Consider the following 56,482-nt stretch of genomic DNA (forward strand, 5'->3'; position numbering starts at 1 on the left):
CGCTCGGCAAGCGCCGCGGCAAGACGGATCCCCGGCTCGGCGCCGAGGCCAAAATAAGCGGTAGCGTACGGCAGTTCCCGCATCTGCCGCGCGGCAGCCTCGACGATGCTGTCATGACCGTAACCGGCATTCACGCACCAGAGGCCCGCGAAACCGTCGATGAGCTGGCGCCCGGACATGTCGGTCACGGTCGCACCAGAAGCAGAGGACAGGACGCGTACGCCGAGCTTTTCGTGGGTACGATAGGAGGCGACCGGATGTACGAGATGGGCGCGGTCGAGTTCGATAAGGGAGTTGCTGAGCATCTTTGTCTCCGATTTCAGCCGAAAGCCTGATTGGCCAGGGCAAAGGTTTTTACACGGGGAGAAGGGTTGACTTGGCCGCCGCGCTGCATTGCCGTCGCTCCGCCGACATGGATAAGTCCACGTTCGGCCAACCACTGCGACAAGCCCAAGTCCTTGGGTGTGTCGATGCGAAGAAATCTGTCGCGTCGAGCCGCTATTTGGAACAAAATGAGCTTTTTGGCATCATCGGCATTCTCCGCCACCACGGGACCGATGACCTCACCGCGGCCGAAGGGGCGCGTCGCCGAGAAACCTGCGACGTGTCCGTCGCGCCGGATCACCGCAAACCGCCCGACATCCTTCATATAGAAAATCAGCTTGCTGCGATCATCGCCGAAGGCTGCCCTGTCCAGGGCAGCTATTTGCGGGAGATCGCCGGATTGCATCCATTCGACATCGATCGGCGCTTCAACGGCCGCACAGATGCCCTGACATTGCAGAATATCTCCAACTTGGCGAAAGCCCATCTTCTCATAAAGCGGCAGGCCTTCCTGGGTCGCAACCAGTCTGCATGGCACTCCGTGAGCACCATCAAGACCCGCTTCCATCAGTCGGCGGCCGAGGCCACGTCCGCGTATGGCTTCAGCAACGATGACCATATTTATCGTGGCGCAGCCTCCGAAGAGTGTCGTGAGTGTAGTGCCGACGACCTTTTCATTCTCCAGCACGACGACGCCTGTGCTCATTGCAAGTGCCGTTTCCCAATCCTCCAGCCTGTGTGGCCAACCGGCCTGTCGCGAAAGCGCCAACGCGCCTTCGAGATGTTCGGTACCAAACGGAACGATGTCGAGTTGGGTCATATGCATTGCCTGGATCCCTGCTTCTTCACAGGGAAGAATAACGTCGCCTGAAAAGAAGATCGTCCCGACATCCGGAGACGGGCGACATCTTTGACCGTGTTGGCGAGCGCTCACCGCATCTTATGCTGATAGCAAATCTTTGAATGGCTCGGTGCCGCAACGGCTGCCAGGCGCAACTCTCTGCCAAATATCGAGGAAATACGAAAGATTCTGCTTCGCACAGTGGCAACTGCGGCCAGTTGCTCTGCATAGCCCTTGCTAGAATTACCTAAATCGAAGGCGCCTCGGCATAACCAAGGACCACTCGATGATACGATACCGACCGAAATGCACTACCTTAGATTACTGGAGTGTTCTCCTCTCATGTTCATGTCGGCACTCCTTTTCCAGAACAAACTTGATCGTAGACGCGAGCCGATCAACGGCTATGTCGAGATCAAGAGCATGGCAGACCATTCCGGCGTTGTCGGCCTCTAGCGGAGCAAGGTGATGAAGTTCGAATCCTACTGGCACGACACCGCCCCGAAATTCGCAGGCGCCTGCAGTGGCCCCGTCGAAGGCCATTATGATGTTGCCGTGATCGGCGGCGGCTTCACCGGCTTGGCCGCAGCACGGCAGCTCGCGAAGTCCGGCGCGCGCGTGGCCGTGCTGGAGGCGAACCATATCGGATGGGGTGCATCCGGCCGCAACGGCGGGCATCTCAACAACGGGCTTGCCCACAGCTTCATCGCCGCCAAAGCAGAGCTTGGAAAAGAACGCGCGGTGGCGCTTTATCGAGCTCTCGACGACTCGATCGATACGATCGAGAAAATCGTTGCTGAGGAAGCCATCGATTGCGACTTCCGGCGCGCCGGGAAGCTGAAGCTCGCTTCAAAGCCTCAGCATTTCGAGGCGATCGCCCGCAATTTCCAAGCGGTGCATCGTGAGGTCGATCCGGATACCGCCCTGCTGACGCCGGATGATCTCAGGACCGAGGTCGGCTCTCCCTTCCATGGCGCAATGCTCTCGAAGAAGAGCGCGATGATGCATATGGGCCGATATGTCGTTGGATTGGCCCAGGCGGCAGCACGGCATGGCGCGAAAATATTCGAAGACGCCCATGTGATACGCCACACCATATCGGGCCCGAAGCACCGACTGGAGACGGCCCGAGGTGGGGTGACCGCCGACCATGTCCTAGTCGCAACCGGCGCCTATACGTCCGGGGCCTCCTTCAACTATTTCCGGCGCCGCATCATCCCGGTCGGCAGTTTCCTGATCGCGACCCGGCCTTTGACCTCGGCGGAAGTGGCAGCCACCATGCCGGGCAACCGCACCTGCACCACCTCGATGAACATCGGCAACTATTTCCGCCTGTCGCCCGACAACCGGCTGATCTTCGGCGGGCGCGCCCGCTTTGCCGCGACGTCGGACCAGCGCTCCGACGCAAAGAGCGGCGCCATATTGCGCGCCAGCCTCGCCCAGATCTTCCCGCATCTTGCCCATGTGGAGATCGACTATTGCTGGGGCGGCCTGGTGGATATGACCAAGGACCGCTATCCCCGCGCGGGCTATGTCGACGGCGTGTGGTATGCGATGGGCTATTCGGGCCATGGCGCGCAGCTCTCGACGCATCTCGGGATGATCATGGCCGACGCCATGCTGGGCAAGGCTGACCGGAACCCGCTCAAGGGCATCGAATGGCCTGCTGTGCCCGGCCATTTCGGCAAGCCCTGGTTCCTGCCGCTGGTCGGGCTCTACTACAAGACCCTCGACCGATTTCAGTAAGGCGGCCCTCCTCCCCTGCCGCCAATTAAGGCGCGGATCTTTCGATCCGCGCCTTCTTTTTCACCGTTGGAATAGATGGAAGCACTTCAAGCAAGATACTGCTTAATGCCAAGTTGGGGGCGCTTGAGCACTTGAGCGGCTCCTCAGAGAAGACGTTCGAGCACTGCCTTCGCAATCGTCTCAGTCATATGCCTTCCAGGAATGGTGCCAATCCCGGCCTTCGTCGTCGCTTCGATCGCCGCCATGACGCGCGCCGCGGCGGCACGCTCGCCGAGATGGTCGAGCATCATCGCGCCCGACCAGATGGCGGCGATCGGGTTGGCGATACCGAGATACGCGATGTCGGGCGCTGAGCCATGGACCGGCTCGAACATGGAAGGCGCGGTGCGATCGGGATTGATATTGGCCGAGGCCGCAAAGCCGAGCCCGCCCTGGATGGCGGCGCCGAGATCGGTGAGGATATCGCCGAACAGGTTGGAGGCGACGACGACGTCGAGCGTGTCCGGTGCCATGACTATGCGCGCCGCCATCGCGTCGATATGATAGCTCGTCACCTCGACGTCGCGATATTCAGCGGCTAGGCTCCGGGTCATCTCGTCCCAGAACACCATGGTATATCTTTGGGCATTGGATTTGGTGACCGAGGCCAGCTTGCCGCGTCGCGCGCGCGCTTGCTCGAAACCGAAGCGCAGGATGCGTTCGACGCCTTTGCGGGTGAAGATGGCGGTCTCTATAGCCACCTCGTCGGCCGTTCCTTGATGAATGCGCCCGCCCGCGCCGGAATATTCGCCTTCGGTATTCTCGCGGATGCAGAGTATGTCGAAGTTGTCGCTCTTCAGCGGGCCGGAGGCACCGGGCAAGAGCCGGTGCGGGCGGATATTGGCATATTGGGTGAAGGCCTTGCGGATCGGCAACAGCAGCCCGTGCAGCGACACGGAATCCGGCACCTCCGCCGGCCAGCCGACGGCACCAAGCAGGATGGCATCGAAGCGTCTGAGCGTTTCTATGCCGTTTGCCGGCATCATGGCCCCGGTTTGCTTGTAGAAGTCGCAGGACCACGGGAAGGTCGTCCCCTCAAGCGTAAAGCCCGATGCCTTGGCGGTCGCCTGGAGGACGTCCCAGGCGGCCTCAGTGACTGGTTTGCCGATGCCGTCGCCCGGCAGTAGCGCGATCGAGTAGGTCTTCATGTGTGATCCTGGAGGTTGATGAGCACGCTCTTGCTCTTGCGGTTGGCGTGATAGGCTTCGCGGCCGAGGTCCTTGCCGATGCCGGAACGCTTGTAGCCACCGGTCGGCAGGATGTGGTCTCGGGAGCGGCTGTAGCGATTGACCCAAACAGTGCCGGCCTGCAGCCGTCGCGTCATGCGGATGGAACGCGAGAGATCGCAAGTGAAAAGTCCCGCCGCCAGCCCGTATGTCGGGTGGTCGGCGAGTGCGAGGGCCTCCTCTTCATCCGTGAAGCTCTGCACAGTCAGGACTGGGCCGAAGATTTCCTCCGTGACGGCCGGGGAGGTCTGATCGATGTTCGACAGCAGGGTTGGGCCGTAGAAATAGCCGTCAGTTTCGAGGCGTTTGCCACCGGCCAGGCATTCGGCTCCAGCCTGACGCGCCGCCTGCACGATGGCATCGATACGGGTGATCTGGCGCTCGGAAATGATCGGCGAATAGTCGCTCGTCTCGTCCCAGGTCGGGCCGGGTCGGATTGTCGCCATTTGTGACAAGATCGCCTCAATCAGCGGCTCCATTACGGATTGCTCGACGATGATGCGCGAACCCGCGACGCAGGCCTGGCCGGCATTGACGAGGATGCTGTTGGCGATGGCATTGGCGGCAAGCGTCAGGTCGGCATCGGCAAAGACGATCTGCGGGCTTTTGCCGCCGAGCTCGAGCGTCATTGGCTTTACGCCCGTCCTCGCGATATTCGCCATGATGGCTGACCCGGCCGCAGTCGATCCGGTGAAGCTGATTTTCGCGATATCCGGATGACCGGTCATCGCCTGGCCGGTGGTCTGCCCGTCGCCGAGCACGATATTGATGAGGCCCGCCGGAATGCCGGCCCGAACGGCTAGTTCGGCGAGGTAAAGCGTCGAGAACGGCGTCATCTCCGAGGGCTTCAATACAATGGCATTGCCAGCGGCAAGTGCGGGCCCCAGTTTCCAGCCCGCCATGGAGAGCGGAAAATTCCACGGCGTGATAGCGCCGACGACGCCATAGGGCTCGGTCAGGATCATGCCGAGGCACGAGTCATCGGTCGGGACGAGATCGCTGCCTTCCTTGTCAGCGAATTCGGCGAAGAAGCGTATCTGCTCGGCGGTGACCGCGACATCGCCCCCAATGAGCTGGCCGATCGGGCGCGTGGAGGAGACGGCTTCCAGCCGGGCAAGGGTTTCGCCTTCGGCCTCGATCAGGTCCGCCCAGCGATGCATGGCATTGGTGCGTTCGCGCGGGCGGCGGGTGGACCAGCTGCTTTCGCGGAGCGCCGTCTTGGCAGCGGATACGGCTTCGTCGACAAGGCCGTCATCGGCTACGGGGCACTCGGCATAGACGACGGCATCGGAGGGGCGGCGCATGGGCAACCCACCCCCGGCATCGATGTAGCGCCCGCCGATGAAATGGCCTTTCGGCAACTGAATTGTGTCTGGATCAAAGCTCAGAGCCATGGCCGTGTCCTTAGATGATATTGGCGAGGCCACACGAGGCCTACTATTCCACTCAACAGGCTCGTGCGGTCCTCATAAAAAGTGGTCGACGGTGCGGTTACATCACCGTCACATAGATCTTCCTGACCGTTTCGATGGTGCGCCAAGTGCCGGTGAAGCCCGGCTTCATGACAAAACTGTCGCCCGCTTTGTATCTAACCGGCTCGCCTTCATCCGGTGTGAGCTCAACGACGCCTTGAAGGATATGGCAGAACTCGAAGGTCTCGCCCTTGATCGAGCGGGTGAGACCCGGCGTTGCTTCCCAGACCCCGGTATGGACGAGCCCATCGCGCGCCACATCCTGGGCCCAGGTCTTGAACGAGGGATCGCCAGAGATCAGCCGCTCGGGGAGCGGTTTGGCTTCGCGCGGGGCCTCTGTGCTGTTCGGGTCGATGGTCTTGAGAAGGGACATGATTTCTCCTTGCTGTCCTGCTGTGGTTTAGTACCCGCGGCTGCGATCGACCAGTCCGATCGGGTCGAGGCCGGCGCGATGGCGCTTGACGTTCTCGATGACCGCACGGGCCGCGGTGTCCGGCTGTGTCACGCTGGCGATGTGCGGCGTGAGCATGATCTTGGGGTGCCGCCAGAACGGATGTTCGGGCGGCAGAGGTTCCGGCTCGGTGACGTCGATCACCGCCCCGGACAATTGATGCCGATCGAGCGCATCTATGAGGGCATCATGATCTAGCTGTGCGCCACGACCGACATGAACGAGCGATGCGCCGGGCGAAAGGGCCGCAAAGAGCTGCGCATCGAGAATGCCGCGGGTCTCCCCCGTGAGCGGGAGAAGGCAGACCAGAATGTCAGTCTCCCCAAGAAAGGACGGCAGCGACTCGGCGCCATAATGACAGCGCACTCCGTCGATCCGGCGTGGGGAACGGCTCCACCCGGACAGCGGAAAGCCGAATGGCGTCAGCCGCTCGATGACCGCTTGCCCGAGCATCCCGAGACCGAGCACGCCGATCCGGCGGTCTGCCGCCTGCCGGGCGGGCAGGGCTTGCCATCTGCTTTCGGACTGCTGCGCAAGATATGCCTTGAGATTGCGGTGAAGCGATAATACGGCAAGCGTCACATATTCCTGCATCATGCGCACGATGCCGTCTTCGACCATCCGGACGAGCTTGACCTCAGTCGGAAGGGTCTCGATCCGGAATTGATCGACGCCGGCACCGATCGAAAAGACGATTTCGAGATTTTTGAAGCGGTCGAGATCCGGCGGTAAGGTCCATGTCAGGACGTAACGGACATCATCAGGATCAACCTGCGTCAAATCCATAATGAAGGGGAGATCGGGAAGGTCGCGGGCGAAGGCTTCGGCGAAGATGCGCCCTCTCTCTCGATCGGAATTGAACCAGAACGCCATTTGTATGCCTCAGCTTCGGAGTGTTTCAGCGAGTCGCTCGATCATTGTCTGACACGCAACGAGTTCGTCGGTGCGAATGAATTCGTCGGCGCGATGGGCCCGGGCGATATCGCCCGGGCCGCAGATGATCGCGTCGATGCCGGCCGCCTGATAAAGCCCGGCTTCGGTGCCGTAGCTTACGGCGGCAAGCGTTTCGATACCGGTCAGTTGTTCCATCAGCCTAGCAAGTGGCGCATCGGCGGCGAGCGACAACGCGGGGTAGCAGCTCAGAAGATCCCACTTTGTTTCAAAGCCTCGCTGCGCAAGCGCGACTGCGGCAAGCCTTACCGGCTCGAGGAGATCGGCGGGTGTCGCTCCCGTGATCGCCCGGGCCTCGATTTCCGCCGTGAGGAAATCCGGAATGATGTTCACTGCTTGCCCGCCAGACACAGTTCCGACCTGGAGCGAGGAATAGGGTGGCTCAAAGCTTGGGTCCAATCGGCTGCTCCGGAGTGCCTCTCCCGTACGAACGGCGGCAAGCAGGACGCAGGCGAAGGCATGGATCGCATTTAGACCCTGATCGGGCCGCGACGAATGACCGGATCGTCCGCGAATCTCAACTCTTGCAGCGGCCTTTCCCTTATGGGCGCGGATCGCACGCATGCCACTGGGCTCGCCGATGATCGCTCCGATCGGCTTAGCGCAAAGGTCAGGCAACTGGCGGATCAGATGGGGCACACCCCGACAGCCGGCTTCCTCGTCATAGGAAAATGCGAAGTGTAGGGGGCGTGCGAGCGGCATTTCCACGACCGCGGGGAGTGCGGCCAATGCTGCAGCGAGAAAGCCCTTCATGTCGCTCGTCCCCCGGCCGAAGAGCAAATCGCCATCGGACCTCAGCGTGAACGGATCGGATGTCCAGTTCGACTCCAGGGCGGGAACGACATCCATATGTCCAGAGAGAATGTAGCCGGGCACATGATTGGGGCCGACCGTTGCGAAGAGGTTGGCGCGATCGCCTTCCGGTCCCCGCAGTACCGTCACCCTGGCACCGCAGCCTTCGGCAAAATCCCTGATCCATGCAACGATTCCGTCATTCGGCGTGCCGACGACGGAGGGAAAACCGACCAGCCGGTCGAGTATTTCCTTGGCGTTCATCGCAGGTCTCCTTGACGTAAGCTTCCAGCCGCGCTCTGATCTCCACAATATCGCCAACTGGGGCCATATCCTGCCGAACGCTCCGTCCGGATTAGCAAAATCTATCGAATCGCCGTATTCCGAAGCAGGATGTTTCGTGCGGGGCGCACCCCCGCGCCAACGGCGGGCGATCTGCTTGACTAGCGACTCCGCTGCCTGCAATCGCGACCATTGCGGTGCGAATTCCGTGCGGATACAACTGGGATCATGGAGGGGTTATTCCGAGCCGGTCTTGTATATATCGGCAAGATCCGGCAGGTCCCAATTGCCACCGGTCAGAACCGCACAAACCTTTTCATCCGACCTGATTTTTATGGAGCCCGCGAGCAGTGCTCCGATGCCGATCGAAGCCGCGGGTTCGGCGATCAGCTTGGCGTCCTTAGCAAGTGCGCGCATGCCTGCGATGATGTGCTCGTCTTCGACGAGAATGATTTCATCGACGTATTTCTCAATTATTGGATACGGGTTCTGACCTGGAACGCTAATTCTCAGGCCATCGGCAATCGTGTTCTTCAGAGGCAACGAGGTGCGCTGCCTGTTGATCCGACTATGATAATATTTCGGCGTCAGAGCAGGCTCAGCACCGATGACCCGAACCGACGGTTTGGTTTCTTTGATGGCGGTCGCAATTCCCGAGATTAGCCCTCCACCGCCCAAGGGAACAATGACCGTGTCCACGTCCTCCAGATCGTCCAAAATTTCACACCCGATCGTTCCCTGGCCGGCCATAACAATGGGATCCTCAAAACCGTGGATGGTCGCATAGTTGTTTTCTTGCGCGATCTCGTAGACCTTTTTCCACCTGGCGGCGGTGTCGCCGTCAAAGAGGACCACCTCCGCGCCGAGTGCTTCCGTATTGGCAATCTTAATCTTGGGGGTTGTTGTCGGGAGCACCAGGATGACTTTCACGCCCAGCATCCGGGCCGCATAGGAGAGCCCCTGAGCATGGTTGCCAGAGGAACTGGCTATGACGCCGTTTGCCATCGCCTCCCTTGGCAGGGAAAGTGTCTTGTTTAGAGCGCCACGAATTTTGAAGGCTCCGGTAATCTGAAGCGTTTCGGGTTTGAGATAAAGCTCGCAGCCAACAGCTTGCTCGATCTTCTCTGCACGCAGCAACGGAGTGTGTCTGATGTGGGGCGCCAATCGTTGGCGGGCTTCTTGAATGTCCTGAATAGTGGGATGGTTTAACATGATGCTGCTCGCCTTAGTAGGTTGCGTTCCCTCGAGGCACAGGATGGTCTAGGTCGAAGATTGATTAATCTTCCGGGTCAGATCGCAAGATAACGTAATCGTCCCGCTGGGACCTTCCAGTTCTTTAAGAATAAGCCGTGACCGAGGTCAGGATTCGAAGAATTCGAAGAAGGTCCCGACGCTTCTTTCTATCGCGTTGCTATAGATCTTCGACGCGGTCGTATTGTCTTGGATGGCCATTCCTGTGGAGTCGAAAATCGTCACTTCTTGATCGTTTTCCCTTCCTGGCTTTTTGCCGAGCAATATCTCTCCAATTTCGCCATGGATCCCGTCCTTGGTGATGATATGCTTGTCGAGCGGATGCCATGTTTCGCCCTTGTCGCTGCACTGCGCGATCGAGTCCACGACGACTTTGGCACTCCTGAATATCTCTGGATCCAGTTCCTGTTTGCCACGTTGATCCGTACCGATGGCGACGATATGCGTTCCGGGTCTTATCCAATCGGCTTCCACGAGCGAGCCCTTCCCGCGTGTCGTCGTAACGAGGATGTCGGCCTGCTCGACCGCATCCTTCTTGGAACGCGCGATGACGACCGGAATGCCGAATTCGTTTTCGATATCGATTTTGAAGCGGGAGAGCGTATCCGCGCTATTGTCCCAAGCATGGATCTCTTCGATACTCATGACCTCCCGGATCGCTCGGATCTGCATTCTGGCCTGATTTCCAGTCCCGATCGACGTGATTCTGCGAGCATCTTTCCTCGCCAGCACCTGTACGGAAACAGCCCCCGCAGCGCCGGTTCTCAAGCCCGTGATCAGGCTGCCGTCCATAACGCAGATCAACGCGCCATTTCTGGCGTCGAACAGCAGAATGGTCCCCATCCCGTTAGGTACGCCAAATACAGTCGGATTGTCGACGAACCCTCCCGAAGACGTCTTCATTGAAATAAGTTCATTGCCTTTGTAGTAGCCGAGCTTGAAATCGATTTCGCTACCGGGCGACGGGAGATGCATTCCTATATAATCGGGTTGCTCCACCTGATCACTGTTGAAGGCTTTGTATGCCTCCTCGACGGCACCGATGACGTCCTTCATGCTGATCAATCTGCTGACTTCTTCTTTCTTGAGAAGCAGGGTTTTCACGAACTTTCTCCCGTCGTTGGCACGAAGGTAAAACGTTAGGTTGGGCCCGCGAACTTAAGCCAGCCCGCCGATATGGAAGCTCTTCATCTCCAGGTATTCCTCAATGCCTGCCTGAGCGCCTTCGCGTCCGAGACCAGATTGCTTAACGCCGCCGAAGGGAGCCACTTCGGTCGAGATCGCACCAGTGTTGAGGCCGATCATACCGAATTCCAGCGCCTCGCCCACGCGCCAGGAGCGCTTCAGGCTCTCTGTGTAGAAATAGGCCGCGAGGCCAAACGGTGTCCCGTTGGCAATCGCAATCGCCTCCTCTTCCGTCTCGAAACGGAACAACGGGGCAACAGGGCCGAAGGTCTCTTCGGTGGCCAGTAGCATGTCGGTCGTTGCGCCGGTGAGGACTATCGGCGTTGCATATTGCTTACCGTCCACCAACGAGCGGCCGCGAGCCGCAATCTGAGCACCCTTTGCAAGCGCATCTTCAACGTGACGATCAATTTTCTCTATGGCCGCAGTGTTGATCATCGGACCTATGTCGATGCCGGCCTCGGTTCCAGGGCCGACTTTCATGGCTTTGACCCTGGCGCCGAGCTTCTCGGCAAAGACGTCATAGACGCCGGTCTGCACCAGAATGCGGTTGGCGCAAACGCAGGTCTGGCCGCCATTGCGGAACTTCGAGGCGATGGCGCCCTCCACGGCGAGGTCAAGATCGGCATCATTGAAGACGATGAAGGGCGCGTTTCCGCCGAGCTCGAGGCTCAACCGCTTCACGCTGTCGGCGGCGCCGCGCATCAGGAGCGAACCGACCCGCGTGGAGCCGGTGAAGGAGATCTTCCGCACCGTTTCGTTCGCCATCATTTCATTGCCGATCTCGGTCGGCATGCCGGTGACGATGTTGATTACGCCGGCGGGAATGCCCGCACGCTCGGCAAGGACACCGAGGGCGAGTGCCGAGAGCGGCGTGAATTCTGAAGGCTTGATGACAACGGTGCATCCGGCCGCCAGGGCGGGCGCGACCTTGCGGGTGATCATGGCATTGGGGAAGTTCCAAGGTGTGACGATCGCGCAGACGCCGACCGCCTCCTTCAGTACGACGATCCGGCGATCTGCCGTAGGCGACGGAATAGTGTGGCCACCGATGCGACGGGCTTCCTCGGCAAACCATTTAACGAAGGAAGCACCATAGCGAATCTCGACGCGTGCTTCATCGAGCGGCTTGCCCTGCTCGAGCGTGAGGAGCGTAGCAAGATCCTCGAGGTTCTCGATCATCAGCGCATGCCAGCGCTCAAGCAGGGCGGCGCGCTCGGCGTGGGTCTTCTTCTTCCATGTCGCGAATGCCTTGGCTGCCGCGTCTATCGCAGCACGTGTCTCAGCCTGCCCCATATCTGGGACGGTACCTACGGACGCCTGAGTGGCCGGGTCGATGACATCAATCGTCTTTGAAGAGGTGGCTCCCACCCAAGAGCCGTCGATGAGACCGGCTTGCCGAAATAGGTCCTTATCGTTCAACTGATGCATGCTGTTTCTCCCTTCGATCAGTCATTACTTTAATGCCATGCTTCTTCGTTCCATCCCGAGGGCCGTCAGCCCGGCCGAACGCCGAGATGGACGGACGGCAGCTGCCGCGGTCGGAGGACGATTTGATGAAGCCGTCGTCCTGTTCGACATAATCCTAGCGAGGAACGGAAAGCAGAATGCGTCGGCCTGGGCTGCCTGGACGAAACAAAATGATGTGGTTGGCTGCTCAGCAGTCGTTTATTCGGAGCGCATTCTAACGGGAGCAGACTCACAATCTGAAGAGCACCGCCGGCGTCAACGGCGTGCTCGATAGAATGCTATTCGATCCTGGATCCGGTAACCTTGGATGATGGCAGGCATGAACCAAGGATTGCCACTGTAGAGAGGAATTGACGCGGGCGGCCGAAAATCGAAAGCCGAACGGGCCTGCTCTGTGTGACCCAGAAGTTTGTGAGCAGCGCGCGTTCCCACCCACGGCGCCCAGACCACGCCTGAACCGCAGAAGCCAGTCGCGTAAACGACCCCTTCCCGCTCGAATATCCTGGGAAGCATGTCGCGATGCATGGCAACGTTGCCAAACCAAGTGTGGGACAATTTGACGTTTTCCAGCTCCGGAAACAGGTTGACGAGGCCGTTACGCAGATAGAGCTTGGGCTCAATCGGATCGCCCCTTCGTGAGCTGTCGCGGCCGCCGAGCAGAATGCGCTTTCCGTCCGGCGTGGGCCGGTAATAGAATCCAAGCTTACGGCCTTCCGTCATCGTCATCTGCTTCGGCATCAAGCGCGCCATGACATCTGGTGCAAGTTCTTCCGTTACGATGATGCGGCTTCGGACCGGCACCAGCCGGCGACGCAGATAAGGCACTGCGCCGTCTGTGTACCCGTCCGTGCAGACGAGAACTTGCCGAGCCCGCACCGTGCCTGCGGAGGTCGAAACCAGGAAGGCCGAACCATCCCGTTCGATAGAGCTCACGCGAGTTCCAGAATGGACGGTCAACCCGGAAGCAAGCGCCACGCGCAACAATTCGGCATGGAATTTAGCCGGGTGCAGTCCACCGATATCCATTCGCACCATGCCGCCGCGATAGAAGTCGGTGCCGATATATTTGCCTTGTTCGCGGTAGGGTACACCATATGCTTCAATGCCGAGCTTTTTCGCCAGGACGTCAGCGCTCCGGGCCGTCTTCTCATAATCTTCGAATCCGACGACGCCTTTGAATTGACCCACAAGCCGGAAATCGCAGTCTAGCCCTTCAGTTTTGATCAGGTTGTAGACGAATTCACGTGCGATCTTGCCCTCGGTCTCGATCGCGATCGCCTTCTCTTCGCCAAATCGCCGAGTGATTGTCGCGTAATCCGGACGAATGCTTCCGCTTGTGATCCCCCCATTGCGGGAAGACGCACCCTCGCCGGGATTCATTGCGTCAAACGCAGCTACCGACCTGCCTGCGCGCGCGAGAGTCAGGCCCGCGGACAGCCCGGTATAACCTGCGCCGACGATCAAGACATCCAGGTTCTTGGCCAGCGACTGCTTCGGCAAGGGTCTTACAGGCGCCGCCTCCCACCAATATGGAGTATCCTTTTCGGCAATCTTATATTCTTTCATGAGCTCTGCTCTTTCGTTGTTTTGACCCGAGCCGGGAAGGACAAAGTTGTCAGCTGTGGTCGCCCCGCACATCAAGCGCGTCACGCAGACCATCTCCGATAAAATTGAAACTGGTGACGGCGATGGTGATTGCCGCGCCCGGAATGATCGCCAGCCAAGGCGCGGTCCCGAGATACTGCTGTGCCCCATTCAACATGTTGCCCCAGCTCGGAAGCGGCGGCTGGATGCCGTAACCCAGGAAGCTGATATACGCCTCCATCAGGATGGCCCGGGCGATGGTCAGGGTCGATGCAACAATGATCGGACCAATCGCATTCGGGAGGATCTCTCGAAACATGATATGCTTAGCGCTCAATCCCAGCATCCGTCCGGCCTGAACGAATTCCCGTTCGCGGAGCGAGCGAACCTCGGCCTCGACGATGCGCGCCACTTCCATCCAGCTGCTGGCGGCGATAACAACGGTGATCATGATCGCGCTTGGTTTGAGTGCCGCGGCAAGCGCAAGCACGAGGAAGATCGAAGGGAAGGCGAGGAAACCGTCCACTGTGCGCATCAGCGCCGCCCCGATCCAGCCACCGCGATATCCCGCGATCACGCCGACGATGGTCCCGACCAGAGTGGACAGGAGCATTGCGGAAAAGCCGACGAGCAGCGAGATACGGCCGGCCATGAACAGTCGCGCCGCGATATCCCGGCCAAGAGGGTCGGTTCCGAGGTAATGATGACCAGTGAACGGACCAGCGAAGCGCGCACGCAGGTCGATATAAAGGGAGTCATAGGGGAGAATGTACGGTCCAAGCACGCATGCGAGCGTCAGAGCCACGATCATCGCCATCCCCAGCAGTGCGAGATGATGGCTCATGAAGCGGCGTGCAGCGCGGCTGTTCCACCAACGGTCCGACCCGGGATTTGCAGCAATAGCGGTCATAACGAGTGTCTCCTGTTGGGCGTGATGCGCTTAACTCATCCGAATGCGGGGATCGATGATCGCCACGGCGATGTCCGCGATCAGATTGCCCAGGATGACAAGTATGGCGGAGAACATCAGTAGTCCCATCACCACCGGATAATCGCTATATCCGAGACTATCGAGAAACAACCGGCCCATTCCCGGCCAGGTAAATACGGTCTCGGTAACGAGCGCCCCCGTAAGGATGCTGGGAAGCTGCATGCCCGCAAGCGTTATCATGGGCAGCAGGGCATTGCCGACGACGTGCTTCATAAGGATCCTACGTTCACTCAACCCCTTGGCACGGGCGGTCTTCACAAATTCCTGGCTGATGGCATCAAGCGTCGCGGTCCGCATATAGCGGCTCCAAATCGCCACATGGACCAGAGCAAGTACGATACTCGGGAGGATCAGATGGTGCAGATAGTTCAGAAGGGAGCCATCGCCGACCGTGTACATGTTGCCGGCAGGCAGCCAACCCAGTTGCAGCGAAAAAACATAGATACCCAGCAATCCGAACCAGAAGGTCGGAATCGATAGTGCCACCATGGCGCCGACGGTGGCCAGATAGTCAAACGCCGAATAGCGGTGCGTGGCGCCACGGATACCAATCCAGGTGCCGATTGCGATCGCTATCACCGTGGACGAACCCATCAACAACAGGGTCGCGAAAAGGTGACGGCCGATGACGCTCAACACCGTTGCCCCATCCCGGAACGAGTGCCCCCAATCGCCCTGCAGCAGGCGCCAGGCCCAGTCCAGGTACTGCATCCAAAGAGGGCGGTTCAGCCCAAGCTGTTCCTTGAGGCGGTCGAGATCTTCTTGGGTCATTCCGGGGTCGAGGCCGTACTGCGCCAACGGGCCTCCCGGTATCAGATTCAGGATGGTGAATCCGATGATTGAAACTATCACCAGTAGGATGAGACTCTGGTAAAGCCGGTTAAGTAGGAAGCCGCGCATTCAACTCTCCTCATGACATCGCCAATGGATGGGCCGCCGCCGCTACTTGTGACGGCGGCTCCGGAGATCAGCTCTTCCAATGCCATCCGGCGGCATGCCAGGATGCGACGCGGGTGTTGGCATTCGGCTTGAAGCCCTCGAGTCCTCCCTTACGGCCGAACACGTTGGTGTACGCAAACAACGGCAGGAACGGCAGGTCTTGCCGGACGATTTCCTGCACGCGGAAGTAAACTGCCCTTCGCTCTTCGGGATCAAACGTACGGACACCCTTTTCGAGCAGCGCGTCGACCTCCGGGTTGGAGTACTGTCCGGTATTTGATCCTTTTCCGCCTTTCGCGACAATCGCGCGCGTGTGCAGGCGGTTCGTCACGTCGGGGTCCGCCGCGATGACATAGGTCACACCGGAAATTGCGGAGTCGAACTGCGATTTGAGCCAGAAATCGCCCCACATCACTGCTCCTGGCAGATTTGATATGGTCATCTCGACCCCGATTTCAGCAAATGTCTGCTGCAGAAATTGCTGCACTTGTTCACGCAGATTGTTACCTGCCGTTGTTGCATTGGAAAACGACAAGCGAACGCCGTCCTTGGTGCGCACTCCATCCGATCCCGGCACCCAGCCTGCCTCGTCGAGGATTTGACGCGCCCGGTCCAGGTTGTACTCCTGCGCCGGCAGGTTCGGATTGTAGTAGTAGGATTGCTGCGGCATGAAGGTTTCGGTGAGGTTACCTACGCCATAATAGATCGCGTCTATGATCGCTTTTCTGTCCATAGCGGCGTAGAGCGCCTGTCGCACTGCCGGATCCTTGAATTGCGGCTTTTCAAGGTTGAGGTAAATCGACTCGACTGACGCCCCCGATTCCAGAGTAACCACGCGATCCGGCAAGTTACTGGCTTCCGCGTAATGATCGGCGGTAATGTAAGCTTGGTCGACAAGGTCGACGTCGCCGCTCTTGAACTGGGTGTAGAGCACCGTCATGTCCGGAATATATTTGAAAACGAGCCGCTCGAGATAAGGACCTTCCCCGAAATAGTCAGCGTTCGCGACGAGTTCGATATGATCGCCGGCGATGCGTTGCGCCCACTTGAATGCTCCAGTGCCAATAGGCGCCTGATTGAAGCCGGCGGCGTTCGGATCTGCCTCCTTCTCGAGAAGGTGCCTCGGAACAATGAAGGTCTCGGCGAGAAACGACAAGTAGGGCGCGAAAACGGACTCCATCCGCCAGGTGATCTCCGTGGGTGAGACCACCTTGATATCACGCACTAATGAATGGCCGCTCGTACGCCATGCTCGGAACTTGGGGTTGGTGATGAGTTCGAGAGTGAACTTCACATCTTCCGCTGTAAAGGGCTCACCATCATGCCAGCGGACGTCGTCGCGCAGACGAATGCGCCACTGCAGGCCGTCCTGCGAGATACCGCCATTCTTTTGGCTTGGTACTTCGGCCGCGAGATTGGGCTGGAGAACGCCCTCGGGGTCCATTCGAAAGAGCGCATCAAACACCGAGAAATGCACGGCGTCGTCGACTTCGGTATGCGCCATCAGCGGATTGAAGACAGTGGGTTCCTGTGAAAGCCCGACGACGACCCGACCGGTCGGTTTTGCAGGGGCGGTCTGGCCAAAGGCCGGCGACACCAGGAGGTTTGGCGCGACAAGCCCTGCCAGCCCTCCAGCTGCCATCATGCGCAGGGTCTGGCGTCGCGAATAGGTCTGTTTAGTCGTTTCAACCTTGGTCATGATGTCTCCTCCCTAGTGGACATGTTTGGATTGGCATTCAGGAATTAGCGGCGGTAGCCGGGGCGGTATTCAGACGCTCTCCGGGAATGGCTGCGACCAACTCGCGCGTGTAGGCGGATTGAGGATTGAGGAATATCTGCGAGGGCGGGCCGCGCTCGACGATCCGGCCCTTCTGCATTACTGCGATCTCGTCAGAAATCTGGCTTGCCACCCGCAGATCGTGGGTGATGAAGATCATGGCCACGCCGGTTTCTCGCTGAATTTGGTCCAGAAGTTTCAGGATCTGGGCCTGGATCGACACATCGAGGGCAGATACGGCCTCGTCGGCGATGAGAAGCTTCGGCTTGAACATCAATGCCCGCGCTATACCGATGCGCTGGCGCTGCCCACCGGAAAATTCGTGCGGATAGCGACCGAAGGCACCTGCATCGAGTCCCACATGGGACAGCAGCGCCCTCGCCTCCTCCCGGGCCTGGGCATAGGGCGTCCCGTGGGCGACGGGGCCGACCGTCAGAATCTGCCCGATCGTCGAACGCGGATTCAAGGATGCAAACGGATCCTGGAAGATCATCTGGATCCGCGGCCGCAAAGGGCGGAAAACCACTTCGGACAGCTTGGCGATATCGTGGCCGTCAAACAGTATCCGTCCACCGTCACTGTCCATCAGCTTGATGAGCAACCTCCCGAGCGAGGACTTGCCCGAGCCGCTCTCTCCGACGATCCCCAATGTGCGGCCAGGCGCCAGGTCGAACGATACATCGTTCACGGCGGTAACGATCCGCTTCTTGCCGAAAAACACACCGCTGCTTCGATAGGTCTTGACCAGACCTTCGACCTTCATGATTGGCTTGGCGGGAGCCGCGTCCTCGTGTGCACGATCCCTGCCGCTGAGGTGGGGGACAGCTGCAACCAAGCGCTGCGTATAGGAATGGCGGGGTGCCTTCAGCACCTGTTCCGCACTTCCTTGCTCTACGATATGGCCCTTTTCCATTACCACCACGCTGTCGGCGATCTCTGCGACAACCCCAAAATCGTGGGTGATGAACATCACACTCATGCCCTTGCGCCGCTGGATGTCGCGGATCAGTTTCAGGATCTGGGCTTGGGTGGTTACATCCAGAGCGGTCGTTGGCTCGTCCGCAATCAGGATCTTAGGCTCGAGTGCCAGAGCCATCGCGATCATAACCCGCTGGCGCTGCCCACCAGACAGTCGGAACGGGTACTGGTGGTACATCAATTCCGGGTCCGGCAATCCCACCTCTGTCAGCAGTTCAATAGCACGGATCCGGCGCGACGCGGGCGTTCCGACATTGTGCGCTGCCATAACTTCGGTGACCTGCCCGCCGACTGTCATCAGCGGATTCAAGGCCGAAAGCGGGTCCTGGAAGATCATGGAAACGACGCGACCGCGCAGATCCCTGAGCTGTTCGGGAGAAGCCCCCACGATGGCCGTGCCTTCGAGATGAATCGCGCCTGCCGCCACCGGTATCACCTTGGGTAGTAGGCCCATGATCGTGTTGGCTGTCACCGATTTGCCCGAACCGGACTCGCCGATGATGCACAAGATCTCTCCGCGCTTTAGATTGAATGAGATATTCTCTACGGCGAAAGCCCGCTCCATCCCTTTCGGGAGGCTGATACTCAGGCCGCGCACAGAGAGCGCCACCTCGTCCGCGCCCAAAGTCTGGATGCTGGCGATCATCGAGTTATCCTCCTATTCACCGCAACGATGCGGCAGTTGCAACGCCCCTGCGGGGAACGGCGTATGCTGTAGCTATCCACGCACTGACCCAGACTGCCGAGCTCTTACCGATACATGCACCAGCGGCAGCTCTGCGTCTCCTCCAGGCGTGACGCCGTTTGATCGTCACTACTTTCTTCGCGGTGTCGCCGTGTCTTGCAAAGGAGATCCCGCCTGGCAGACCCTTTGCCATCGCACGTCATGCCATGACCGAATGAGGCTAGTATCGACTTCTCCTGCCGAAGGAGTCACCGAATTACGCTTCCGCAACAGCAGGAAATTCCAAAATGGTTGGCGCCTTCAGAATTTCTCGACGCTCTTCGGAGACCAAGCAGAGCTGATTTATGAACTGATTCAAAGTCATCAGAAACCAGCGCCCGTTGTTAGAGAGCAGGTCGTGCCAAGACGGACCTCAATGTTGAGTTTGAACAGTTGCTTTTCCCGACAGCCCGGCCCGACCCCTGTCGGACTACTCTGATCTGTGCCGGCCAACCGGCAGTCAGTCGAACTTCTCTGTACCTAAGTTTCGCAAAGTTGCGTTGTCATCGGTGCGATGCTACGTAAAGCAAATCGGGGCACAGGGTTCCTCCTGCCCGGCACCCGTATTTCGGGAGAAGATTTCGAACGCCAAGGGCAAATCAGTGAAAGATGCCGAGCCTAGTGTGCAATCATGAGCTGATCGACCCTCGGCGGCTGCAGAGTTGCCAAGGTCGTTGCACTTGTTGAACCGGCGAAGGAGCTCAAAGTCAAATGCCGAAGTCAGTTCGACTTAAGTCATTCGAATTGGTGGCACGGGACATCAATGAGATCGATGTCGGCTCGCTCCACGCCTTAACCGTGGCCGTGGGTTGGCCACACCGTCCCAAAGACTGGGATTGGCTTCGCCAGTTCGGCCGGGGCATCGCGGTAGTCGACAGCATCGGCCGGGTTTTCGGAAGCGCCATGTGGTTCCCCTATGGCCAAGACGTTGCGATGATCGGCCTGGTGATCACCACCCCGCGCTCGCAGGCTCAGGGTAATGCGCGTTGGCTCATGGAGCAGGTATTCGAAGAATGCCGCGGCAGAAATCTGTATCTCAATTCAACTCGCGCGGCACACAACCTGTATGTCTCGCTGGGTTTTGCAAACGAGGCGACGGTATGGATGCACCAAGGAACGGTTGCTTCCTCCCTACCCAACTTGCCCGCCCCGAACGGTGATTTGATCGAGGCGGGGATTGATGCACTCCCGCAGATCATCGAACTTGATACCCAGGCCTTCGGTTGGAAGCGAGAGGAGCTGATCTCGGCACTAGCCCCGATTTCCACCATCCAATCCCTCTGCCGGGATGGGAAGATCGTTGGCTATTCTATATGCCGGGAGTTCGGCCGCGGCCATGTGATCGGCCCCGTGGTAGCAAGCAATGACGATGACGCGCTTCAGCTTATTGCCGTCCATCTACGGAACCTGAAAGGGCAGTTCGCGCGTGTCGACACGCGGGAAACAGGACCATTGGTCAACTTTCTTCGCGCGAGTGACTTTCGAGTGGCCGAACGAGTAACGACTATGTCGCGGGGCCGACTCCTTTTGAACCGCAAGGCCGGCGAGCCTTGGGTTTATGGCTTAGCTGGTCACGCACTCGGGTGAACCGCAGCCCGTCCCCTGATGACGGGCTCGATAGCTTTGGTCGGCTCATACACACAGGAAGCCTTTTCAGAGCAGCCTCGGCTTGTCAGCTCTTGCGTCGCCCCCCGCCTCGGCCTGCCGACGCTCGAAATGGCGGCTTTCGAAGCCACTTAGGTATTCCCGCCAACCCCGTCTCGCCAACTGCCATGAGAGGCAGACCGCAATGCTCTATTCGGCTTCCAACACAACGCTGCCAAAACCAGCGCACGCGAACGGCTGCCTTCGGTGGAGCAACAGCTGAACTCAGGACACGACCAAGTGCGAGACGCGGCGCCAGCAAAAGGTTGTGCGGGATTTGCTGCAACCGAAGAGACTTCTGCTGAAAGACGAAGCATTCCGGCACATTCTTCCAAACAACTGCAACTATGCTTCGTCCATGCCGTAGAGTTCACAGGAGCCAAGGATATGGATCGCTTCAGGCCAAAATACGTAACATTCGACTGCCATGGTACGCTAATCAACTTTCAAATGGCGGAAGCCGCTCGTGATCTGTTCGGTCATCTTCTGGATGGGCCGAGCATGGACGAATTCATCAGGAACTTCCAAGCGTACCGCATCGATGAGGTATTGCAGGACTGGAAGCCCTATGCCGACGTTGTTCACAACGCGTTGGAGCGCACGTGCCGCCGCAACAAGGTTGCATTCAGGCCCGAAGACGCCGAAACCATCTACAACCGCGTACCGACCTGGGGACCGCATCCGGATGTGCCCGAGGGCCTTGCCAAACTAGCCAAGGAAATCCCGCTGGTCATTCTCACAAACTCCATGGTGGCCCAGATCCCGTCGAATGTGGCAAAGCTAGGCGCGCCGTTCCATGCCGTCTACACCGCAGAAGAAGCGGGAGCTTACAAACCCCACCTCAAGGCGTTCGAATATATGTTCGACATGTTAGGATGCGGACCGGAAGACATCACGCACGTTTCGTCGTCTTTCCGTCACGACCTCATGTCCGCCTATGACCTGGGTATCAAAAGCAAGGTGTGGGTCAACCGCGGCCATGAGCCGGCCAACCCCTATTATGAATACACCGAGATCCGCGATATTTCGCAGCTGCCCGGCGTTTTCGGGCTCTGACTTGAGATAAGGCAACAGCGGTTCAGGGACGAAAACGCGCGCGGGCCACTGAGCTATGCTGGAGTGCCTGCTCTGAGCTAGTCAGATTAGATCAGGGTATCCAACTACGCAGCCCGAAAAGCACCATGAACGGACGAGGATCTTCAAATTGGGCGATCTTAGTGGACTTGCTGCTGATCAGGAACTAGGCCGGCGCAACAGCTCTGCGGCTCCGGCCTCCCGTCACCTACCGCATGCTGCAGCGTCGACAGAAGCCTATTTTCGTGCCGCAACCGCCATTCTGTCCTCGCCGCCAGACGAGTCAGAACCGGACATTTCGGCGACACTGCTCAAGCGGCACTACGGACTGGAAGGATCGACCGCGGTCTTATCCTCCGAGGTCGAGCGCACTGTAGAGGTCTCCCTGTCCGACGGCCGCCAATTGATCCTGAAGACGTCGGCACGACAAGAGGCTGTCGACAGCTTCCGTTTCCAAAGTGCCGCTTTGGCTGCACTGCAAGGAAGCGTGGGATTTGCTGCACCCACAGTGATCCCTACCAGTGGGGGCGCGTTGATGTTTGAGGAAGAGGGTCTCAGTGGTTACCTGCAGACCCGAATCGAGGGCGTGTCTCTGCACCAGGAGACGCCGACTCCTGATCTCCTCTTTCGAACTGGAAACGCCCTCGGCCAGATGGACCTAGCCCTTGCGCAAGTCAATATACCCGCAGCCCACCGCCCCATTCTCTGGCATGTAGGGTGCTGGCCGCGATTGATGGAACTGGAGGAACACCTACCTTCTGGAAGCGTTGCCGAAAGCGTTCGGACCGCAATGGCGGAGTACATGAGGTTCGTCGAGCCGCAGATCTCGAACCTGGAGTGGCAGGTCGCGCACAACGATCCTAGCCCGTTCAACACAATTGTTACCCCCCACGGCTTGGGTTTCATCGATTTCGGCGATGGCTGCTGGAGCCCCAGGATACAGGACCTGGCTATCGCGGCGAGTCACCTCGTGACAGATCCGGCGCTTCCTTTGGGCGGAGCCGAACATCTCATTTCGGGCTATGCCTCGGTCGTCCCACTTTCCGCCTTGGAAGCAAGACTGCTGATCGGACTCATGCGCGCACGACAAAGCGCACTGATACTGGTCAATTACTGGCGCTCCCACCTCTTTCCGGCAGACGCGCAATACATCAAAAAGAATGTGGCTCGTGCCGAGCGCGGGCTAACTATTCTGGCGCCTCTTTCCACTGCATCAGGTGAGGCCGCAGTCCTCGCGGCAGCGTCACAGCCATCGCCGTAACTCTTAGACAGGCAGGAACACATGTCCACAGACCTTATGCCCAATCGCTACAGACCCGGCGAGTCTGATCTTCCAGCGCGCGAGGCCGAGCTGATTGCCCGTCGTGATGCAGTTCTGGGAGCATCTTATCGACTGCAGTACCGACGGCCCGTGCACTTCGTTCGCGGCGAAGGCATGTGGCTCTACGATCCCGACGGGCGAGCCTATCTTGACTTCTACAATAACGTTCCTTCCCTCGGCCATTGCCACCCGGAAGTAAACGCGGCAATGGCCGAGCAAGCGGCCCGAATAAGCGCTAATACGCGTTATCTAGAACCAAGACTTGTCAACTATGCCGAGCGGTTGGTTGATACCTTCCCCGAGGAGCTAGACCGGGTGGTCTTTACTTGCACGGGGAGTGAATCCAACGATCTGGCCCTGCGTATCGCACGACTTGTGAGCGGCGGCGAAGGCGTGATCGTTTCCTCTTATGCCTATCACGGCACAAGCGCGGCCGTCGCCGCGGTTTCGCCAAACTTGGGCGATGCCGTCAAGCTCAGCCCATTCGTCCGCATGGTACCGCTTCCCGGTCCAGCGGGCGTGCCAGAATCCCAGGCTGCGGACTTTTTCGAGGCACAGATCCGTTCCGCCATTTCGGATCTGAACCGTCGTGGCATAGGCGTTGCGGCCCTGCTTATCGACAGTATTTTTTCCAGCGACGGCGTATGGGTGGATCCTCCCGGCTTCGTTGCCGCCGGAGCTGCAGCGGCACGGGACGCAGGCGGCCTCGTCATCGCCGACGAAGTTCAACCGGGCTTCGGGCGAACTGGCGCTCATATGTGGGGCTTCGAGCGGCACGGGATCGTTCCGGATCTTGTAACCCTCGGCAAGCCAATGGGTAACGGGTTTCCAATTGGCGCGGTCGTTGGTCGCAAAGCCCCAATGGAGCGCTTTGGTGCAACCGCTCGCTACTCGAACACCTTTGCCGGAAACACTGTTGGAATAGCGACGGCGGACGCCGTGCTGACGATCCTGCAACGTGACCAAATCCCTGAAAATGCGCTTGCCATGAGCCAGCGGCTTCGAGCCGGGCTGACGGAGATGGCAAAGCAGCATACGGGCGTTCGTGCAATCCGCAATGCCGGTCTCTTCTTTGGCGTAGACATCGGGTCCGAAGGCATGCCGGCCTCGCGCCGGCGTGCAATGGCTTTGGACGTGGTGAATGCAATGCGGGATGATGGCGTGCTTATCAGCACGACAGGAGCCAATGAGGATGCGCTCAAGGTGCGCCCTCCACTCGTTTGCAAAACCGAGCACGTAGACCTCTTCCTAGCAGCTATGAAACGCGCACTCATCAAGGTCGCCGGGTACACGAAGCCCGACGGCTTGTGCGGAGCCACCTGACAGCGTCACACCAAAATCGTAAGCCGCAAGTCGAGGCCAATCCAGGCGGCGAAACCTGGGCATGCTCGCGTCGTGAACTGCAGCTCAAGTCCGCCAAGATCGGAGCGGCTGAATAAAGACACGCAGAACGGAAGGCAGAGGCGCCAAGATCGCGCCTCTGCCGCTTCCGTCATCCAAATCGCGCGGGCGTGCGCGACTTCTCTTGAGCCCGCAGCGGCGCCGGACCGCTGCTGCAATGGCGATTGGACTACAGATCGAGCTTCGCGTCACCAGCGTCGCCTGCGTACGATTATTCACGATCTGCCACGGCGAACGAATTCTGATCGTCGTCGATGTCGTGGGCGGCACGGCGCTCTCAGCGCCTGCGAGCCGGACGTCACAATGGTTGGCGGCATCCGTATCGACCTGCCCCCAACCGGGTCGCTGCCGACGGCACGATGGTGTCGGCAAAGGACTGAACGGCCCATGCCTTCATGCGGAAATGCCTTGAGGTTCTAGGCACCGAGATCTACCACATCTGATACCAGCCCGGCACACCTTCGTGTGCCCTTCTTTCGCAGCAGTTTCGCCGCTCGCTAAACCGCCCCAGGGTTCCAACCGCGCCCTCTGTTGCCAAACATTTCGTATCCGTCCTTCGTGACGGCGAGCGTATCCTCGAGCTTGATGAAACCGCGTTGCGGATGGAGCATCGTCGTCTCGACGGAAATGACCATGCCTGCCTCCAGGGGCCGATCCGCATCTACGCCTTCGTAAGCGACGGGGTGGTTGGTCATCAGGAACGGTGCTTCGTGGCTGATGAGCCCCATGCCGTGGCAGAAGAAGTCGGTAAGGTCGGCCGAAGGCGAGCTTCTCAAAGCCTCTTCCGCCGAAGCAATCATCTCACTGCCTCTCGCCCCGGCCTTGATCCTGGCAAAGGCTGCCTGCTGGATCGCATCGACTTCAGCTAGCAAGTCCTCGAGCTCCGCATCGGGCTCGCCGAGCACGCCCATCCGGCAAAGGTCACCGATATAGCCCTGGTAGTTGCCGCCGGAATCAATCGAAAGCACCTCACCCTTCGCCCATGCCTGCGGAGAGGCCGCACGGTTGTGACTAGCACCCAGGGTCAGCAGGCAATACTCGAAATACAGTCCGCGATTGGTCTCTTCTCGCCTGAGCCGTTCAATGATCTCGCCCTTGGTGGATCCCTCTCGTGCAGCCGCGATGGTGGCGAGCATGGAATCAGTGATCAGTTCGGAGGCAACCTTGAGCTTCTCCAGCTCTTGCGGTGTCTTGATCGAGCGCAGTCGCTCGAGCGTATGCGTCGCCTCCACGAAACGCGCACCTTCAAGGCGAGAAGCCAACAGATCCCGCGCATCGGCCGGCAGGAAGGGCGGTTCGATGCCGATGCGAGCACCCGACTTACCGATCTTTCTCAGATGCTCGACCGCAAGCGCTGCTGCGTCGAGTGTACCCCATGTCGCCGTATGAACGGCGGGTGTCCAGAAAGGGTTGTTCTGGTGTTCTCCCCCTTCCATGCGGTTGCCAATATACGCCGAGTGATCGGGGGAGCCCTTCTCATAAACGACGATCGGCAGATAGCGGCTGTGGCCAATCGCATCCATTGCGGCGAAGAAGATGAACTTGTAACCGCCCAGCAGGTACTGCGTGTTGTGCTTGGATGTGGCGAGCAGAACGTCGATGCCCGCCTCCTCCATGAGCTTGTCGAGTTTCGCCGCATCGAAGGGGGGCCCCGCCGCCAGCGTTTGTCTTGGGCTGATGTCCACGGAATTTCTCCCACAAAGCCGTTGTCGTGCGCCCTTAAGTACCGGGCGGGATTAGACGGAAATCCGGCAGATCCCGAAGCGCACGCTCAGGGCCTGCCGGTGAATAGACCACGAAAAGCTGCATCGGGCCCGGACCCGTGTTCCTCGTCGAGTGAAATCGGCTTTCCGGTACATAGATAGTGCAACCGGGTCCAACCCTCTGCGTCACCGGATCGCCGTTCTCGTCCTCCACCATCTGCTCGCCCTCTCCCGAGATGACGAAAATGATCTCTTCGGCGCCCGGATGATTGTGACGCGTGTGCCCTTCGCCGCTCGGCAAATCCACCACACCGCCCGAGAAGCGCTCGGCCCCGTTCACCTCCGGCGCGACCGTCAGCGCAAGCCGGCCCCAGTCGAAGCCGAAACTGTCAACATCAATCGGGTAGAGAAAATATTTGTCCTTTGCCATGCCGCGGCCTCCTCCGCATCCTGCTCGCTTCAGACCACCGTACCGATGGCAAGCGCCTTGAACTCTTCCGTCTGCTTGCGGATCGCCACCTCGGCAGGCAGGCGTTCCATGGAACTTGCGCCATAAAAACCATTGCAGGCCGGGCAACGATCCAGGATGTACCGTGCGTCCTCCGGCATCGAAATCGGCCCCCCGTGGCAGAGCACAATGACGTCCTTACGTACCGAGCGCGCGGCAGCCGCTATCGCGTCGATTTCGCTCGCGCAGTCGTCGAGCGAGATCGCGGAAGTGGCGCCGATCGCACCTCCCGTGGTAACGCCCATATGAGCGACGACGATGTCTGCACCCGCCTTCGTCATCGCGATCGCTTCTTCCTCGTTGAAGACATAGGGTGTCGTCAGCAGGTCGAGCCGGTGGGCCTCGGCGATCATGTCCACCTCGAGACCATAGCCCATCCCCGTCTCCTCGAAGCTCCGCCGCATCCGTCCATCGAAGAGGCCGATGGTGGGGAAATTCTGTACGCCGGAAAAGCCCATGGCCTTCAGTTCCGCGAGAAACTGGGGCATGAAAACGAATGGGTCGGTGCCATTGACGCCGGCGAGTACCGGTGTCGCCTTCACGACCGGCAGCACCTCTAAGGCCATTTCCATCACGATCTCATTGGCATTTCCATAGGCGAGCAGACCGGCCGCCGAGCCACGGCCCGCCATTCGGTAACGGCCGGAGTTATAGATGATGATGAGGTCGATGCCCCCGGCCTCCTCGGCCTTGGCCGAAATCCCCGTTCCGGCCCCACCTCCGATGATTGGCTTGCCGGCGGCGATCATGCCGTGGAACTTTTCAAGAATGGTCTTGCGGGGGATTAGTGGCATCGGTGTCTCTTTCAGAGTTGGCAATGTCTCGGTACGCGGCGACTGCCGCCTCGGCGAACTGCGGATCGTTGATGTGGAGCGGAAGGCGTTCGATGCGGCGCCGGTCATTTCTATCGACGGTGGCTTCCAATGCCTCGAAGAGCGCCGCATCCGCTGCAGGATCGAAGAAGGCGCCGCCCTCGATATCCAGTGCCGACACGCCTCGCTCCGGGATCAGGAACCGGAGAGGTCCGCTGCAGAGGTTCAGCTTTGCGCCAATCCACCTTCCGATCGCGGCGCATTCCTCCGGAGTCGTGCGCATGAGGGTGACGTTTGGATTGTGGCGGTACAAGAGCCGGCCGGAATATCGCTCCGGCACCGTCTCTGGCGCCCAGAAATTGACCATATCCAAAGCCCCGACGGAGCCAACATAGGGCAATTCGGTGCGCGCAATTGCGCCGAAACGATCCTCGGTCGCCGGCAACACGCCGCCGAAGAGAAGATCGCATACCTCCGTCGTCGTGATGTCGAGCACACCCGATAGAAGCCCGCTGTCTGCAAGCTTCTCCATTGCTCGTCCACCGGTGCCTGTGGCGTGGAAAACCAAACAGTCATGATCGGCCTTCAGTCGTTCAACGATGGCAGTCACACAGGGCGTCGTCACGCCGAACATGGTCAGGCCGAGAGCAGGCTTCGCGGCCGTTTCGTCTGCCGGCCTGTTCGCCATAGCGGTAATCGCCTCTGCCGCATTTTTTAGGATCACGCGGCTCACGCGGTTGAGCCCGGCCAAGTCGGTAACCGACGGCATCATGATGATGTCCGAGACGTCAACATAAGGTGCCACGTCGCCGGACGCGAGCGTCGAGACCATGACCTTCGGTAGCCCGAGCGGCAGCCTGCGCATGCCGGCGGTGATGATCGACGTCCCGCCGCCACCACCCATGCCCACCACACCGGCGACGTCGTCCCGGGCGGGAAGGAACCTCGCGAAGGCCTCGCCCATCGCAGCGATCGCTGTTCCCCGGTCGTCGCCGGAAAGCACCGCGGCGACACCGCCCGGATGGGCCGCGGCCACGGTTTCGGCGGAAATGTCGACCGAAACCTTGGGGCGACGCGAGCCGATATCGACCAAAACAGGCTGGCCGCCTGCGGCCTCGACGCAGGACGCAAGATAAACGAGTTCCTCCCCCTTCGTGTCGGCCGTGCCGACGACGTAGATGCGCTTCATCTCTCCTCCCCGGCGACCCTGGCCTCCTCTGCCTTGAAGGCCGCCTCATGCCGACCGGTTTGCCGGCACTTGCAAAATTATGAGATGCGCGTATCGTAAAGATATGGATGTCTCACGTCAACAGAGCGAATCCGTCGCACGCGCTGAACGCGGTCCTCGAGCCCGCACACGCAAACTCATGTTGGATACCGCCACACGGTTGATGCAGTCCGGTATAACCCCCTCGGTGAGTGAGGTCGCGGAAGCCGCCGAAGTTTCGCGCGCCACTGCCTACCGATACTTTCCGAGCCAGGCGGCGCTGGTTCATGCGGTGGTGCACGAGGCGCTCGGCCCGATCCTCGACTGGAGATCCGAGGCGCCCGATGCGCTCACCCGCGTTGGCGATCTGCTCGCAACTGCCATGCCGCGCATCGACGAGTTCGAAGCGACGTTCAAGGCTGCACTGAAGCTCTCGCTCGATCAGTGGGCGCAGCGGCAGGCAGGCACGCTTGGTAACGAACCACAGCTCACGCGAGGGCACCGCGTCGAGCTCCTTCGACAAGTCACCGTGCCACTCGAGGGCAAGGTGCCGGCTGAGGCCCGCGAGCAGTTGGCTCAGGCTCTCTCGCTTGTTTTCGGTGTCGAGGTGCTGGTCGTGCTTAAGGATATTTGGGGCCTCTCGTCCGAACGTGCGCAAGCGGTTGCAGAGTGGGCGGCGGCAGCCTTGGTCGAGGCGGCGGTCCGCGATGCGCAATCCGCGACATAATCTCGCGCATTCTCGTGGACTCGCGGAACTGGTTTGACCAATTTAGATAATACGCATGCATGACGACTTATGGACAACTTCATTCCTGGTTGAACTGGGGGTAAGGCATGCAGGTTAAATTCCATAACAAGCCGGGCATTGCGAGCGGTGGCCTGCGGCAATGGCGAAGAAACAGTAATCTTGACGCTCGTGAGATTTGGTAATACCAGATTGGTGCTGCGTTCGCTTGGGCTTAATATCAGTCCCAGGCCGCAAGGGTCGGAGGAGGACTCGCCGCAGAAGCGCCAATCAGGAGGATTTGACAGACGAACCGCCGTGGAAAAGGCGGGGCGGGATGCACAAAAGGGGAGGAATATTATGCGCAAGACAGTGGCCGGTCTGGTGGCTGGTATCAGCTTTATGTTCGCCTGCGGGACTTCCGCGCAATCACAAGAACTGACGATTTTCTGGGCCGAATGGGACCCGGCCAATTATCTCCAGGAGCTTGTAAACGAATACGAGGCCGAGACCGGCGTGAAGGTCACGGTCGAAACGACTCCATGGGCCGACTTTCAAACGAAGGCCTTTACCGAATTCAACGCCAAGGGCTCGGCCTATGACATGGTCGTCGGCGACTCACAATGGATCGGCGCCGCATCGGAGGCCGGCCACTACGTCGACCTCACCGAGTTCTTCAATCAGCACAAGCTAAACGAGGTGATGGCTCCTGCCACGGTGAAGTACTACTCGGAATATCCTGCGAACTCCGGCAAGTACTGGTCTATCCCTGCCGAGGGGGACGCTGTCGGGTGGTCATACCGCAAGGACTGGTTCGAGGACCCGAAAGAGATGGAAGCCTTCAAGGCGAAGTATGGCTATGACCTCGCTCCGCCCAAGGACTGGAAGCAGTTGCGCGACATCGCCGAGTTCTTCCATCGTCCGGACCAGAAGCGCTACGGCATCGCGATCTACACCGACAACTCCTATGACGGCCTCGTTATGGGCGTAGAGAACGCCATCTTCTCTTTCGGAGGAGAACTCGGAGACTACAGCACTTACAAGGTCGACGGGATCATCAACTCGGAGAAGAACGTCAAGGCTTTGGAAGCCTACCGCGAGCTTTACGGTTTCACCCCTCCTGGCTGGGCAAAGTCCTTCTTCGTCGAGAACAACCAGGCGATCACCGAAAATCTGGCGGCGATGAGCATGAACTACTTCGCCTTCTTCCCGGCGCTGGTCAATGAAGCATCAAACCCGAACGCGAAGGTCACCGGCTTCTTTGCCAACCCGGCCGGCCCGGAGGGCGACCAGTATGCCGCTCTCGGAGGCCAGGGCATCTCCATCGTCTCCTATTCGGAGAACAAGGAAGAGGCGATGAAATTCCTTGAGTGGTTCGTCAAGGACGAGACACAGAAGCGCTGGGCCGAGCTCGGCGGTTACACGGCAAGCGCCAAGGTATTGGAGTCCGAAGAGTTCCAAAACGCCACGCCCTACAACAAGGCATTCTACGAGACCATGTTCAGAGTGAAGGACTTCTGGGCAACGCCCGAATATGCCGAGCTGCTGATCCAGATGAACCAACGCATTTATCCCTACGTGACGGCCGGCCAGGGTACAGCGAAGGAGGCGCTCGACGCTCTCGCCAAGGACTGGAACGCGACCTTCAAGAAGTACGGCCGCCAATAACGAACGACACGCGGGTGGGTGCCCGGCTCCCTCCCGCTCTTCAACTTGGCACCGGACAGGGCTCGCGCCGGACGCGGTGCCGCGCTCAGGCAATACGCAACAGATGGCGCAAATGCGCCCGGCGTCGGCTCTGGGAGGAGGAGCACATTGGCCACCGTGGTTATGACATCGTTGGATTCGAAGTCGCGCGCCGCTTCGCGCGGCTTGAGCGACATCAAAATTCGCAATCTTTTCATTATTCCGACGATCCTGTTCCTGATCGTCTTCAACATCTTCCCGTTGATCTACTCGCTCGGCTATTCGTTCACCGACTTTCGTGCTTCGACGAACGCGCCGGCCACATTCGTCGGCCTGCAGAACTATCGGGAACTGTTGAACGACCCCTTCATCTGGGCGAACTTCGCAATTACGGCGAAATACGTGATCGTGTCGGTTGCCGGTCAGGTTGCCGTCGGTTTTGGCACGGCGATGCTGCTCAACCGTGAAATCCCCTTCAAGGGTCTCATCACGACCCTGCTTCTGCTGCCGATGATGTTGTCGATGGCGGTGGTCGGGCTCTTCTGGAAGCTGCTCTACGATCCTTCCTTCGGCATCATCAACTACGCGCTCGGCCTCGGCTCTTTCGAGTGGCTGGCGAATCCCGAAATGGCACTCTACGCCGTCGCAATCACCGACATCTGGATGTGGTCACCCTTCGTGATGTTGCTCTCACTCGCTGGCCTCTCGGCCGTACCGAGGCACCTTTACGAGGCGGCTGCCATTGACCGAGCGGGACCGTTCTACACGTTCTTCCGTATCACTTTGCCGCTCGTTGCGCCGATACTCATGATCGCAATCATCTTTCGCACGATGGAGGCTTTCAAGACTTTCGATCTCGCGTACATTCTCACCAGCCAACCGACCACGGAGGTGATCTCGATCCGCCTCTACAAGATGGCGTTTCAGGAATGGCAGACCGGGCGGTCCTGCGCACTCGCCTACATCGTGCTGATCATGGTGCTCGCGATTACCAACATTTACGTCAAATATCTCAACAGGGTGAAGGAGCGCTGAGATGGCGGCTGTCCAAACTCGCTCCGAGCGCGCGCTGAACCGGGTAGCGATCGCCGCCGTGCTCGCAATCACGCTGCTGTTCCTCGCACCGATCTATTGGATCACGTCTACGGCCTTCAAGCCGCGCAACCTCGCGACGACCATCCCCCCGACGGTCATCTTCGAACCGGAGATCTCACCGTTCGTCAAGCTCTTCACCAAGCGCTCTCAGTTGCGGTCAGCACCGGAACCCGAAGACTATGCTGCCGCTCCCTGGTGGGAACGGCTGGTCTTCGACGGGGGGGAAAAGGTCGTACGTTCGGGACGCGGTGAGGTGCAGTTATCCGGCTACCCCAACCGCTTCATGAATTCGCTCATCGTGGCGATCACCTCTACGGTGCTCGCCGTCGGAATGGGCACCTTCACGGCCTACGGCTTCTCGCGTTTCAAAGTGAAGGGCGAAGCGGACCTGTTGTTCTTCATTTTATCGACACGCATGCTGCCGCCCGTGGTCGTGGCGATCCCCATGTTCCTGATGTACCGGGCTGTCGGGCTGAACGACACTCACTGGGGTCTTATCATCCTCTACACCGCCTTCAATCTGTCCTTCTCGGTCTGGCTGATGAAGGGCTTCATCGACGAGATTCCGAAGGAATACGAGGAAGCGGCGCTCGTCGACGGCTACACGCGCTTGGAAGCCTTCTTCAAGATTGTGCTGCCAGAGGCCGCCACAGGGATCGCCGCGACCGCCGTCTTTTGCTTCATCACAGCGTGGAATGAATATGCTTTCGCGCTGATCATGACGAACCGGCGCGCGCAAACGGCACCGCCCTTCATCCCAAGCCAGGTCGGCTCTGGCCTTCCGGATTGGACCGTCATCGCCGCAGGTACCTTCCTGTTCCTGCTACCGGTCGCAATCTTCACCTTCCTGCTCAGGAACCATCTCCTGCGCGGCATGAGCTTCGGAGCGATCCGCAAATGACGTTTCGTGCCATAAATCAGAAGTATCTGGCGCCAGGCGCGCAGCTCCTGATGATATTCGGGATCATCGCGCTGTGCCAGCCGTGGAACCTGTTCCTTCATCGCTATGGACTGACGATGACGTTAGTTGGGCTGATTGCCTTCATGATCACGTCGAAGGTCCCGCCGGAACAGAAAGCTGACGAGAGCAGGCCATGACGCAGATTGAATTACGCGGGATTGAGAAGCACTTTGGTGCCGTTCAGGTCATCAAGGACCTCAATCTCACCATCGCCGACAACGAGTTCATTGTTCTGCTTGGCCAGTCCGGCTGCGGCAAGACGACCACTCTACGCGCAATCGCCGGCCTCGAAACGATCGACGAAGGCGACATCCTCATAGACGGTCAGCCGGTGCAGCACATAAAGGCGTCGCACCGAGACATCGCCTTTGTGTTCCAGTCCTTCTCGCTCTACCCGCACATGACGGTCTTCGAGAACATCGCCTTCCCGCTCCGCGCCACGCGCAGCAACCCTACGGATATCAAGCGCAAAGTTCAGGCGGTTGCAAAAACGCTCCAGATCACCCATCTGCTCACCAAAAAGCCCTCCGCTCTTTCCGGCGGCGACATGCAGCGCGTGGCGATCGGTCGGGCACTCGTCCGGCGTCCCAAGGCGATGCTTATGGATGAGCCGATCGGCGCGCTTGACGCGAAGCTCCGCGAAGAGATGCGCGCTGAAATCAAGCGACTTCACATCAAACAGGGCTCGACAACGATCTACGTGACCCACGACCAGGTCGAGGCAATGTCCCTCGCCGATCGCATTGTCGTTATGCACGAAGGTGTGCTGCAGCAAGTCGGCAGCCCTCATGAGGTCTACGCTCGTCCTGCCAATATGTTCGTCGCGCAGTTTGTCGGGAGTCCGGTAATGAACATGTCTGACGTGACGGTTTCCGAGGACGCGGGGCATGCGCGCGTCGTGGTGCGAGGTGCTCCAACGTACTTCGATTTTCCGTCGAGTCTCACGGCCCAGCTCGCTGTCGCTGGGGCTCGAAACGGAAATCTCACCCTCGGCGTACGACCTGAAGGGGTTCTCGTGTCGAGGGAAGCACGTGAGGGCTTCGTGCCCGTCGAGGCCCATATCATCGAACCGCTCGGCTCGCATGACATCATAGACCTGCAGGTTGGCGATCAGATGCTGCGCGCGCGGACAAAAAGTGGTTTCGTACCCCGACCCGGCGAGGCCGTCTGGGCTCGCATAGATCCGGCTCAGGCGCATTTCTTCGACAGCTCGACTGGCACATCTTTCGGGATCAGGCTCTGATGGCGCATATCGAACTCAAAGGCATCACCAAGACCTTCGGTACCCACACCGCCCTGAGGGATCTCAGTTTCGAAATTGCCGACGGAGAGTTTTTCGTGCTGCTCGGCGAGACGGGCGCCGGCAAGACGACGACCCTCAGGCTGATTGCCGGGCTCGAAAAGCCGACGGGCGGACAGATCTTCATCGACGGTGAGGATGTCGCCGACTGGGGCGCCGCCGAGCGCGACGTGGCGCTTGTGCTGCAGCAGTATTCGCTCTATCCGCGCTATACCGTCCGCGAGAATCTCGAATTTCCGCTGAAGTCTCGCATCCGGCGTGTCGAACCGGCCGAGATCAAGGAGCGTGTCGCCCGTGTCGCGAGGACGCTCCGCATCGAGCATCTGCTCGACCGCAAGACTGACCGACTATCGGGTGGCGAGATGCAGCGCGTGTCCATCGGCCGAGCCATCGTGCGCAAGCCGCGCGTCTTTCTGATGGACGAGCCCCTTTCCGCCCTCGACGCCAAACTGCGCGAGGCGCTGCGCACTGAACTCAAGAACCTTCAGATGAATCTCGGCGCAACCTTTCTCTTCGTCACCCACGATCAGATCGAAGCCATGTCGATGGGCGACAAGATCGGCGTACTCAACAACGGCCAGCTCGTTCAGACAGGCACCCCACAGGAAATCTATCGCAATCCAGTCAACACGTTCGTTGCACGTGCAGTCGGATCGCCGCCGATGAACCTGATCTCCGGCAAGCTCGCGGCCAGCGAGGCTATCGCGGACGAAGGCTACCGCTTGCCTTTTGACGCCGCGCTGGGCGCTGCGCTTGACGGACGGCCCCTGACCTTCGGCATCCGCCCTGAGGATCTTTTCCTCGAAAGCGGCGCACCCGGCGAGGCCCGCGTGCACGACATCGAGAACCATGGGGTCGAAAAGATCATCACGCTTCGTACAGGCAACCACTTCTTGCAAGCGACGGTGCCAGCTCAGACCGACCTCGAGATCGAGGAGTCTGTTCGCTTCTCCTGGAATCCGGAAAAAGTCGTGCTCTTCGACGGCGGAAGCGGGATGAGCCTGCGCCATCCTTGCCGAGGCGTCATTGACGACAAAAAACCGAGTCCATCCTGGACGTGACTTCCCGCCCGTCTGCCCGTCATTCACATGACCACCTGGAGGCGTCCATCCGGAATGGACGAAGCCCTATGCAGGGAACCGCCGCCTGTAATGTTCCACGACCTCAGGGTTGCGGAGATTAACGGGCAATCCCCCTTCCATGACGCGGATCGCTTCGGCCGCAGCTCCTATTCCCATGCGCATCATGCTTTGCTCTGTAATACCGGCGAGATGAGGCGTCACGATCACATTGTCCTGCCGGAAGTAGGGATGCTCGGACGGGAGGGGCTGTGTAGAGAACACGTCAAGGGCAGCGCCGCCGATACGCCCCATCTCCAGCGCCTCGATCAACGCACCATCATCCACGACCGGACCGCGCGACACGTTGACGAGGATCGCGCCCGGCTTCATGCGCGCAATTCGCTCGCGGCTTAGAACCCCGGTCGTCTCGGGCGTGAGCGGGCAACAGAGAACGACGATATCAGCCGTCGAAACCAGATCGTCGACTGAGAGAAACCGGACGCCGTTCGGCAGGCTTTCCGGCGAGCGGCTGTTCGCAACGACCTCCAGCTGGAACCCGTACTTCGCGATCCGGAAGACCGCCTTTCCCACATTGCCCATGCCGATGACGCCCATGATGCGGCCGGCGAGATCAAGTGCTCGCTCGCAGTGGGCTCGCCCAGCACTCCAACCCATGTTTCTGAGATCGCGGTCCATAGGACGGAACTGGCGCAGCAACGCAAGCGTCACCATGAAGACGTGCTCCGCAACAGTCGGCGCGTTGACGGCCGGCACGTTGGCGATAAGCACACCGGCGGCCGTGGCCGCGTCATAGGGAATCATGTCGAGCCCCGCACCGTGCCGGACTACTGCGCGCAGGGCCGGTACATTTCCGAAGAAGGCCGGCGGTATCGGCGCGCGCACGATGACAATCTCCGCGCCCTCACCTTCACGAAGCAACGTCTCTGGATCGGGGCGGACGCGACGCGGAGATCACCCGCCGCCTTCAGCATAGCTTCGGCGTCGGGGTGCAGGCGATGGGTCGAGAAAATGAAACTCATCGTCCTCCTCGTTGCCGACCGGGGACTACTCCGCGGCTGTCGCAGGCCCGCCGATGAGGCCCTTCCAGTAGCTTTCCGCGCCCTGAAGATGCGCGTTCATCAAAGCTTGAGCGAGATTGCCGTCGCGTGCGAGCAGCGCCTCGTAGATACGGATATGTTCTTCATGCGAGCGGCGGCTGCGGGCGATATCAGCAAAGTAGATGGGCAGTCGCTGTTCGCCCATAGTATAATAGACGCTGCAGATCCGGTGGAACACACTATTCTTCGTCGCCCGCACGATCTCCAGATGAAAGTCCCTGTCTTCGCGCGCGAGGCCCTCGCCTGCAGCGATCTTCGCCTCGGAAGCGGCGAGAATTTCGCGCAGCCGTTCGTAGTTCTCCTCCGTCGCCCGCGCGCAGGCGAGCTCCGCAGCCTTGATTTCGTGGATCTTGCGGAGTTCCACCGTCTCGTAGATCACGATCGGGTCCAGTGGCACGCCGGCGCGCGCGAAGAGTGCTATGGCCTCGACACTCGCCTCCGTCGTCGTCAGATAGATACCCGACTTTGGCCGGCGCTCCACAATGCGCATGGCTTCCAGGATTGCCAGTGCCTCCCGGAGCTGTCCCCGGCTGACGGCGAAGTGCTCGGCGAGCTCCCGCTCCGAAGGTGTTCGTCCACTGCCGCTCGAAGTTGAAAATAGATGGGCCGCCAGGTCCGAAAGCAGATTGTTTTCTTTCATGACTACAGTCTTTGCGCATGAGTCTCCAGGACGCGCTCCTTTATCGTAAATCCCAAGCCGGGTTTATCGGGAATCTCTAGCATCCCGTCTCTCACGGCGACAGTCTCCTCGACGAGGTCGTGGATCATCGGATTCGCGCCCACCGCGTATTCGATGACGAAGCTTGCCGGGGAGGCCGCGCAGATGTGCAGACCAGAGAAGAAGCACGGGGCACCGGCCCACAAATGCGGGGCAAGACGGAGGTTGAAGGCACTGGCGATCGCGCCGATGCGCATGGCCTCCGTAATGCCACCGCAGAACGCCGGATCGGGCTGGAAAATATCGGCCGATCGCAGCACCGCAAGGTCGCGGAAAGCGAAGCGAGTGGCCTCGCTCTCGCCGGCTGCGATCGGAACGTTTCCAGCGGCGCGCACTTCCGCCATCCCGGCCTTATCGTCTGCGATCACCGGCTCCTCGAACCAGGCAAGATCGCAATCCCGGACGAGCTGTATGAAACGTTTCGCGTCGGCAACCGTATAGGTGCCATGCGCATCGACCATGATATCCACCGAGGGGCCAAGCGCCTTGCGGGCAGCACGCACGCGGGCCGCCGAGACATGCGGTGCGCGGTCCATCGCGCCGACCCTCATCTTGACAGCCTTGAAACCGCCACTGGCAAGGTAGGACTCCAGTTGGGCGCCGATCTTTTCGGCACTTTCCCACCCGCCGGAAGCATAAGCAGGCAGCCGATCCGCTTTACGCCCGCCGAGCAGCTTCCATACCGGCACGCCCAGAGATTTGCCAAGGATGTCCCACAATGCGATGTCGACGGCACTGATCGCGGCAATCGAGAGGCCCCGGCGTGAGAGCTCCGGCATAGCATGACCTGACATCGCCGCCGTTTCGTGGCGCACGCCATTGTAAAGCATCTCCCAGATGGCGGAGATATCGGCGGCGTCGCGACCGACGAGCCTCGGACCCACCTCATAGTTGAGCATGTGAACGAGGGTGCCGTAAGTACCCGCGCCGCCCGCAGCATTCTTGCCCTCGCCCCACCCCACGATCCCGTCATCTGTTTCTATGCGCAGGATCGCCGCGTCGAAGGTTGTCAGGCGACCAAAATCGCTGCGATGCTGCCGATTGGCTTCGATAGGTATGCGAACCCACCAGGCTTGGACGGTCTTGATACGCATTTCGCCTCCCAACCCCGCAGCACGCCGGCCGCAGGGCATACTCGGGACCCGTCCCTCACTTGATCAGCGGCAGGATGGTCTCTGCGGTGATCCGCATCTGGTCATCGTAGAACTTCTCGGTCAGCAAGCTCGATCCGTGGTCCTGGATGAATTTGAGCTGCTCCGGGGAGATATCGACCGGATTGCGCTCGACCATATCGCGGTATTTCGCCGCTGGCGTGCGGTCTACCGGAGCCACGAACTCATTGGTGAGCGCGCCGTCGTATCCGATCTCTTTCAAAGTGGCGACGATCTTCGGCCAGTCGAGATGACCGAGGCCCGCCGCAAAGCGGTTGTTGTCCGCCACATGGAAATCGAAAAGCCGGTTTCCCGCAAGCCTGATCGCGTCGTGTATGTCCTCCTCCTCGATGTTGAGGTGAAAAGCATCGAGGCAAACGCCGCAATCGGGATCAACTGCGTCGGCTAGCGCGAGCGCTTGGGCAGCGCGGTTGAAGAGATAAGTCTCGAACCGGTTGAGCGGTTCAATCGCCAGCCGGACGCCCTTTCCCCGGGCGTGAGCGAAGCACTCCTTCGTCGCCTCCACGACCCACTGCCATTCTTCCTCCTCGGTGCCATCCGGAACAACCTTGCCGACGGTCGCAGGTACAAGGGTGACGACCTCGCCTTCGAGCTCACTCACCATCGTTATAACACTCTTCACGTAATCCACCGACTTTGCTCGCTGGCCCTCATCCTTGGCTGCGAGGTTGCGCTCGCCGAGCGTTAGCGTCACCGCGCCCCAGCAGCGAATGCCGTGTTCTTTGAGCAGCGCGCGCGTGTCCTTGATGTCGTACTGGGCCGGCTCGCCTGAAATCTCGATGCTCTCGTAGCCGTACTTCTTGATGCGTTTCAGCGTGACGGCGAGAGGCTCCGCCCGCATCCAGTTGTGCGTCGAAAGGTGCATAAACGTCCTCCCAAAACCATCGTTACTGCCGCGGCACTCGAGAGTGCCGGGGCATCTCCTCCACTCCGACCGAACCTATTCTGGTTTGGCCAATTCTACTTTATAGAAGGTCTATCCCAAATTACCTCTGCCGGCAAGCCGCTTACGAAGCCTTGCGTTTCTGGGCGTTTGTACAAGTGTACCCCGTTTCACGGCGCTTCTGACCGAAATCATTGACGTTGCTAACTTGACCAGATCGCCGCATTTGGTATTACCAGATCGCGATCAGCGTGGGAGGCGTTACCGCGGCAGTCAGAAACGGGAGGATGGGACCATGAAGATCGGTATGTGCATGTTTCTGTGGACGACGAGCGTCGGCCGGAAACATGAAAGGCTACTCCGGGACATCAGGGCGACCGGCTTCGACGGGGTAGAGATACCGATCTTCGAGGGCGCTCCGGACGAGTACCGCCGCCTCGGCGCATTGCTCGATCGCATAAGTCTGGAGCGCACCGCAGTGTCTGCCATGAGCGACCCTTCCATGAACCTGATTTCGCCTGACAATGCGACACGCAAGCGCGGCATCGCTTACATGCAATGGGCTATCGACTGCGCGGCCGCCCTCGGCGCGCACACGTTAAGCGGTCCACTGCATTCTACGCTCGGCCAGTTCTCCGGTACCGGGCCCACCGCCGCAGAACTGAGGCGGTCCATATCCTCGCAGCGCACGATCGGCGATCATGCCGCTCAGCGCGGTGTCACCGTTGCACTTGAGGCGCTGAACCGCTTCGAGTGTTATCTCGTCAACACAATGGACGACCTTGCTGCCCATATTGATGCGATCGGGCATCCGAATATTCGGGCCATGTACGACACCTTCCACAGCAATATCGAAGAAGCCGACCCCGTAGGGGCCTTCACCCGCAATGCGGACCGCATTGTTCATGTCCACATCTCGGAGAACGACCGCGGGGTGCCGGGCCGTGGCAACATTCCATGGCCGGAGACCTTCAAGGAAATCCGTGCGAGCGGCTATGACGGCTGGCTGACAATCGAGGCCTTCGGCCGCGCATTGAAAGACCTTGCGGCCGCAACCAAGGTCTGGCGCGATTTCTCCGAGACCCCCGAAGAGGTCTACCGGGATGGATACCGTCACATCCGGGACGGATGGGAGGCAGCGGCATGACAGACCCGGCCTTCGGACTACATCCCTAGAAGCTCCAGTTGAAATAGCCTGTGTGGCGCCGCTCACCAACGCCTGGTTTTGCTAAGCTTGAGCCGGAGCTACCGGCATCTACGCCCCCAACCCCTCCGCAACCATGTCATGGTGTCTTCAGGTGACCTCGAACCGCTCAAGCATCTTCTTGAGCTGCAGGTTTTGTCTCTGAAGTTGTTCGGCCAACAGCCGCTTAAGCCGCTTGTTTTCAGCATCAAGGGCGGCCACTTCGTCGAACGAGATCGAATCCGCGGCAGTCTTGGAATCCTCGAATGCGGCCATTGAGCTACGCGTAGTCGCGTGAGTAGGGCGCCGGCCGACGCGCTTTCGAGGTGTGCGCTTCGATGTTGTTGTCGGCTGCGATGTCTGCTGACTGTCCTGCACTTGCGCAACAGCTTCGTTAGCCGGGCGATCGGACTCATGCTGCTTCGCGATTTCAATTTCCGTACCGTCGGCCGACCCTGGCGCTGCTTGGTCAGAAATGTCATCGCCTGCGGGTTCGTTCGCGAAATTCGCCGTCACGGGATCAGTTGGAGCCGCGTCATCCGCTTCAGGTATTCCGGGGGCTTTATCTGACTTGAAGAGATGCGGGACCTTGTCTTCTACTTCGCGGGCCACTGCCTTAAGGTCAGTGTCCCCCCAGATGGAATTCGTCCGAGTTTTTGACTGTCGCCGCCCCGACTTGAATTCGACAACGAAACTCCGCTGTGGCGTTTTCATGTACTCTCGATCCCTGAGTGCCGTAAAAAGAGCAACGCCGATCGGCGCTACTGTTGGCGGACAAATACAGCTCCTCCCGGCACACTTCAACTGCCCGGCACCCGAAGCGGCGCCGCGTCCTTCGCGTCGCCAACTTCGCAGCTTACGTGCGTGCCACTGGCCGTCCAAGAGGCCCATCGCGGCTATGCCCGGTCTATCGAGAAATTATTGCCGGCGTACCGCAGGGCCGGATGGCCGCTGAAGAACCAACGCCTGCAATTCTAAGTCAATCCAGCTCAAGTCTTTTGCGCAGTTCGGCGTTTTCCGCCCGCAGCTTCTCCGCCAGTAGCTTGCGGAGCCTTTGGTTTTCCTCTTCGAGTTGGACAAGGTCTGCCAACTCATCGCCGGCCGGCACGGGCCTGGTGCCCTTAATACCCTTAGTGTCGCTTTGCTTGACGGCCTTCGCAGCGGCTTTCCAATGATAGTAGGTTTGCTCCGATATGCCGGCGCTCTTGATAGCGTCTTTGAGGGTACTGTTGCCTTGGACTTGCGTCTCAATCAGCTTGAGCTTCTCGCTCTTCTCCTGTTCGCTGTACCTCCTGGGTTTCGCGGCCAACGCCTTTGATGAAGCTTGCACTGGTTCGGCAGCCGTCTTTGGGCGCCGGGCCGACCTCTGCTTCTTGGTCGTCGGTGCTTTCACTTCTGCGTTCGCCGCTTCAGTTGCAGCAATCGGTCCCGTGTTACTTTCGTCAGCCATCAACAGTTCCCTCCTTTGGTCATTGCCTGTTTTCTGCTGAGAGCACCCCAGAGTCAACTCAAGCACAAGAGTCCTGTTTTACGGATGGTTGATGTTAGGCTTATGCCTGCAGTGTGACGATCAACGGGGAGTAAAGACTACGAGCTGTCGTCTCAACTACGTGCCTCGGAGCGTCGCCACGCTCACGAAACACCGAAGCGCTCGAGCATCTTCTTGAGCTGAACGTTCTGCAGACGAAGCTTTTGAGCGAGCTGGTTCCTCAGCATTTTGATTTCTGCGTCGAGTGTTGTCACTTCATCAAAGAACAGATCCCGTGAAGACGGGAGTTGCACGCTTGGATGATCCGTTGCGGTGACAGGGGTCTGTGCAGCCACTTGCGCGTGGCCTTCTCCCCACGTTCTCGTCGTTTAATCCGCGCTTTCGTTTGCGACTTTGTGCTTGCCGCGTTTTTTCGTACCAACGAAGGCCGTTCGCCAACCGTATCGTCAGCTTCACGACGCGCCGGTGCGTGAGCTTGTGCATCATCGATCGGCGGTCTTATTACCTGCGCAACACTGTCACCACCTTTCGCCTTATCGGATGCACTCGACTCTAGCTTCGAACTGGGTAGAAGTGCGGACGCATGTTCCACTTCGCTCTCGAGGGCCTTGGGATCGGTGTCATTGCCAGTCGAACTGTCTTGCGCTTTCGCCGACGCTCGACGCGACGTCAGTTGGACAATGAATTTCCATGCTGATTTCATAGTGATCCAACCTTGAGCACGCCGGACGGTGATCCTGCTGCCGCTGTCCCTTCCTCACACCTTTCGAGACTGCACCGCCATCGCGGTAGTGAGCCTGCGCAAACTGCTTGCCGTGGCATGCTTGTCAATGTCATGCCGATCAGACTTGTATCGATCAAACGTTGTCAGCCTTTTTAGGGGTGGGTCGCCTCTTCCCATTGATCTCCGATTTCAGGAAAGCGAGCTCCGCGGCACGTTGCTCCTCGTCGATTGCAATCCACCACGATTTCGGGCGTCCGTCGCCATCCGACCAGCGATATCCACAAGCTTTAGATGATTTTTCATGTCGGCGAAGATGCGTACGCGCGAGCGCTGACTTGTCTTGAGAAGCACGCGATAGCTGCCGCTCTCGGCGGAACGTTTTCGAGCCTAATTTGTTGGACAACTGCAGCGGAGTGACGTTAATGCCAGAGGAGGTGCCTTTGAAACGGACGGAACCGGAATCGAAGACAAGCAAGCGGCGATCGCCGCCTAAAAGGCCCATCGAAAACACAGGCGGCAAAGACGACAGGGTCGTCAGCGATCCTCATCCAGGCTCCGTATCGGATGGAACCCACCCGGAAGCAAGCGAGGAGAAGGGTTGAACTCCTGGGTACTGACGCCGCTATCGCCTTGTCGCGTCCCGCGTGCCGGAACGGGCGACGTCGGAAACTGCAGCGAGACGTAGCTGGCCTGGCACCATCGTGTGGCCGACGGTAACTCCACCCACCGACCGCCCAGATGGACCGCTCTGGCTGCAGGCGCATTACGTGTTCGGCATGCCAGTGGATGGCCGCACCTCGGCCATGACCGAGCGACGCAACATATCCCGCGAAGCGTCTTGCAAGAAATCATCGACACATGCGCAGAGGAGAGCCCGGACATCATCGGTTCCCAGCGGCAACATGGGTGGGGAAGGAGTCCGAACGGCGCTGCGAACGTTTCGAGCGGCGATTTCCTTTTCGCCTGATCCTGTGCTTGCCGATCAACTAGCCCTTGCAGGCCCAAGCCTCGCGCAACGCCACAGGCACGAGCAAAGCGCCTGCCCTGTGTCTCTCCTCTGGATAGTTGCTGACCCATTTGCAGACGACGTCGCGAACGTTCACGTATGTCGCGCCTTCTGATAGGCAATAGTCAATCGGAGGACCTACGGTCGCATACGCATCGATAACTCCTTCGATGTAGGCCAGCGCGACGGCAGGATCATTCTCGCACCACCGCTCAATGTCGATGCCATTCGACGCTTGGGCGTCGGATGCAGCAGCCATCAGAATGCCAGCCGATGCAAGAGCGGCGATCCTCATCGTATTCTCGGTTGCACATTGGTTCAGCCGTAGCAAACTCGGAGACTGTTGGTGCCGTCGGCGGTCCATTCAAGTCAGTGTGCGGGTCTCCAGCACCATTCGCATGGTCTATGACGGGTTTAAATTGCAAATCGCTCGTGCCGCCTGCGACCGCAGACTTGATTTAAGTTCGTGCTGGATTTCGACGAAGCGGCCGAACATGTTCAGGATCTCGCGCCTGTCTTCTGCCGCCGTCGATTCCTTCGATTTCTCAGGGCCCGCAGCTGTTTCCAAAGATGTTCCGTTGTTCATTACTCTACAACAAACCAAACTAGGTCGGCATATACATTTCTACATAGGCGGGCGATGCTATCGCGGCGACAGAATACGCGATCCTCGGGATGGCATCGTCCGGGCATGGCGTTCTCATTGATGGTCATAGCTCATGCCTTCCAAGAATTCGTCCGAAAGCAGACCGCGGAACGTGCTTTGCCACGTGTCGACCAGAACGCGTGCAATCGCCTCCAGATCCTGCGCGCTTGCCTGCAGAATGTGGATCGAGGTTGCCGGCGCATCGTGGGCAATCCCTTCGGCTACGCCCAAAGATGCCTTAGGCGTGGGTGCTGGTGAATATCCCGCACCGAAGTGAATATTGCCGCGTCCCAGCCGGCACGGTTGGCGAGGTCGACAATTTCCGGCTGATCGTCGAAGAACACCGGGCGCTCTCCCGGCTCGGTTCCAAGAGCGCGGTTGATGGCTTCAAAGAAGCGCAAGTCCTTCTTTGGAACGCCGATTTGGGCGCTATAGAATAGCCGATCGAAATGGTTGGAGAAAGCCAGTTCGTCCCACAGGTACGCCGCTCTATAGTGCTCTTGGCCGGTCGCAACGAAGATTTGGGCTCTGCCGCGCTCACGGAGCTCCCGAACTATACCGAATACATCGGGATCGAGCCTGGAGTCCTTCTCGAACCAGTAGCGCACGAAGTCGTCAACGCTCCCCTTGTAGCCGACATCGGGAAGGATGGCCGCCAAAGCCTGCTTCAGGTCACGACGTCCGGTAACGCATTCGAACATCGGCGAGGCAGATCGATTGCCGGGCGTGCCAAAGAACAGGAGCTGACACGCATCGCGGTCGTCGCCCAGGTCGGCCTCGATCGTTGCATCCCACGGCTTGCGACGGGCAATATCGGCATGCCAGCCATCAATCAGCACGCCATCGACATCAAAGAAGACCTTCACTTGACCTCCACTCGGCCGCGACTGTTAGAACTCCCAATGCTCGCCTCTGGCAGCGAACTCGTTCTCCAAGCGGGGGCATAATCGACCAGCAGGTTGTCGTTGCGCCTCCAGCATCGCGGACGCTTCTCTTCGGAGGGCCACGAGAAATTGCAGCGCTTTACGATCGCTACCCGTTGAAGTACATCAGCCATGAAGTAAGCTGCAACTCACAATTTTATCCGCGCTGGGCCCATTCCAGCAACCGAAGCTCACGAGGACGCATGCGACGATCACAGTCGCGCCCGTACGCAATCTCGAACTTGCGTGATCAGCCGGGCTTCTGCCCCACGATTGCAGATCGTGTCTGGCGGGCTTGGTGGCAAGGCGCCGGCCATCCGCTCGAGCATGTAGCCGGCCACATGCAGGAAATGCTGGACGAAGGAGCCCTGCCTTTCGGGCTCGTTGCGCATGAGGGCGCGACCTATCTCGGATCGGCCCTGATCATCTCCTGCGACCTGGAGGAGCGTCCGCAATACGCTCCATGGGTGGCGGCCATATGGGTCGATGCCGACCACCGGCGTCGGGGTATTGGCAGGGCCCTTGTCCGCCGCGCAGCAGAAGCGACGTTCGACCTGGGCCATGATGTTGCCTATCTATGCGCCTTGCCGAAAAAGCGCTCATTCTATGAGGCATTCGGCTGGCGTCGCCTGGAAGAAAATGTCGGCCCGCATGGCCTCACCTCCCTCACCTTTTCGCGGGGCTTCTAGCTCGGTCAAAGCCAGCTTCCGCTCCCGGCCCAAAGCAGACATAGAAGAGCGGAGCGGGTTAAGCTATCTCGAACCCAAGATCATCTCGAGTGCGGCATCCTGAGGCAGACCAGCCATCTGTCCGATGCTACCATCTGCCTTCCTGAAGACGATCGCAGGGGTGCCGGAAAAGCCAAGCTCGGTCATCAGGGTGGCATTGTGCTCAAGCTTTTCCGCCATTGCGGGGCTGACCGTTTCCAAAGGGGCGATGCCCCCGTCCTCGTACTTGTGTTCGTTTTCGGCCAATGCCTCCTCAGGAGACTTGGCCTCAAGAATGGCAGCCGCCTTGGCAGGCGAATCCTGTTTGATCACGCCGACCATGACATGCCGCAACTGCACCTTGCCCGCTTCGACCCATGGTCTGGCAGACTTCCAGAATTGGTGGCAGTAGGGACAGTTTGGATCGGTAAACACGTAGACGATCCTTGGCGCGTTTGGGCTTCCGTCCTTCACCCATGTGGACCGTTCAAGCTTTTGCCAGCCCTCTTCCGAGATCGGCGCTTCTACCATCTCCTTGAGCTGGGTCTCCGCCATATCCTGTCCTGCTGCGTCGACAAGTGCGCCGACGACAACATGCTTGCCATCCGGGGTGAGGTAAAGTGCAAGTGGTTGCGCGCCAGCTTTCGCTGCGAATGCTCTCAAACCGCCTGGCACCTTCATCTCTCCGAGGACTGTCAGTCCCTGCTGCTCGATCGCCTTCAGTATGCTGGGATACTCTTGGGGTTGTGGGATATCCTCGGCTGCGGCGATCTGTGGTGCAGAACCGAACAGCAGCGCTGCGAACAGCATCAGGGTCGTTTTGAGGTTGGTGAAAATGAAGCGGCGCATCGGAGTTCCTTTAAAAGCTGTCGCTTGACGTGCTCACCTTAAGGCAACCTTAAGGCAGCGGTCCCTGTGCATGTGGCAGCGCCGGTCCTTGCTTCTGTCCGAGTACCTGTCGCGTTGGCAACGGGATCCTGGATAGTGACGTTCACTCGACGCCGGCATGGCAATCAGGTGCCAGGATCGCCACCTTAAGATTGGCCGCCCTCAGCCAATCATCGACGTCCACCAGTTGCGATAGAGGATGTAGGCTGCGACTACGAAGATCAGCGCGGCGTACAGGCGGTTGAGGATGTTCTTGTAGGCGCTGAGGCGCGTGGCGAGCAGCATGCCGAGAACGCCGCCGACGATGCCACCGCCAATGAATTCCGCAGCAAGCCACCAGTCCACCAGTCCTGAGCTGGCATAGTTCAGTGCCGTCGCCAGCCCGAACGCTCCAACGGAGAGGAGCGAGGTCCCGATCGCGTTGATCATCGGCATGCCGGTCGCCAGCATCAGGCCGGGAACGATCAGGAAGCCTCCGCCGATGCCGAAGAAGCCGGATGCCGTGCCCGCGGCCAATGCGACGGCCGCGGTGGTGAGGCACATCCGGAGGTCGACGGGACGGCACTCGACCGCAACTGCCTTCCCTGGTTTGAGCATCAGCGCGCCCACAACCACCATCAGGATGCCGAACAGGAATATCAGCCGGTCCCCGTCCATCGCCTTGCCGAGGCTTGAGCCGCCGAGCGCACCGAGAACGCCGAGCGCGGAGAAGACGGCGGCACATCGCCACCAGACATGCCCCTTGATGGCGTGGCTGGCGAAGTTCGCGAAGGCATTCACCGAGACCGCAAGAGCGCCGGTTCCGATTGCAACATGCGGCTGGGTTACGCCGACCACGTAGAGGAGGAGCGGCGTCGCCAGGATCGACCCGCCGCCGCCCAGCAGGCCGAGCATGAAGCCGACGATCCCGCCGGAGCCGACTGCCGCAAGGATTGAGGTGGTCACGTCCGTCTGCTCCATATTCGGTCGTGGAAGGTCATACCCACCAGCATGGCGATAACGAACAGCATCGTCTGCGGCAGGCCGATCGAGAGCGAGGCGATTGCCGGACCGGGGCAGAAGCCGCCGATGCCCCAGCCGAGGCCGAACAGGGCGGAGCCGATGATGAGCGGCGCATCGATCTGCCGATTGGTCGGGATATGGAAGCTGTCGTCAAAGGCCGGGTGTCGCATCCGCTTCATCACCTGAACGCCAATGAAAGCGACGACGACGGCACCGCCAAGGACGAAGGCAAGGCTTGGATCCCAAGCACCGAAGACATCGAGGAAACCCTGCACCTTCGCCGGGTTCAGCATTCCGGAAAGTGACAGACCAACGCCGAAGACGATGCCGGAACCGAGTGCTGCTCCAAACTGGTAGATGTTCTTGTTCATAGTCCGAAACTTCGCAGGATCGCGAGAGCGGCGACGCCCGATGTGAGGAACGTGGCTACAGCCACCATCGAGCGCGGCGACAGGCGGGCCAGCCCGAGGACGCCGTGCCCGCTGGTGCAGCCGGACCCCATCCGCGAACCGAATCCGACCAGCAACCCGGCCACGATGATCAGCGGCCAGCCTGCGGTGATCTCCACCGTCGGCCATCCGCCAAATGACAGCAGGTACACCAGCGGGCCGAGCAGCAGCCCGAGCACAAAGGCGAGGTTGGTGGTCAGGCCGACGCTCTGGGCGAGACGGCCGACGATCCCGCTGATTCCGGCGATCCGTCCGTTGAGGAGCAGCAGCATGACCGCCGACAGGCCGATCAGCATGCCGCCGGCCAATGACGGAAGATATTCACTCATCTGTTTTCCTTCACGCAGAAGATGTCATAGAGGGCGGCAACCAGTTCGGCGGCCTTCTCCTCCGTCAGGGAATAGAAGATCTGTTTTCCCTCCCGCCGGGTTGCGACGATGCCGGAACCACGCAACACCGTCAGGTGCTGCGACAGATGTGGCTGGTGGAGATCGAGCTTCTCTTCAAGCTCACCGACCGAATACTCGCCCTCCACCAGCGTGCAGACGATCATCAGGCGCGCCGGATGGGACAGCGTCTTGAGGAGGTTTGCCACCTCTTCGGCGCGGCTTGCCATCTCGCCCGGAGAAAGCCCCGCCTTCGAAATTGCTTTCAGGTCCGTGCTCATTCCCATGCTGCTCCCTGCAATGCATCGAGCGGGAATTTGAGGTAGCGCTTGCCGTTCGCCTCCGGCTCGGGAAGACGCCCGCCGCGGATGTTCACCTGCAGGGCATGCAGGATGAGCTTCGGCATCGGAAGCGTTTTGTCGCGTTTGGTCCGAAGCGCCACGAACTCCTCCTCGCTCACGCCAGCAAGGTGCGGGTTGGACTTCTTCTGCTCGGCCACGGTGCTTTCCCACCGCGGTGCGCGACCGTCCGGCTGATAATCATGGCCTGTGAAGATCCGCGTCTCGTCCGGGAGCGCGAGGATGTCCTGGATCGATCTCCACAAGCCACGGGCGTCGCCCCCGGGGAAATCGGCACGCGCCGTACCACTGTCCGGCATGAAGAGCGTGTCGTGCACGAAGGCTGCGTCGCCGATCACATAAGTGATGGAGGCAAGCGTATGTCCGGGTGAAAACATCACCTTGGCGTCGATCGATCCGACCTTGAAGGTTTCGCCGTCAGCAAAGAGCCGATCCCATTGCGAGCCATCGGTGGCAAGCTCTGGCCAGTTGTAGATGCCCTTCCACAGCTTCTGCACATCCACCACGCGCTCGCCGATGGCGGTGCGGGCACCGGTCTTCTCCTTCAGGTACTGGGCGGCGGAAAAGTGGTCGGCATGCGGATGGGTATCGAGGATCCACTCGACCGTCAGGCCTTGCTCGCGAATGTAGTCGAGGATTGCGTCGGCATTGATCGTCGCCGTCGCGCCTGCCTTCTCGTCGAAGTCGAGCACGGGATCGATGATGGCGCACTTGCCCGTGTCCGGATCCGAGACCACGTACTGGGCACTCCAGGTGCGCTTGTCGAAAAAGCCCTTCACCTGCGGCCGACGGGAGGCCTGCTGCTTGATCCAGGTCGCCGCGGCAGTTGTGTCGAAGCCGCGTTCGCGTCCGAAGTCGATGACGTCGTCGGCCCGCATGCGGCCGTCAAGGACCTCACCGATTAGGTAGAGGCTCAGCGACCGGGTGCCGCTCTTGCAGTGGGCGAAGACCGGGCCCTCAGATCCAGCGACCGCGCGCTGGAAGGCGCGCACGTCCGCTTCGGTGATGGTGCCTCCGGTGACTGGAATGAACGCATAGGACAGGTTGCAGTGCTTTGCTTCCTGAGCTTCTGCCTCTGTTCCCGGCTGTCCGGGCTCCTCGCCATCCGGTCGATTGTTGATAAGCGTCTTGAACCCGTTTTCGCGCAGCGAACGGATGTCTTCGACGGTTGGCTGAGACGAGATCGAAAGCTTCTCGGATACACTTTTTACAGGCATGACTAGCTCCGCGAACGTTTCGTTATACGTTCTAATATATTATATATTGAATGGTCTTCAAGACCAGTCACGGAACTTTGTGGTCTTCCTGTGGTTCCCGCGCAAAGGAGATCAAGACCATGGCCACGACAGCGAACCGGGTCAGCGCCCAGACATCCGACGAGATCAACAACCGCCTTCGCTGGCAGATGGAAGAAAGGCTCGCCTACTACGAAACGCACCCCGACCAGATCTCAGCGAGGCTGGCCGAACTCGATCGGGAATGGGACCTTGAGCGGACGCTTGAGGCGAATGCTTCCACCCTGGCATTCACCGGTACGATGCTGGCGGCCACTGTGGACCGAAGATGGCTTGCACTGCCGGCAATCGTAACGGGCTTCCTGTTCCAGCACGCCATGCAAGGCTGGTGCCCGCCGCTGCCGATTCTACGCAGGCTGGGCTTCCGGACGGCAGAAGAGATCAATCAGGAGCGATACGCGTTGAAGGCGCTCAGAGGTGACTTCGACCCCAAAGAAGGCAACAAGCTCGATACTGTCCTGCGAGCCGTCGGAATCCGACGAGGTGGCGCATGACGGCAGCCATCAGACCAGACGAAACTGAGAAGCAGGGCTTCCCCGCAACACTGATCTGGGCAGGATACGCGCTCGGATTTGCACTGGGGGGTTTCTTCGACGGAATACTGCTTCACCAGATCCTCCAATGGCATCATCTCCTGAGCGGCATTGAAGAGGCACGCCAGGACATTCGCGTCCTGATCCTGACGGACGGTCTGTTTCACGCTCTCATGTACGTTATAGCCGCGGCGGGGCTTTGGCTGCTGTGGCGGTCGAGGCGCTCTTTTGCTGCCCACGGAGCAGACAGGCTCCTCTTCGCAAACGCGATGATCGGCTTCGGCGTCTGGCACATTCTCGACAGTGTCCTTTCTCATTGGATACTTGGGATCCACAGGATCCGGATGGATGTTGAAAACCAGTTGTTCTGGGATTTGCTGTGGTTCGCCGCCTTCGGTCTTTTACCGTTAGCTTTGGGGCTGCTGATGCGCAGGTCCAGTAAGAGAAGTGGCTCGGGCCGTCGTACCCCCGGCGGACCGGTCGCCCTTGCTTTAGCAACCTTCATCACAGCGCCTCTCGCAGCGCTACCTGCTCCAGACGACGATACCGTGATGATCGTGTTCCGACCCGACGTGAGCGTCGCAGGTGCGATGGCAGGGTTAGAGGCAAGCCGCGGGCGGCTCATATGGTCCGATGCGTCTGACACCGTTTGGGCTGTCGACATTTCCGGTGGAGGAGATGCTAACCAATTCTACGCTCACGGCGCACTCCTGATCAGCAACTCGATCCTGCGAGGCGGGTGCTTCAACTGGACGCGGATCTGAGTCTCTCAAAGCGGGAATGACGCTCTCGCAACAAACCAGCGAGCACCTCTCTCGAAGGTCAGGCTTCCGCCCAGACGATCGAGCGCCATCTGGACGATCGACAATCCGAGGCCACTTCCATGACCCTGTGCCTTCGATCCTCGAAAGAAGCGTTCCGTGACGCGCTTCTCGTCCTCCTGCGCGATCCCTGGGCCCTGGTCCAGGATATCAACGCAGACTTCGTCATTCCTCGCGAGGACGCGACACCTGACTTCGCCGCCCTTTGGCGAATGCTGAATGGCATTTTCAATCAGATTGCGGATAGCCAGACGAACAAGGATCCTGTCGCCCCGGATGACGGTGGGTTGAGCCTGGTCTGAAAGTTCGATCGCCACGTGGACGTCGTTCGCTGCGAGCTGGCTTTCCAGCTCCGATGCCACTTCCCCGACAAGAACTGCGATATCTACCTCGTCATCGCTCGCAACGTCTTGCGATGCATCGACGGCGGCAAGATCGATAAGCTGCCTGACCATCCGGCTGGTTCGGTCGACGCTGGTGGAGATGCGGGAGAGAGCTTCGCGCTTGATGGCTGGATCGTCGGTTCGAAGGGCGATCTGCGCCTGGGTCTTGAGACCTGCAAGCGGTGTCTTCAATTCATGCGCGGCATAGGCTGTGAAGCTCCGTTCGCGGTCTCGTGCTTCGGCCACGCGCCCGAACAGGCTGTTCAGCGCTCGAATGACCGGCCGCACCTCCCGCGGGACGGAGCCAGCATCCACGGGATGAAGCTCCGATGCAGAGCGGCCAGCAAGTCCTTCAGCAATGCGTGTCAGCGGCGCAAGACCACGACCTACGCTCAACCAGATCAACGCTGCCAGCACGGGGAGAATGACGATGCCGGGAAGAAGGAGTCCCTTGATGACGTCGCCGATCAGGCGGTCTCGGATTTCAAGACTGTCGCCGACCAGCACGCGCACGCCAAGCGCCGGATTGACGACGGCGTAGACGCGCCACCTTTCTCCGTCGATCTCGGTTTCCTCGAAGCCGTCCGTGTGGCTCGCGAGCGAGGTCGCAGGCGCGCTTTCCGAACGACTGACGAGGCTGCCCTGCAGCGACCAGATCTGGCATGAGAGCTGCCGACTGTAGCTGCCGCCGGCTTCCTTGAATGGCGAAGGGGGAGTATCGGCAGTTGCCGCATTGGCTGCCGCAGAGGGATCGATCTGGTGATCCGTGATCAGCGAACTCACCATGCGCGCTGCTTCCATCAGGCGCGCGTCAAGTACGCGCTCGACTTCGGCTTGCGTGCTCGCATAGATCCAGGCGGCGGCGAAGAGCCACACCGCGCCGGTCGTGGCAATGAGGATCGCAAACAGCCTGATCCGTATGGAGTTCATTGCGCCGCCCTCAATCGATAGCCTGCACCGCGCACGGTCTCGATGAAGTTCGCGCCGAGCTTAGAGCGCAGCTTGTGGACGTGAACCTCAACCGTATTGCTCTCGATCTCCTCTTGCCATCCATACAGCTTCTCCTCGAGATTCGACCGGGACAGGATGATCCCCGGCGTCTCCATCAGCGCCTGCAGGATGACGAACTCCCGCCGCGAGAGGGAGATCGCCGTGCCGGCACGCGATGCGGACATTCGCGCCGGGTCGAGGCTCACGTCCTTCCATTCGAGAAGTCCTGTGGCTCTGCCGTGTCCACGGCGGACGATGGCGCGCAGCCGCGCAGCGACCTCGTCGAGATCGAAAGGCTTCCCGAGATAGTCGTCGGCTCCCAAGTCCAGCCCTGCTATGCGGTCGGCAACCTCGTCCTTCGCGGTCAGGAGGAGAACAGGGGTGCGGTCGCCGGATCGACGCATCCTCGCAAGTACATCGAGACCAGTTCCGTCCGGGAGCATGAGGTCGAGGATGACCGCGTCGAAACGGTCGGCCTTAATGGCCGCGTCGGCATCGACCACCGATACCACGGCGTCAACCGTGAAGCCGCACATCTGTAGCCCGACCTTCAGGCCATCCAACAGGATCTCGTCATCTTCCACGACCAGCAGGCGCATCACATCCTCGTCTAGGTTCACTCCCTCCCTGTACCCGCCACCTTAAGGCTGCCTTAAGGTTGGGAGGAGAGACCGCCGCTCCATATCAGGCAACCGGAGCGGATCCTTGCGTTTCTTCCTCTCGTTCTCAAGTTTCATCGTGACCTTGGCGGCGTCGGCGATAGCCTTTGCCATCGAACCGCCGCTACCAATGGATCAGGCCTTCCGCATGGAGGCCCGCCGCGACGGTGCTGACATCGCCATAAGATGGCAACTCGAAGACGGATACTATCTCTATTGGGAGTATCTGAGCGCGACGGGTGCGGACGACAAGCCTGTCGCGATCGCAACTCCGCCGGGCGTCATCAAGGATGACCCCGGATATGGAAGCACCGAGGTCTACTACGGGACAACCACGGCCACGGTCGCCGGACCGGTCAACGGTCCCTTGAAGGTAACCTACCAGGGCTGCCAGGATGGGGGTCTCTGCTATCCTCCGACGACGGTCGAAGTCGATCCTGCGGCGCTTGCGTTCATCAGTACTACCGATTTGCCTGCTCCGCAGCCTGCGCTTCAATCGCAGGCAGCTTTCCCTCTGGTCTCCAAAGCTGCGCCGGAACCTGCCGACACGGCTCCTATCCGCATCTCGGACCAGTCTTCCAACGGAGTGGTCGGTTCTCTGCTCGATCGCGGTGGCGTGCTGTTGCTGGTCGCCGGCTTCCTGGGGCTCGGCATCCTGCTGGCCTTCACGCCATGCGTGTTTCCCATGTACCCGATCCTCGCAGCGACCCTGTCGAGGGAGGGCGAGAGCCTGTCGGCCGGACGTGGATTTGCGTTGTCGTCAACCTACGTCGTCTCCTTGGCGGCGGCCTTCAGTCTCTTCGGTGTCGTCGCCGCCTGGTGGGGCCAGAACTTTCAGATCGCGCTGCAGTCTCCCGCTGCTACACTCGTCGTTGCCGCCATCTTTACAGCTCTGGCGTTCTCAAGTTTCGGGCTGTTCGAACTCCAGCTTCCCTCCTTTCTCAGGAATCGACTTGCCTCACGCCGCGGTTCTGGAGGCTCATTGGCGTCGTCGGCAGCACTCGGGTTTTCATCTGCTCTGGTGATCGGGCCTTGCGTCACGGCCCCGCTCGCTGGCGCGCTTCTCTACATCGCGCAGACCGGAGACGTCGTCCTCGGAGCGACGGCCCTGTTCGCGCTCGGCGTGGGCAAGGGTATACCACTGATCCTGATGGGGACTTTCGGATCGGGCCTGCTCCCACGTGCGGGACAATGGATGGAGCGGTTCCGGCAGGTCTTCGGCTTCCTCTTCCTTGGCACTGCGGTCTGGCTCGTGGACCGTCTGCTGCCTTCCGGAACTGGTCTTCTGCTGTGGTCTATCCTGGCGATTACCTTCGCTGTCTTCATCGGAGCCTTTGATCAGATGAGGCCCGAAGCCGGAGGGGCTGCGCGACTAGCCAAATCCGCGGGAATGCTGGCCGCCCTCTACGGCATCATGCTGGGGATTGGCGGCCTCTCGGGCACAACCGATCCTCTGAAGCCTCTCGCTACCATCGCTGCCGCACGCTCCGGAGACGCGACAGCTACGAAAGCGATCGACAAGGACGCGTTCCAGTCCGCTGCCTCCTCATCCGAACTGTCCTCGCTGCTGGCAGCCGACGCGGGAGACACCCCCTCGCTTGTCTACTTCACGGCCGACTGGTGCGTCACCTGCCGGGTGATCGAGCGATCCGTTTTTCCGGACCCGACCGTGGCAAACGCCCTGAACGGCATCCGCCTGATCTCGGTGGATCTCAGTGAGATCAATGAGGCTAACCAGTCGCTGATGAAGGAGCTTCAGGTCGTTGGGCCGCCAACAATGCTGTTCCTCGACGGCAACAACGATGAGATTGCCGACAGCAGGCTGGTGGGCGAGATCAGTGCGGACACCGTTAAGACCTCTGCATCAGTGGCCAAGAGCGCCCTTCGATGAACGCCGTCTCCTTCGGTCCCTTCGCGTTCGACGCCGAGCGCTTCGCTGCCATCGTAGGCATGGTCGTGTTTCTCGCTGCAGCGTCCGTTCTTGCCCACCGGGTCGACGACAGGCTCGGACGCTGGTCGTCTTGGACGGCTCTGGTCGGACTGGCGGCGGCGCGCCTCGGACATGTTCTGCAGCATCCCGGCAGCTTCGCGACAGAGCCGTGGCGTATCCTTGCGGTGTGGCAGGGCGGCTTTTCCTGGAGCGGTGGTGCCGCAGGCGTCACAGTGATGCTGGTCGTGCTGTTCCTGAGAAGCCGAAAGCTCGCCGGATGGGCGATGGCAAGCGTGGTGGCGGGGATTGTTGCCACAGCGGCCACCTTTGCATTGACCTATTCCGGCACCAAGGTTCCGCCTGTCACATCCGTCTTCCATTCCCTCACTGGTGCCGAAACCAGGATTGGTAGCAACGGTCGTCCTACGGTTCTGAACCTATGGGCGACTTGGTGCCCCCCTTGTCGCCGCGAACTGCCGATGATGGCGGAACTCGCTGCCAGTACGGCCGATGTCGACTTTGTCTTCGCAAACCAGGGAGAGCCTTCGACAAAGATCGCTGAATACCTCCGGAGCGCGAACCTTAACCTGCCGCAGGCGGTGCTCGATCCGCAGCTTCTGCTTAGTCGCCACTATTCGGCAGTCGGCCTGCCCGCGACACTCTTTCTAGCAGCCGATGGCACGCTTGCCGGCTCTCAC

54 protein-coding genes and 2 pseudogenes (2 of these 56 running past the window's edge) are annotated in these 56,482 nt (G+C 59.8%); 18 read left to right on the forward strand and 38 right to left on the reverse strand.

Features of this window, described 5'->3' with window-relative positions; all coding sequences use genetic code 11:
* Window positions 1–305, reverse strand: partial view of an aspartate aminotransferase family protein gene (locus tag ACFHWW_RS17945; RefSeq protein WP_379939722.1) — the 5' portion only. 1,069 nt of this gene lie to the left of the window's left edge; only the first 305 of its 1,374 coding nucleotides appear in the window; it begins with the start codon at window positions 303–305; the stop codon falls past the left edge of the window.
* A gap of 14 nt (window positions 306–319) precedes the next feature.
* Entirely contained in the window at window positions 320–1,150 is an 831-nt protein-coding gene (locus tag ACFHWW_RS17950; RefSeq protein WP_379939861.1) for a GNAT family N-acetyltransferase, read from the reverse strand.
* A 483-nt stretch (window positions 1,151–1,633) separates the two neighbouring features.
* Here ACFHWW_RS17950 and ACFHWW_RS17955 point away from each other — a divergent pair, with 483 nt between their 5' ends.
* Window positions 1,634–2,911, forward strand: coding sequence for an NAD(P)/FAD-dependent oxidoreductase (locus tag ACFHWW_RS17955; RefSeq protein ID WP_379939724.1), 1,278 nt, complete (start codon window positions 1,634–1,636; stop codon window positions 2,909–2,911).
* Between the two features lie 143 nt (window positions 2,912–3,054).
* On the opposite strand, the gene ACFHWW_RS17960 is transcribed toward ACFHWW_RS17955, so the two are convergent.
* The 13 genes from ACFHWW_RS17960 to ACFHWW_RS18020 form a co-directional block, all read right to left on the reverse strand.
* Entirely contained in the window at window positions 3,055–4,098 is a 1,044-nt protein-coding gene (locus ACFHWW_RS17960; protein WP_338280536.1) for a tartrate dehydrogenase, read from the reverse strand.
* Window positions 4,095–5,570, reverse strand: a complete 1,476-nt coding sequence (locus ACFHWW_RS17965; protein WP_379939726.1) for an aldehyde dehydrogenase family protein — start codon at window positions 5,568–5,570, stop codon at window positions 4,095–4,097. The genes ACFHWW_RS17960 and ACFHWW_RS17965 overlap by 4 nt, the downstream gene beginning before the upstream one ends.
* 97 nt (window positions 5,571–5,667) lie before the next feature.
* On the reverse strand, window positions 5,668–6,021 hold the full coding sequence (locus ACFHWW_RS17970; RefSeq protein ID WP_379939728.1) for a cupin domain-containing protein: 354 nt from the start codon (window positions 6,019–6,021) through the stop codon (window positions 5,668–5,670).
* A 27-nt stretch (window positions 6,022–6,048) separates the two neighbouring features.
* The gene (locus ACFHWW_RS17975) at window positions 6,049–6,972 is read right to left on the reverse strand and encodes a 2-hydroxyacid dehydrogenase (RefSeq protein WP_379939730.1); all 924 of its coding nucleotides are present in this window, start codon (window positions 6,970–6,972) and stop codon (window positions 6,049–6,051) included.
* A gap of 9 nt (window positions 6,973–6,981) precedes the next feature.
* Complete coding sequence (gene argE, locus ACFHWW_RS17980; protein WP_324765089.1) at window positions 6,982–8,106, reverse strand: acetylornithine deacetylase; 1,125 nt, start codon at window positions 8,104–8,106, stop codon at window positions 6,982–6,984.
* 255 nt (window positions 8,107–8,361) lie between these two features.
* A complete protein-coding gene (locus tag ACFHWW_RS17985) occupies window positions 8,362–9,336 on the reverse strand; it encodes a threonine/serine dehydratase (protein WP_324765088.1) in 975 nt (324 codons plus the stop codon).
* A 147-nt stretch (window positions 9,337–9,483) separates the two neighbouring features.
* On the reverse strand, window positions 9,484–10,479 hold the full coding sequence (locus ACFHWW_RS17990) for an ornithine cyclodeaminase family protein (protein WP_324765087.1): 996 nt from the start codon (window positions 10,477–10,479) through the stop codon (window positions 9,484–9,486).
* Window positions 10,480–10,533: 54 nt separating this feature from the next.
* The gene (locus ACFHWW_RS17995; RefSeq protein ID WP_338280527.1) at window positions 10,534–11,991 is read right to left on the reverse strand and encodes an NAD-dependent succinate-semialdehyde dehydrogenase; all 1,458 of its coding nucleotides are present in this window, start codon (window positions 11,989–11,991) and stop codon (window positions 10,534–10,536) included.
* A 294-nt stretch (window positions 11,992–12,285) separates the two neighbouring features.
* On the reverse strand, window positions 12,286–13,596 hold the full coding sequence (locus tag ACFHWW_RS18000; RefSeq protein WP_102763057.1) for an FAD-binding oxidoreductase: 1,311 nt from the start codon (window positions 13,594–13,596) through the stop codon (window positions 12,286–12,288).
* A 49-nt stretch (window positions 13,597–13,645) separates the two neighbouring features.
* Window positions 13,646–14,524, reverse strand: coding sequence for an ABC transporter permease (locus tag ACFHWW_RS18005; RefSeq protein ID WP_275598427.1), 879 nt, complete (start codon window positions 14,522–14,524; stop codon window positions 13,646–13,648).
* Between the two features lie 30 nt (window positions 14,525–14,554).
* Window positions 14,555–15,505, reverse strand: a complete 951-nt coding sequence (locus ACFHWW_RS18010; RefSeq protein ID WP_102762988.1) for an ABC transporter permease — start codon at window positions 15,503–15,505, stop codon at window positions 14,555–14,557.
* Between the two features lie 67 nt (window positions 15,506–15,572).
* Window positions 15,573–17,243: a peptide ABC transporter substrate-binding protein gene (locus tag ACFHWW_RS18015; protein ID WP_379939734.1), complete on the reverse strand. Its 1,671-nt coding sequence runs from the start codon at window positions 17,241–17,243 to the stop codon at window positions 15,573–15,575.
* A gap of 37 nt (window positions 17,244–17,280) precedes the next feature.
* On the reverse strand, window positions 17,281–18,945 hold the full coding sequence (locus ACFHWW_RS18020) for an ABC transporter ATP-binding protein (RefSeq protein WP_379939736.1): 1,665 nt from the start codon (window positions 18,943–18,945) through the stop codon (window positions 17,281–17,283).
* A gap of 789 nt (window positions 18,946–19,734) precedes the next feature.
* On the opposite strand from ACFHWW_RS18020, the gene ACFHWW_RS18025 reads away from it, so the two are divergent.
* From ACFHWW_RS18025 to ACFHWW_RS18040, 4 genes are all read left to right on the forward strand, one after another.
* Complete coding sequence (locus tag ACFHWW_RS18025; protein ID WP_324765081.1) at window positions 19,735–20,610, forward strand: GNAT family N-acetyltransferase; 876 nt, start codon at window positions 19,735–19,737, stop codon at window positions 20,608–20,610.
* Window positions 20,611–21,054: 444 nt separating this feature from the next.
* Window positions 21,055–21,723, forward strand: coding sequence for a haloacid dehalogenase type II (locus ACFHWW_RS18030; protein WP_018098150.1), 669 nt, complete (start codon window positions 21,055–21,057; stop codon window positions 21,721–21,723).
* Window positions 21,724–21,871: 148 nt separating this feature from the next.
* Window positions 21,872–23,002, forward strand: coding sequence for a phosphotransferase enzyme family protein (locus ACFHWW_RS18035; protein WP_379939738.1), 1,131 nt, complete (start codon window positions 21,872–21,874; stop codon window positions 23,000–23,002).
* Between the two features lie 21 nt (window positions 23,003–23,023).
* Entirely contained in the window at window positions 23,024–24,385 is a 1,362-nt protein-coding gene (locus ACFHWW_RS18040) for an aspartate aminotransferase family protein (protein ID WP_379939740.1), read from the forward strand.
* Window positions 24,386–24,960: 575 nt separating this feature from the next.
* Here ACFHWW_RS18040 and ACFHWW_RS18045 read toward each other — a convergent pair.
* From ACFHWW_RS18045 to ACFHWW_RS18060, 4 genes are read right to left on the reverse strand one after another with little or no spacing between them, the layout of a single operon-like run.
* Complete coding sequence (locus ACFHWW_RS18045; RefSeq protein WP_379939742.1) at window positions 24,961–26,148, reverse strand: M24 family metallopeptidase; 1,188 nt, start codon at window positions 26,146–26,148, stop codon at window positions 24,961–24,963.
* Window positions 26,149–26,182: 34 nt separating this feature from the next.
* Window positions 26,183–26,596 (reverse strand): cupin domain-containing protein, encoded by a 414-nt coding sequence (locus ACFHWW_RS18050; protein ID WP_379939744.1) that lies wholly within the window; start codon window positions 26,594–26,596, stop codon window positions 26,183–26,185.
* A gap of 29 nt (window positions 26,597–26,625) precedes the next feature.
* The gene (locus ACFHWW_RS18055; protein WP_379939746.1) at window positions 26,626–27,468 is read right to left on the reverse strand and encodes a phosphoenolpyruvate hydrolase family protein; all 843 of its coding nucleotides are present in this window, start codon (window positions 27,466–27,468) and stop codon (window positions 26,626–26,628) included.
* Window positions 27,437–28,675, reverse strand: coding sequence for a Tm-1-like ATP-binding domain-containing protein (locus ACFHWW_RS18060; protein WP_379939748.1), 1,239 nt, complete (start codon window positions 28,673–28,675; stop codon window positions 27,437–27,439). Before ACFHWW_RS18060 ends, ACFHWW_RS18055 begins: the two co-directional genes overlap by 32 nt.
* A 103-nt stretch (window positions 28,676–28,778) precedes the next feature.
* Here ACFHWW_RS18060 and ACFHWW_RS18065 point away from each other — a divergent pair, with 103 nt between their 5' ends.
* The 7 genes from ACFHWW_RS18065 to ACFHWW_RS18095 all read left to right on the forward strand — a co-directional run bounded on the left by ACFHWW_RS18065 (window position 28,779) and on the right by ACFHWW_RS18095 (window position 35,520).
* The gene (locus ACFHWW_RS18065; RefSeq protein WP_018098156.1) at window positions 28,779–29,420 is read left to right on the forward strand and encodes a TetR/AcrR family transcriptional regulator; all 642 of its coding nucleotides are present in this window, start codon (window positions 28,779–28,781) and stop codon (window positions 29,418–29,420) included.
* 357 nt (window positions 29,421–29,777) lie between these two features.
* Window positions 29,778–31,085 carry an ABC transporter substrate-binding protein gene (locus tag ACFHWW_RS18070; RefSeq protein WP_018098157.1) on the forward strand — a complete coding sequence of 436 codons (1,308 nt, stop codon included), beginning with the start codon at window positions 29,778–29,780 and terminating at the stop codon, window positions 31,083–31,085.
* A 147-nt stretch (window positions 31,086–31,232) separates the two neighbouring features.
* The gene (locus tag ACFHWW_RS18075) at window positions 31,233–32,138 is read left to right on the forward strand and encodes a carbohydrate ABC transporter permease (protein ID WP_018098158.1); all 906 of its coding nucleotides are present in this window, start codon (window positions 31,233–31,235) and stop codon (window positions 32,136–32,138) included.
* A gap of 1 nt (window position 32,139) precedes the next feature.
* Window positions 32,140–33,099, forward strand: a complete 960-nt coding sequence (locus ACFHWW_RS18080) for a carbohydrate ABC transporter permease (protein WP_379939751.1) — start codon at window positions 32,140–32,142, stop codon at window positions 33,097–33,099.
* Window positions 33,096–33,296, forward strand: coding sequence for a hypothetical protein (locus tag ACFHWW_RS18085; RefSeq protein WP_018098160.1), 201 nt, complete (start codon window positions 33,096–33,098; stop codon window positions 33,294–33,296). The genes ACFHWW_RS18080 and ACFHWW_RS18085 overlap by 4 nt, the downstream gene beginning before the upstream one ends.
* Window positions 33,293–34,402 carry an ABC transporter ATP-binding protein gene (locus ACFHWW_RS18090; protein WP_379939753.1) on the forward strand — a complete coding sequence of 370 codons (1,110 nt, stop codon included), beginning with the start codon at window positions 33,293–33,295 and terminating at the stop codon, window positions 34,400–34,402. Before ACFHWW_RS18085 ends, ACFHWW_RS18090 begins: the two co-directional genes overlap by 4 nt.
* A complete protein-coding gene (locus ACFHWW_RS18095; RefSeq protein WP_379939755.1) occupies window positions 34,402–35,520 on the forward strand; it encodes an ABC transporter ATP-binding protein in 1,119 nt (372 codons plus the stop codon). The genes ACFHWW_RS18090 and ACFHWW_RS18095 overlap by 1 nt, the downstream gene beginning before the upstream one ends.
* 66 nt (window positions 35,521–35,586) lie before the next feature.
* Here ACFHWW_RS18095 and ACFHWW_RS18100 read toward each other — a convergent pair.
* The 4 genes and pseudogenes from ACFHWW_RS18100 to ACFHWW_RS18115 form a co-directional block, all read right to left on the reverse strand.
* Window positions 35,587–36,560 (reverse strand): annotated as a pseudogene (locus tag ACFHWW_RS18100) (NAD(P)-dependent oxidoreductase).
* A gap of 25 nt (window positions 36,561–36,585) precedes the next feature.
* Entirely contained in the window at window positions 36,586–37,278 is a 693-nt protein-coding gene (locus ACFHWW_RS18105) for a FadR/GntR family transcriptional regulator (RefSeq protein WP_100673692.1), read from the reverse strand.
* Between the two features lie 2 nt (window positions 37,279–37,280).
* Window positions 37,281–38,450 (reverse strand): mandelate racemase/muconate lactonizing enzyme family protein, encoded by a 1,170-nt coding sequence (locus tag ACFHWW_RS18110; protein WP_379939757.1) that lies wholly within the window; start codon window positions 38,448–38,450, stop codon window positions 37,281–37,283.
* A gap of 55 nt (window positions 38,451–38,505) precedes the next feature.
* Window positions 38,506–39,393, reverse strand: a complete 888-nt coding sequence (locus ACFHWW_RS18115) for a sugar phosphate isomerase/epimerase family protein (protein WP_379939759.1) — start codon at window positions 39,391–39,393, stop codon at window positions 38,506–38,508.
* A gap of 313 nt (window positions 39,394–39,706) precedes the next feature.
* Here ACFHWW_RS18115 and ACFHWW_RS18120 point away from each other — a divergent pair, with 313 nt between their 5' ends.
* Window positions 39,707–40,558: a sugar phosphate isomerase/epimerase family protein gene (locus ACFHWW_RS18120; protein ID WP_379939761.1), complete on the forward strand. Its 852-nt coding sequence runs from the start codon at window positions 39,707–39,709 to the stop codon at window positions 40,556–40,558.
* Window positions 40,559–40,705: 147 nt separating this feature from the next.
* On the opposite strand, the gene ACFHWW_RS18125 is transcribed toward ACFHWW_RS18120, so the two are convergent.
* From ACFHWW_RS18125 to ACFHWW_RS18155, 7 genes and pseudogenes are all read right to left on the reverse strand, one after another.
* Window positions 40,706–41,308, reverse strand: coding sequence for a hypothetical protein (locus ACFHWW_RS18125; RefSeq protein WP_379939763.1), 603 nt, complete (start codon window positions 41,306–41,308; stop codon window positions 40,706–40,708).
* 265 nt (window positions 41,309–41,573) lie between these two features.
* Window positions 41,574–42,044 (reverse strand): transposase, encoded by a 471-nt coding sequence (locus ACFHWW_RS18130; RefSeq protein ID WP_379939765.1) that lies wholly within the window; start codon window positions 42,042–42,044, stop codon window positions 41,574–41,576.
* Window positions 42,045–42,226: 182 nt separating this feature from the next.
* Window positions 42,227–42,786 (reverse strand): annotated as a pseudogene (locus ACFHWW_RS18135) (hypothetical protein).
* Between the two features lie 154 nt (window positions 42,787–42,940).
* The gene (locus tag ACFHWW_RS18140; RefSeq protein ID WP_379939767.1) at window positions 42,941–43,282 is read right to left on the reverse strand and encodes a hypothetical protein; all 342 of its coding nucleotides are present in this window, start codon (window positions 43,280–43,282) and stop codon (window positions 42,941–42,943) included.
* A 511-nt stretch (window positions 43,283–43,793) separates the two neighbouring features.
* Complete coding sequence (locus tag ACFHWW_RS18145; RefSeq protein ID WP_379939769.1) at window positions 43,794–44,108, reverse strand: Rap1a/Tai family immunity protein; 315 nt, start codon at window positions 44,106–44,108, stop codon at window positions 43,794–43,796.
* 405 nt (window positions 44,109–44,513) lie between these two features.
* The gene (locus ACFHWW_RS18150; protein ID WP_379939771.1) at window positions 44,514–44,690 is read right to left on the reverse strand and encodes a hypothetical protein; all 177 of its coding nucleotides are present in this window, start codon (window positions 44,688–44,690) and stop codon (window positions 44,514–44,516) included.
* The gene (locus ACFHWW_RS18155; RefSeq protein ID WP_379939773.1) at window positions 44,681–45,325 is read right to left on the reverse strand and encodes an HAD family hydrolase; all 645 of its coding nucleotides are present in this window, start codon (window positions 45,323–45,325) and stop codon (window positions 44,681–44,683) included. The genes ACFHWW_RS18150 and ACFHWW_RS18155 overlap by 10 nt, the downstream gene beginning before the upstream one ends.
* A 260-nt stretch (window positions 45,326–45,585) precedes the next feature.
* Between ACFHWW_RS18155 and ACFHWW_RS18160 the strand changes: the two genes are divergently transcribed.
* Window positions 45,586–46,071 (forward strand): GNAT family N-acetyltransferase, encoded by a 486-nt coding sequence (locus tag ACFHWW_RS18160; RefSeq protein WP_379939775.1) that lies wholly within the window; start codon window positions 45,586–45,588, stop codon window positions 46,069–46,071.
* A gap of 63 nt (window positions 46,072–46,134) precedes the next feature.
* Here the strand turns inward: ACFHWW_RS18160 and dsbG are convergent, their stop codons facing one another.
* The 6 genes from dsbG to blh form a co-directional block, all read right to left on the reverse strand.
* The gene (gene dsbG / locus ACFHWW_RS18165) at window positions 46,135–46,938 is read right to left on the reverse strand and encodes a thiol:disulfide interchange protein DsbG (RefSeq protein WP_379939777.1); all 804 of its coding nucleotides are present in this window, start codon (window positions 46,936–46,938) and stop codon (window positions 46,135–46,137) included.
* 201 nt (window positions 46,939–47,139) lie between these two features.
* Window positions 47,140–47,937 carry a sulfite exporter TauE/SafE family protein gene (locus ACFHWW_RS18170; RefSeq protein WP_379939779.1) on the reverse strand — a complete coding sequence of 266 codons (798 nt, stop codon included), beginning with the start codon at window positions 47,935–47,937 and terminating at the stop codon, window positions 47,140–47,142.
* On the reverse strand, window positions 47,919–48,350 hold the full coding sequence (locus ACFHWW_RS18175; RefSeq protein ID WP_379939781.1) for a DUF6691 family protein: 432 nt from the start codon (window positions 48,348–48,350) through the stop codon (window positions 47,919–47,921). Before ACFHWW_RS18175 ends, ACFHWW_RS18170 begins: the two co-directional genes overlap by 19 nt.
* Window positions 48,347–48,757 carry a YeeE/YedE family protein gene (locus ACFHWW_RS18180; RefSeq protein WP_379939783.1) on the reverse strand — a complete coding sequence of 137 codons (411 nt, stop codon included), beginning with the start codon at window positions 48,755–48,757 and terminating at the stop codon, window positions 48,347–48,349. Before ACFHWW_RS18180 ends, ACFHWW_RS18175 begins: the two co-directional genes overlap by 4 nt.
* Window positions 48,754–49,101, reverse strand: a complete 348-nt coding sequence (gene bigR / locus ACFHWW_RS18185; RefSeq protein WP_379939785.1) for a sulfite-sensing transcriptional repressor BigR — start codon at window positions 49,099–49,101, stop codon at window positions 48,754–48,756. The genes ACFHWW_RS18180 and bigR overlap by 4 nt, the downstream gene beginning before the upstream one ends.
* Window positions 49,092–50,390 carry a bifunctional sulfur transferase/dioxygenase Blh gene (gene blh / locus ACFHWW_RS18190; RefSeq protein ID WP_379939787.1) on the reverse strand — a complete coding sequence of 433 codons (1,299 nt, stop codon included), beginning with the start codon at window positions 50,388–50,390 and terminating at the stop codon, window positions 49,092–49,094. Before blh ends, bigR begins: the two co-directional genes overlap by 10 nt.
* 119 nt (window positions 50,391–50,509) lie before the next feature.
* On the opposite strand from blh, the gene ACFHWW_RS18195 reads away from it, so the two are divergent.
* Window positions 50,510–50,962: a hypothetical protein gene (locus ACFHWW_RS18195; protein ID WP_379939789.1), complete on the forward strand. Its 453-nt coding sequence runs from the start codon at window positions 50,510–50,512 to the stop codon at window positions 50,960–50,962.
* Window positions 50,959–51,765 (forward strand): DUF2243 domain-containing protein, encoded by an 807-nt coding sequence (locus ACFHWW_RS18200; protein WP_379939791.1) that lies wholly within the window; start codon window positions 50,959–50,961, stop codon window positions 51,763–51,765. Before ACFHWW_RS18195 ends, ACFHWW_RS18200 begins: the two co-directional genes overlap by 4 nt.
* Before the next feature lie 5 nt (window positions 51,766–51,770).
* Here the strand turns inward: ACFHWW_RS18200 and ACFHWW_RS18205 are convergent, their stop codons facing one another.
* Window positions 51,771–53,135, reverse strand: coding sequence for an ATP-binding protein (locus tag ACFHWW_RS18205; RefSeq protein ID WP_379939793.1), 1,365 nt, complete (start codon window positions 53,133–53,135; stop codon window positions 51,771–51,773).
* Window positions 53,132–53,794, reverse strand: a complete 663-nt coding sequence (locus tag ACFHWW_RS18210; RefSeq protein WP_379939863.1) for a response regulator — start codon at window positions 53,792–53,794, stop codon at window positions 53,132–53,134. The genes ACFHWW_RS18205 and ACFHWW_RS18210 overlap by 4 nt, the downstream gene beginning before the upstream one ends.
* Window positions 53,795–53,900: 106 nt before the next feature.
* Between ACFHWW_RS18210 and dsbD the strand changes: the two genes are divergently transcribed.
* Both dsbD and ACFHWW_RS18220 read left to right on the forward strand, forming a co-directional pair.
* Complete coding sequence (gene dsbD / locus ACFHWW_RS18215) at window positions 53,901–55,745, forward strand: protein-disulfide reductase DsbD (RefSeq protein WP_379939795.1); 1,845 nt, start codon at window positions 53,901–53,903, stop codon at window positions 55,743–55,745.
* Window positions 55,742–56,482: the 5' portion of a prolipoprotein diacylglyceryl transferase family protein gene (locus tag ACFHWW_RS18220; RefSeq protein ID WP_379939797.1), read on the forward strand. 75 nt of this gene lie beyond the right edge of the window; only the first 741 of its 816 coding nucleotides appear in the window; it begins with the start codon at window positions 55,742–55,744; its stop codon lies beyond the right edge, outside the window. The genes dsbD and ACFHWW_RS18220 overlap by 4 nt, the downstream gene beginning before the upstream one ends.

This window comes from Sinorhizobium sp. P24N7, assembly GCF_042436655.1.
Classification (GTDB): Bacteria; Pseudomonadota; Alphaproteobacteria; order Rhizobiales; family Rhizobiaceae; genus Sinorhizobium; species Sinorhizobium meliloti_A.

Bases quoted from the DNA above. Each gene is read 5' to 3' on its own strand.
- ACFHWW_RS17950 (WP_379939861.1), bottom strand. From the start codon at position 1,150: ATGCATATGACCCAACTCGACATCGTTCCGTTTGGTACCGAACATCTC.
- ACFHWW_RS17955 (WP_379939724.1), top strand. From the start codon at position 1,634: ATGAAGTTCGAATCCTACTGGCACGACACCGCCCCGAAATTCGCAGGC.
- ACFHWW_RS17960 (WP_338280536.1), bottom strand. From the start codon at position 4,098: ATGAAGACCTACTCGATCGCGCTACTGCCGGGCGACGGCATCGGCAAA.
- ACFHWW_RS17965 (WP_379939726.1), bottom strand. From the start codon at position 5,570: ATGGCTCTGAGCTTTGATCCAGACACAATTCAGTTGCCGAAAGGCCAT.
- ACFHWW_RS17970 (WP_379939728.1), bottom strand. From the start codon at position 6,021: ATGTCCCTTCTCAAGACCATCGACCCGAACAGCACAGAGGCCCCGCGC.
- ACFHWW_RS17975 (WP_379939730.1), bottom strand. From the start codon at position 6,972: ATGGCGTTCTGGTTCAATTCCGATCGAGAGAGAGGGCGCATCTTCGCC.
- argE (WP_324765089.1), bottom strand. From the start codon at position 8,106: ATGAACGCCAAGGAAATACTCGACCGGCTGGTCGGTTTTCCCTCCGTC.
- ACFHWW_RS17985 (WP_324765088.1), bottom strand. From the start codon at position 9,336: ATGTTAAACCATCCCACTATTCAGGACATTCAAGAAGCCCGCCAACGA.
- ACFHWW_RS17995 (WP_338280527.1), bottom strand. From the start codon at position 11,991: ATGCATCAGTTGAACGATAAGGACCTATTTCGGCAAGCCGGTCTCATC.
- ACFHWW_RS18000 (WP_102763057.1), bottom strand. From the start codon at position 13,596: ATGAAAGAATATAAGATTGCCGAAAAGGATACTCCATATTGGTGGGAG.
- ACFHWW_RS18005 (WP_275598427.1), bottom strand. From the start codon at position 14,524: ATGACCGCTATTGCTGCAAATCCCGGGTCGGACCGTTGGTGGAACAGC.
- ACFHWW_RS18010 (WP_102762988.1), bottom strand. From the start codon at position 15,505: ATGCGCGGCTTCCTACTTAACCGGCTTTACCAGAGTCTCATCCTACTG.
- ACFHWW_RS18015 (WP_379939734.1), bottom strand. From the start codon at position 17,243: ATGACCAAGGTTGAAACGACTAAACAGACCTATTCGCGACGCCAGACC.
- ACFHWW_RS18020 (WP_379939736.1), bottom strand. From the start codon at position 18,945: ATGATCGCCAGCATCCAGACTTTGGGCGCGGACGAGGTGGCGCTCTCT.
- ACFHWW_RS18025 (WP_324765081.1), top strand. From the start codon at position 19,735: ATGCCGAAGTCAGTTCGACTTAAGTCATTCGAATTGGTGGCACGGGAC.
- ACFHWW_RS18030 (WP_018098150.1), top strand. From the start codon at position 21,055: ATGGATCGCTTCAGGCCAAAATACGTAACATTCGACTGCCATGGTACG.
- ACFHWW_RS18040 (WP_379939740.1), top strand. From the start codon at position 23,024: ATGTCCACAGACCTTATGCCCAATCGCTACAGACCCGGCGAGTCTGAT.
- ACFHWW_RS18050 (WP_379939744.1), bottom strand. From the start codon at position 26,596: ATGGCAAAGGACAAATATTTTCTCTACCCGATTGATGTTGACAGTTTC.
- ACFHWW_RS18055 (WP_379939746.1), bottom strand. From the start codon at position 27,468: ATGCCACTAATCCCCCGCAAGACCATTCTTGAAAAGTTCCACGGCATG.
- ACFHWW_RS18060 (WP_379939748.1), bottom strand. From the start codon at position 28,675: ATGAAGCGCATCTACGTCGTCGGCACGGCCGACACGAAGGGGGAGGAA.
- ACFHWW_RS18065 (WP_018098156.1), top strand. From the start codon at position 28,779: ATGGATGTCTCACGTCAACAGAGCGAATCCGTCGCACGCGCTGAACGC.
- ACFHWW_RS18070 (WP_018098157.1), top strand. From the start codon at position 29,778: ATGCGCAAGACAGTGGCCGGTCTGGTGGCTGGTATCAGCTTTATGTTC.
- ACFHWW_RS18080 (WP_379939751.1), top strand. From the start codon at position 32,140: ATGGCGGCTGTCCAAACTCGCTCCGAGCGCGCGCTGAACCGGGTAGCG.
- ACFHWW_RS18085 (WP_018098160.1), top strand. From the start codon at position 33,096: ATGACGTTTCGTGCCATAAATCAGAAGTATCTGGCGCCAGGCGCGCAG.
- ACFHWW_RS18090 (WP_379939753.1), top strand. From the start codon at position 33,293: ATGACGCAGATTGAATTACGCGGGATTGAGAAGCACTTTGGTGCCGTT.
- ACFHWW_RS18095 (WP_379939755.1), top strand. From the start codon at position 34,402: ATGGCGCATATCGAACTCAAAGGCATCACCAAGACCTTCGGTACCCAC.
- ACFHWW_RS18105 (WP_100673692.1), bottom strand. From the start codon at position 37,278: ATGAAAGAAAACAATCTGCTTTCGGACCTGGCGGCCCATCTATTTTCA.
- ACFHWW_RS18110 (WP_379939757.1), bottom strand. From the start codon at position 38,450: ATGCGTATCAAGACCGTCCAAGCCTGGTGGGTTCGCATACCTATCGAA.
- ACFHWW_RS18115 (WP_379939759.1), bottom strand. From the start codon at position 39,393: ATGCACCTTTCGACGCACAACTGGATGCGGGCGGAGCCTCTCGCCGTC.
- ACFHWW_RS18120 (WP_379939761.1), top strand. From the start codon at position 39,707: ATGAAGATCGGTATGTGCATGTTTCTGTGGACGACGAGCGTCGGCCGG.
- ACFHWW_RS18125 (WP_379939763.1), bottom strand. From the start codon at position 41,308: ATGAAAACGCCACAGCGGAGTTTCGTTGTCGAATTCAAGTCGGGGCGG.
- ACFHWW_RS18130 (WP_379939765.1), bottom strand. From the start codon at position 42,044: ATGGCTGACGAAAGTAACACGGGACCGATTGCTGCAACTGAAGCGGCG.
- ACFHWW_RS18145 (WP_379939769.1), bottom strand. From the start codon at position 44,108: ATGAGGATCGCCGCTCTTGCATCGGCTGGCATTCTGATGGCTGCTGCA.
- ACFHWW_RS18160 (WP_379939775.1), top strand. From the start codon at position 45,586: ATGCGACGATCACAGTCGCGCCCGTACGCAATCTCGAACTTGCGTGAT.
- dsbG (WP_379939777.1), bottom strand. From the start codon at position 46,938: ATGCGCCGCTTCATTTTCACCAACCTCAAAACGACCCTGATGCTGTTC.
- ACFHWW_RS18170 (WP_379939779.1), bottom strand. From the start codon at position 47,937: ATGGAGCAGACGGACGTGACCACCTCAATCCTTGCGGCAGTCGGCTCC.
- ACFHWW_RS18175 (WP_379939781.1), bottom strand. From the start codon at position 48,350: ATGAACAAGAACATCTACCAGTTTGGAGCAGCACTCGGTTCCGGCATC.
- ACFHWW_RS18180 (WP_379939783.1), bottom strand. From the start codon at position 48,757: ATGAGTGAATATCTTCCGTCATTGGCCGGCGGCATGCTGATCGGCCTG.
- bigR (WP_379939785.1), bottom strand. From the start codon at position 49,101: ATGGGAATGAGCACGGACCTGAAAGCAATTTCGAAGGCGGGGCTTTCT.
- blh (WP_379939787.1), bottom strand. From the start codon at position 50,390: ATGCCTGTAAAAAGTGTATCCGAGAAGCTTTCGATCTCGTCTCAGCCA.
- ACFHWW_RS18195 (WP_379939789.1), top strand. From the start codon at position 50,510: ATGGCCACGACAGCGAACCGGGTCAGCGCCCAGACATCCGACGAGATC.
- ACFHWW_RS18200 (WP_379939791.1), top strand. From the start codon at position 50,959: ATGACGGCAGCCATCAGACCAGACGAAACTGAGAAGCAGGGCTTCCCC.
- ACFHWW_RS18205 (WP_379939793.1), bottom strand. From the start codon at position 53,135: ATGAACTCCATACGGATCAGGCTGTTTGCGATCCTCATTGCCACGACC.
- ACFHWW_RS18210 (WP_379939863.1), bottom strand. From the start codon at position 53,794: ATGCGCCTGCTGGTCGTGGAAGATGACGAGATCCTGTTGGATGGCCTG.